At 62.1% G+C, this 57,077-nt stretch carries 50 protein-coding genes and 3 pseudogenes (2 of these 53 only partly in view); 18 read left to right on the forward strand and 35 right to left on the reverse strand.

The window, feature by feature from the left end; translation table 11 throughout:
* From ytfQ to RGQ15_RS16280, 8 genes are all read right to left on the reverse strand, one after another.
* Positions 1-522 carry the 5' portion of a galactofuranose ABC transporter, galactofuranose-binding protein YtfQ gene (ytfQ, locus tag RGQ15_RS16245; RefSeq protein ID WP_311161638.1) on the reverse strand. It extends 438 nt beyond the left edge of the window, so only the first 522 of its 960 coding nucleotides appear in the window; it begins with the start codon at positions 520-522; the stop codon falls past the left edge of the window.
* A 128-nt stretch (positions 523-650) separates the two neighbouring features.
* A complete protein-coding gene (locus tag RGQ15_RS16250) occupies positions 651-2,027 on the reverse strand; it encodes a M81 family metallopeptidase (protein ID WP_311161639.1) in 1,377 nt (458 codons plus the stop codon).
* A gap of 11 nt (positions 2,028-2,038) precedes the next feature.
* On the reverse strand, positions 2,039-3,862 hold the full coding sequence (locus tag RGQ15_RS16255) for a beta-N-acetylhexosaminidase (RefSeq protein ID WP_311161640.1): 1,824 nt from the start codon (positions 3,860-3,862) through the stop codon (positions 2,039-2,041).
* Positions 3,863-3,918: 56 nt separating this feature from the next.
* Positions 3,919-5,013, reverse strand: a complete 1,095-nt coding sequence (locus tag RGQ15_RS16260; RefSeq protein ID WP_311161641.1) for an N-acetylglucosamine-6-phosphate deacetylase — start codon at positions 5,011-5,013, stop codon at positions 3,919-3,921.
* Positions 5,007-6,260: a class II D-tagatose-bisphosphate aldolase non-catalytic subunit gene (locus tag RGQ15_RS16265; RefSeq protein WP_311161643.1), complete on the reverse strand. Its 1,254-nt coding sequence runs from the start codon at positions 6,258-6,260 to the stop codon at positions 5,007-5,009. Before RGQ15_RS16265 ends, RGQ15_RS16260 begins: the two co-directional genes overlap by 7 nt.
* A complete protein-coding gene (locus RGQ15_RS16270; RefSeq protein ID WP_311161644.1) occupies positions 6,257-7,168 on the reverse strand; it encodes an ROK family protein in 912 nt (303 codons plus the stop codon). Before RGQ15_RS16270 ends, RGQ15_RS16265 begins: the two co-directional genes overlap by 4 nt.
* Complete coding sequence (locus RGQ15_RS16275) at positions 7,165-8,220, reverse strand: phosphosugar isomerase (RefSeq protein ID WP_311161646.1); 1,056 nt, start codon at positions 8,218-8,220, stop codon at positions 7,165-7,167. Before RGQ15_RS16275 ends, RGQ15_RS16270 begins: the two co-directional genes overlap by 4 nt.
* Positions 8,217-9,113, reverse strand: a complete 897-nt coding sequence (locus RGQ15_RS16280; protein ID WP_311161648.1) for a DeoR/GlpR family DNA-binding transcription regulator — start codon at positions 9,111-9,113, stop codon at positions 8,217-8,219. Before RGQ15_RS16280 ends, RGQ15_RS16275 begins: the two co-directional genes overlap by 4 nt.
* Before the next feature lie 159 nt (positions 9,114-9,272).
* On the opposite strand from RGQ15_RS16280, the gene RGQ15_RS16285 reads away from it, so the two are divergent.
* The 8 genes from RGQ15_RS16285 to RGQ15_RS16320 all read left to right on the forward strand — a co-directional run bounded on the left by RGQ15_RS16285 (position 9,273) and on the right by RGQ15_RS16320 (position 17,047).
* On the forward strand, positions 9,273-10,016 hold the full coding sequence (locus RGQ15_RS16285) for a copper homeostasis protein CutC (RefSeq protein ID WP_311161649.1): 744 nt from the start codon (positions 9,273-9,275) through the stop codon (positions 10,014-10,016).
* Positions 10,013-11,164: a Gfo/Idh/MocA family protein gene (locus tag RGQ15_RS16290; RefSeq protein WP_311161650.1), complete on the forward strand. Its 1,152-nt coding sequence runs from the start codon at positions 10,013-10,015 to the stop codon at positions 11,162-11,164. Before RGQ15_RS16285 ends, RGQ15_RS16290 begins: the two co-directional genes overlap by 4 nt.
* Entirely contained in the window at positions 11,161-12,039 is an 879-nt protein-coding gene (locus RGQ15_RS16295; RefSeq protein WP_311161651.1) for a carbohydrate ABC transporter permease, read from the forward strand. Before RGQ15_RS16290 ends, RGQ15_RS16295 begins: the two co-directional genes overlap by 4 nt.
* Complete coding sequence (locus tag RGQ15_RS16300) at positions 12,036-12,878, forward strand: carbohydrate ABC transporter permease (RefSeq protein ID WP_311161652.1); 843 nt, start codon at positions 12,036-12,038, stop codon at positions 12,876-12,878. Before RGQ15_RS16295 ends, RGQ15_RS16300 begins: the two co-directional genes overlap by 4 nt.
* Positions 12,879-12,911: 33 nt before the next feature.
* Entirely contained in the window at positions 12,912-14,120 is a 1,209-nt protein-coding gene (locus RGQ15_RS16305; RefSeq protein ID WP_311161653.1) for an extracellular solute-binding protein, read from the forward strand.
* Positions 14,121-14,171: 51 nt separating this feature from the next.
* The gene (locus RGQ15_RS16310) at positions 14,172-15,293 is read left to right on the forward strand and encodes an ABC transporter ATP-binding protein (protein ID WP_311161654.1); all 1,122 of its coding nucleotides are present in this window, start codon (positions 14,172-14,174) and stop codon (positions 15,291-15,293) included.
* Positions 15,294-15,314: 21 nt separating this feature from the next.
* Positions 15,315-16,064 (forward strand): glucosamine-6-phosphate deaminase, encoded by a 750-nt coding sequence (locus tag RGQ15_RS16315; protein WP_311161655.1) that lies wholly within the window; start codon positions 15,315-15,317, stop codon positions 16,062-16,064.
* 74 nt (positions 16,065-16,138) lie between these two features.
* Positions 16,139-17,047, forward strand: a complete 909-nt coding sequence (locus RGQ15_RS16320) for a nucleoside hydrolase (protein WP_311161656.1) — start codon at positions 16,139-16,141, stop codon at positions 17,045-17,047.
* On the opposite strand, the gene RGQ15_RS16325 is transcribed toward RGQ15_RS16320, so the two are convergent.
* The 5 genes from RGQ15_RS16325 to RGQ15_RS16345 all read right to left on the reverse strand — a co-directional run bounded on the left by RGQ15_RS16325 (position 17,044) and on the right by RGQ15_RS16345 (position 22,610).
* Entirely contained in the window at positions 17,044-18,045 is a 1,002-nt protein-coding gene (locus RGQ15_RS16325; protein ID WP_311161658.1) for a Fic family protein, read from the reverse strand. The two genes, RGQ15_RS16320 and RGQ15_RS16325, sit on opposite strands and share 4 nt — an antisense overlap.
* Before the next feature lie 73 nt (positions 18,046-18,118).
* A complete protein-coding gene (locus tag RGQ15_RS16330; RefSeq protein ID WP_311161659.1) occupies positions 18,119-19,054 on the reverse strand; it encodes an NAD-dependent epimerase/dehydratase family protein in 936 nt (311 codons plus the stop codon).
* 73 nt (positions 19,055-19,127) lie between these two features.
* A complete protein-coding gene (locus tag RGQ15_RS16335) occupies positions 19,128-20,384 on the reverse strand; it encodes a hypothetical protein (RefSeq protein WP_311161660.1) in 1,257 nt (418 codons plus the stop codon).
* Positions 20,381-21,622, reverse strand: a complete 1,242-nt coding sequence (locus RGQ15_RS16340; protein WP_311161662.1) for a glycosyltransferase family 4 protein — start codon at positions 21,620-21,622, stop codon at positions 20,381-20,383. The genes RGQ15_RS16335 and RGQ15_RS16340 overlap by 4 nt, the downstream gene beginning before the upstream one ends.
* A gap of 1 nt (position 21,623) precedes the next feature.
* Entirely contained in the window at positions 21,624-22,610 is a 987-nt protein-coding gene (locus RGQ15_RS16345) for a glycosyltransferase family 2 protein (RefSeq protein ID WP_311161664.1), read from the reverse strand.
* A gap of 324 nt (positions 22,611-22,934) precedes the next feature.
* On the opposite strand from RGQ15_RS16345, the gene RGQ15_RS16350 reads away from it, so the two are divergent.
* A complete protein-coding gene (locus RGQ15_RS16350) occupies positions 22,935-23,858 on the forward strand; it encodes a glycosyltransferase family 2 protein (RefSeq protein WP_311161666.1) in 924 nt (307 codons plus the stop codon).
* Positions 23,859-23,889: 31 nt separating this feature from the next.
* Here the strand turns inward: RGQ15_RS16350 and RGQ15_RS16355 are convergent, their stop codons facing one another.
* Positions 23,890-24,072, reverse strand: a complete 183-nt coding sequence (locus tag RGQ15_RS16355) for a hypothetical protein (protein ID WP_311161667.1) — start codon at positions 24,070-24,072, stop codon at positions 23,890-23,892.
* 73 nt (positions 24,073-24,145) lie between these two features.
* Positions 24,146-24,703, reverse strand: a complete 558-nt coding sequence (locus RGQ15_RS16360) for a hypothetical protein (protein WP_311161669.1) — start codon at positions 24,701-24,703, stop codon at positions 24,146-24,148.
* 63 nt (positions 24,704-24,766) lie between these two features.
* Here RGQ15_RS16360 and RGQ15_RS16365 point away from each other — a divergent pair, with 63 nt between their 5' ends.
* Positions 24,767-25,762 carry a siderophore-interacting protein gene (locus RGQ15_RS16365; protein WP_311161670.1) on the forward strand — a complete coding sequence of 332 codons (996 nt, stop codon included), beginning with the start codon at positions 24,767-24,769 and terminating at the stop codon, positions 25,760-25,762.
* Here the strand turns inward: RGQ15_RS16365 and RGQ15_RS16370 are convergent.
* The 6 genes from RGQ15_RS16370 to RGQ15_RS16395 all read right to left on the reverse strand — a co-directional run bounded on the left by RGQ15_RS16370 (position 25,741) and on the right by RGQ15_RS16395 (position 34,047).
* Entirely contained in the window at positions 25,741-27,441 is a 1,701-nt protein-coding gene (locus tag RGQ15_RS16370; RefSeq protein ID WP_311161671.1) for an ABC transporter ATP-binding protein, read from the reverse strand. The genes RGQ15_RS16365 and RGQ15_RS16370 overlap by 22 nt on opposite strands.
* Positions 27,442-27,453: 12 nt before the next feature.
* On the reverse strand, positions 27,454-28,230 hold the full coding sequence (locus RGQ15_RS16375; protein ID WP_311161672.1) for an ABC transporter ATP-binding protein: 777 nt from the start codon (positions 28,228-28,230) through the stop codon (positions 27,454-27,456).
* Positions 28,227-30,200 carry a Fe(3+)-hydroxamate ABC transporter permease FhuB gene (gene fhuB, locus RGQ15_RS16380; RefSeq protein WP_311161673.1) on the reverse strand — a complete coding sequence of 658 codons (1,974 nt, stop codon included), beginning with the start codon at positions 30,198-30,200 and terminating at the stop codon, positions 28,227-28,229. The genes RGQ15_RS16375 and fhuB overlap by 4 nt, the downstream gene beginning before the upstream one ends.
* Entirely contained in the window at positions 30,197-31,054 is an 858-nt protein-coding gene (locus RGQ15_RS16385) for an ABC transporter substrate-binding protein (protein ID WP_311161674.1), read from the reverse strand. The genes fhuB and RGQ15_RS16385 overlap by 4 nt, the downstream gene beginning before the upstream one ends.
* Before the next feature lie 32 nt (positions 31,055-31,086).
* Positions 31,087-33,156, reverse strand: coding sequence for a TonB-dependent siderophore receptor (locus RGQ15_RS16390; RefSeq protein ID WP_311161675.1), 2,070 nt, complete (start codon positions 33,154-33,156; stop codon positions 31,087-31,089).
* Between the two features lie 207 nt (positions 33,157-33,363).
* A complete protein-coding gene (locus RGQ15_RS16395; protein WP_311161676.1) occupies positions 33,364-34,047 on the reverse strand; it encodes a DnaA N-terminal domain-containing protein in 684 nt (227 codons plus the stop codon).
* A 364-nt stretch (positions 34,048-34,411) separates the two neighbouring features.
* On the opposite strand from RGQ15_RS16395, the gene RGQ15_RS16400 reads away from it, so the two are divergent.
* The 4 genes and pseudogenes from RGQ15_RS16400 to istA form a co-directional block, all read left to right on the forward strand.
* The gene (locus RGQ15_RS16400) at positions 34,412-35,722 is read left to right on the forward strand and encodes an AAA family ATPase (RefSeq protein ID WP_311161742.1); all 1,311 of its coding nucleotides are present in this window, start codon (positions 34,412-34,414) and stop codon (positions 35,720-35,722) included.
* Positions 35,719-36,768: a ParB/RepB/Spo0J family partition protein gene (locus RGQ15_RS16405; RefSeq protein ID WP_311161677.1), complete on the forward strand. Its 1,050-nt coding sequence runs from the start codon at positions 35,719-35,721 to the stop codon at positions 36,766-36,768. Before RGQ15_RS16400 ends, RGQ15_RS16405 begins: the two co-directional genes overlap by 4 nt.
* A gap of 699 nt (positions 36,769-37,467) precedes the next feature.
* Positions 37,468-37,833: pseudogene (locus tag RGQ15_RS16410) on the forward strand (helix-turn-helix domain-containing protein); the annotation flags it as partial.
* Positions 37,834-37,880: 47 nt separating this feature from the next.
* Positions 37,881-38,612: pseudogene (gene istA / locus RGQ15_RS16415) on the forward strand (IS21 family transposase); the annotation flags it as partial.
* A gap of 570 nt (positions 38,613-39,182) precedes the next feature.
* Here the strand turns inward: istA and RGQ15_RS16420 are convergent.
* From RGQ15_RS16420 to RGQ15_RS16460, 8 genes and pseudogenes are all read right to left on the reverse strand, one after another.
* Positions 39,183-39,332, reverse strand: a pseudogene (locus RGQ15_RS16420) (IS3 family transposase); the annotation flags it as partial.
* A gap of 444 nt (positions 39,333-39,776) precedes the next feature.
* Entirely contained in the window at positions 39,777-40,328 is a 552-nt protein-coding gene (locus tag RGQ15_RS16425; protein WP_311161678.1) for a hypothetical protein, read from the reverse strand.
* 945 nt (positions 40,329-41,273) lie between these two features.
* Entirely contained in the window at positions 41,274-43,481 is a 2,208-nt protein-coding gene (locus RGQ15_RS16435; RefSeq protein ID WP_311161679.1) for a TonB-dependent siderophore receptor, read from the reverse strand.
* A 166-nt stretch (positions 43,482-43,647) separates the two neighbouring features.
* Positions 43,648-44,454: an ABC transporter ATP-binding protein gene (locus RGQ15_RS16440; protein ID WP_311161680.1), complete on the reverse strand. Its 807-nt coding sequence runs from the start codon at positions 44,452-44,454 to the stop codon at positions 43,648-43,650.
* A complete protein-coding gene (locus tag RGQ15_RS16445; RefSeq protein WP_311161681.1) occupies positions 44,451-45,494 on the reverse strand; it encodes a FecCD family ABC transporter permease in 1,044 nt (347 codons plus the stop codon). Before RGQ15_RS16445 ends, RGQ15_RS16440 begins: the two co-directional genes overlap by 4 nt.
* Complete coding sequence (locus tag RGQ15_RS16450) at positions 45,491-46,531, reverse strand: FecCD family ABC transporter permease (RefSeq protein WP_409201347.1); 1,041 nt, start codon at positions 46,529-46,531, stop codon at positions 45,491-45,493. Before RGQ15_RS16450 ends, RGQ15_RS16445 begins: the two co-directional genes overlap by 4 nt.
* Complete coding sequence (locus tag RGQ15_RS16455; RefSeq protein ID WP_311161684.1) at positions 46,528-47,535, reverse strand: ABC transporter substrate-binding protein; 1,008 nt, start codon at positions 47,533-47,535, stop codon at positions 46,528-46,530. The genes RGQ15_RS16450 and RGQ15_RS16455 overlap by 4 nt, the downstream gene beginning before the upstream one ends.
* Before the next feature lie 235 nt (positions 47,536-47,770).
* Positions 47,771-48,199: a hypothetical protein gene (locus RGQ15_RS16460; RefSeq protein WP_311161686.1), complete on the reverse strand. Its 429-nt coding sequence runs from the start codon at positions 48,197-48,199 to the stop codon at positions 47,771-47,773.
* A 674-nt stretch (positions 48,200-48,873) separates the two neighbouring features.
* On the opposite strand from RGQ15_RS16460, the gene RGQ15_RS16465 reads away from it, so the two are divergent.
* Genes RGQ15_RS16465 through RGQ15_RS16475 form a run of 3 tightly spaced genes read left to right on the forward strand, consistent with a single transcriptional unit; the run spans position 48,874 to position 50,776 of the window.
* Positions 48,874-49,878, forward strand: coding sequence for an aldo/keto reductase (locus tag RGQ15_RS16465; protein WP_311161687.1), 1,005 nt, complete (start codon positions 48,874-48,876; stop codon positions 49,876-49,878).
* Positions 49,878-50,489, forward strand: coding sequence for a tripartite tricarboxylate transporter substrate-binding protein (locus RGQ15_RS16470; RefSeq protein ID WP_311161743.1), 612 nt, complete (start codon positions 49,878-49,880; stop codon positions 50,487-50,489). The genes RGQ15_RS16465 and RGQ15_RS16470 overlap by 1 nt, the downstream gene beginning before the upstream one ends.
* Positions 50,489-50,776, forward strand: coding sequence for an SDR family NAD(P)-dependent oxidoreductase (locus RGQ15_RS16475; RefSeq protein WP_311161688.1), 288 nt, complete (start codon positions 50,489-50,491; stop codon positions 50,774-50,776). The genes RGQ15_RS16470 and RGQ15_RS16475 overlap by 1 nt, the downstream gene beginning before the upstream one ends.
* Positions 50,777-51,066: 290 nt before the next feature.
* Here the strand turns inward: RGQ15_RS16475 and RGQ15_RS16480 are convergent, their stop codons facing one another.
* Complete coding sequence (locus RGQ15_RS16480) at positions 51,067-52,026, reverse strand: aldo/keto reductase (protein WP_311161689.1); 960 nt, start codon at positions 52,024-52,026, stop codon at positions 51,067-51,069.
* Positions 52,027-52,183: 157 nt separating this feature from the next.
* On the opposite strand from RGQ15_RS16480, the gene RGQ15_RS16485 reads away from it, so the two are divergent.
* Positions 52,184-53,536: a ferredoxin reductase family protein gene (locus RGQ15_RS16485; protein WP_311161691.1), complete on the forward strand. Its 1,353-nt coding sequence runs from the start codon at positions 52,184-52,186 to the stop codon at positions 53,534-53,536.
* A 123-nt stretch (positions 53,537-53,659) separates the two neighbouring features.
* Here the strand turns inward: RGQ15_RS16485 and RGQ15_RS16490 are convergent, their stop codons facing one another.
* The 5 genes from RGQ15_RS16490 to RGQ15_RS16510 all read right to left on the reverse strand — a co-directional run.
* On the reverse strand, positions 53,660-53,809 hold the full coding sequence (locus RGQ15_RS16490) for a hypothetical protein (protein ID WP_311161693.1): 150 nt from the start codon (positions 53,807-53,809) through the stop codon (positions 53,660-53,662).
* Positions 53,810-53,943: 134 nt separating this feature from the next.
* Positions 53,944-54,081 (reverse strand): hypothetical protein, encoded by a 138-nt coding sequence (locus tag RGQ15_RS16495; protein ID WP_311161695.1) that lies wholly within the window; start codon positions 54,079-54,081, stop codon positions 53,944-53,946.
* Between the two features lie 434 nt (positions 54,082-54,515).
* Positions 54,516-55,202 (reverse strand): Crp/Fnr family transcriptional regulator, encoded by a 687-nt coding sequence (locus RGQ15_RS16500; protein ID WP_311161696.1) that lies wholly within the window; start codon positions 55,200-55,202, stop codon positions 54,516-54,518.
* A gap of 38 nt (positions 55,203-55,240) precedes the next feature.
* Positions 55,241-56,017: a sulfite exporter TauE/SafE family protein gene (locus RGQ15_RS16505; RefSeq protein WP_311161698.1), complete on the reverse strand. Its 777-nt coding sequence runs from the start codon at positions 56,015-56,017 to the stop codon at positions 55,241-55,243.
* 49 nt (positions 56,018-56,066) lie between these two features.
* A protein-coding gene (locus RGQ15_RS16510; RefSeq protein WP_311161699.1) for a TIGR01244 family sulfur transferase crosses the window boundary here: on the reverse strand, positions 56,067-57,077 show its 3' portion. Its footprint extends 666 nt past the window's final position; the window shows 1,011 of its 1,677 coding nt (coding positions 667-1,677); its start codon lies beyond the right edge, outside the window; its stop codon occupies positions 56,067-56,069.

Consider the following 57,077-nt stretch of genomic DNA (forward strand, 5'->3'; position numbering starts at 1 on the left):
GGCTTCCTCGAAGCCTTTCTTGCGGTTGATCGCCGGCGAGGAACCCGTCGTGCCCTGCAGTTCGACGACCTTGCATTCCTGGTCGCCGACATCCTTCACCAGCCATTCACCAGCAACCTTGCCTTCGAATACCTGGTCCGAGGTGACAGCGGTCAGATAGAGTTCGTCCGACGCGTCGATCTGACGGTCCAGCAAGATCACGGGGATCTCGGCGTCCTTCGCCTCGGCCAGCACGTCTTCCCAGCCAGTGGCGACGACCGGGGCGATCAGGATCGCGTCAACCCCCTGGGCAATGAAGCCGCGGACCGCCTTGATCTGGTTTTCCTGTTTCTGCTGGGCGTCGGCAAACTTGAGATCAATGCCCCGTTCCTTGGCCTGCTGCAGCGTGACGGTGGTTTCTGCAGCGCGCCAACCAGATTCCGAGCCGATCTGCGAGAATCCGACCGTCATGTCGGCGGCAAAGGCCGCTCCGGACATCATCAGACAGGCGACCGAACTGGCCGCAAGAAAATTGCGTTTCATGATTTTATCCTCCCCTTGGAAAGGCCTCCAACCTTCCTCCTTCAGGAATAAAATATGATTTTTAATGCGTCAACAGGTCTGGGGGAGTCCTGAAACCTAAGGATTCATGCGAATAGACGCTCGAAAAGTCAGACCATTGGCGAATCGTTCTGCTGAAATGGCCAGGTCGGACGGTGCCGGTGCAAATTTTCCAACATCGCCAGGTCCTGCGATACCGCGCCGTCGGTCAGGGCCATGACCTGAGCCATCTGAAGGTTTCGCAGATCGGGCGAAAGATAACCCGACTTGACGACGAGAAGATGAATGCCGTGCGGATCAAGGCCTAACGAAGCAAAGTCTGCCAGGTAGTGAAACGGCCTGCGCCGTTCGGTCAGTACCACATCAATTCCACCTAGGGTCGCGATCGCCTCAGTCTTGGAGAACCGAACCGTTTCGGGCCGGATCGTCACCTGCGGGCCACCCCCACCCAATTCGCCGCCAATCGTCACCTTTGACGCACCCAGCCGGAGCGCTGCGACCGCGCGTGGGGCGGCGATGCCGGCAAGGATCGCCTTTCTAACCGTTCCGCTGCCCCAACCCCGCCGCAACAGTGCCTCGAGCACGTCGGCGCGATCGCCAACGGCGCCGGCCGTCGGATTGTCGCCGCTATCAGCAAGGATGGTTGGCCCATCCAATTCGTCCAGAAGCCTGTCCAGCGGAGCGGAGATCATGTCGGGTAGCAGCGCCTCGCGCACGGACCAGTAGGCGTGGGCAATGTCGCGCGCGACTGCCCGGCCGGCATCCGGGTCGGTGCAGGTCACGACCGCCGCCGCCGTGGCACGAGGACTGTCGGCCCAGACGTAGCCAATCATGAGATTCGCGTCGCAGATCCCTTGTTTCTGGTCATATTCCGGCAAGGCCGCGTAAAGCGACCTACAGGGCTCGACGTAGGTCGAAGACATCTCGCCCGACACCAGCAGGGGTATCGGCACTCGAACGACCAATGGTCTTGGCCCGCCGTGCAAGGCATCAAGCAGCATCCGGGCCGCCCGAGCCTTCGTCTCGCGCTGGTCGACATGCGGCGCAGTGCGGAAGGCCGCGAACGCATCGATTGCATTCACGATCCGCTCGCTGATCTGGCCGTGCAGGTCCCAGGCAGATGAGATGATCGCATGCGTGCCGACAATCATCCGGATGCGCTCGACGAACTCGCCTTCCGGATCGTCGATGCCGGGCACGAAATATGCGCCATGCATGATCAGCAAGACGCCATCGAGTGGCAGGGCATCCGCGAGCCTGTCACAGAACTCGTCACATTGTGCGGTGAACACCTCGGGTGAAACCGGACCGCCGGGGATCGAGCGGTCATGAAAGATCGGGACGGGCTCGATGCCCCTCCATTCATGATCGACGCCGGCCAGATCCAGCAGGGCTGAACCTTCGCTGCGCGCAAAGTCGGATGCGACCTGCAAAAGGGGCGAATAGGTCGAGCATTCCGTATGAAGACCGCCGATTGCGACGCGCATTTCAAGTTCCTTCAAAGCTGGGGCATCAGCGGCGCAAGGGCCATGAAACGCCGGAAATCCTTTCCCTCTGGCAAGGTCCATGCGGATTCGGCCACCGCCGAAAGTCGCGGGAAGACCATGGCGTTCCAGCGCGCCCGGCTATTGAGCATTTCGGCCCAAACCCCGCCCTGGATTCCCACCAGCCGGCCCTTGGCATTGGCGGGCAGCCCCTCGCTTGGTTCGAAACCATAGGTTTTTTCGGTCGGAACTACTCCGCCCCAAGTGAGCCCGATACCGTCCCAGCGGTGGTCATGGGCCATGTCCAGGTAGTAGGCCTGGCCGGGGGTAGCGACGACATCATATCCCGCCTCCATCAGCTCGGCGGTCTTCTCGACCGAGCGCCAGGCGAAAAGCAACGTTCCCACCGCAGAGACACCGCCGCCATCGGCGCATTCGTCCCAGCCGGCCAGAAATCGACCGCGCCGAGCCAGCATATCCTGCATCCGGCGCATGAAATATGCCTGCAACCGGTCGGTTACGTCCTTTCCCCCGAAACCCTCGGCCTGTGCCAGCCGCATCGCGGCCGGGCTTGCCTGCCAGGACAATGGGGCCACCTCGTCGCCCCCAAGGTGGATCAGAGAGGACGGAAAGATGTCGCAAACTTCATCCAGCACCGTTTCGAGCACGTCATAGACTGCCGGAATAGCCGGGTTGACCGCGTTGTTCGGATAGCCCTGGATCGAATGATAGCTGTCCGGAAGTTCTGCCCGATCGGCAAGCTCAGGCATAGCTGCCAAAAGCGAGGCAAGATGGCCCGGCATGTCGATTTCGGGCATGACCTCAATGCCAAGGCGAGCGCCGTGTGCAACCAGTGCACGCGCCTCGATCCCGGTGTAATAACCCAGCTGCCCCGTCGCAGGATCGGCATATTGAGGTGCCAATGCTTCAGACATGCCGCGGCGCGATCCGATCTCGGTCAGTTGCGGTAGGGCGGGAATTTCGAGACGCCACCCTTCGTCATCGGTCAGATGCCAATGAAGACGGTTCATCCGGTGCCACGCCAGAATGTCGATGACACGATGGACTTGCTCGATCGGGCGGAAATTGCGTGAAACGTCCATATGCATGCCGCGCCATGCAAAGCGCGGCCAGTCCTCGATCCTTCCCCGCAGCGGCACGTCAAAGCGGGGATCTGTCAGGGCTCCGTGAATGATCTGGGCAAGCGCAATCAGACCGTGGCGCAAACCTGCCGGTCCATGATGGCACAGCGCGATCGCTTCGGGCGCGAAATCCAGTACATATCCGCCCTCCGGCAGCTTGGGATCGTCTTGCGGATCCACCGGACGCCCAGCGGACGAGATGATCGACGGGGCAAGCGGGAAAAGTCTGCGATGCAATGCGGCGATTTCGACCAGATCCGGCCGCAGTCTGATGCCCGGCTGAGCGCCCCATTCCTCGACCTTTGCCTTTTGAGGCCAGGGCAGCATGGAAAGCGGGATCTCGATTTGCCCTTCAAAAGCCGGACGCACAGGATCGACAGGCGCGCTCGCCAGGGCCTCAAGATCACCAATCAGCAGCGGCACATCGCCTTCCGGCGTTTCCAGCCAGGCCGACATCGCCCCTTGCGAGCGGTTTGCGGGTGGATGGGTCAGGGTGCGGATCTCGATGTCCCATGCCTCTCCCGGCGCGATCCGATGCCCGTCTGGTGCAGCCAGGCGATGATGGTTTCCCAGACGTCGCGAGAAATCAGCGCCAGAAATTTCCGCCGGCATCAGAACACGTGTCATCGACGCAAAGCAAAGCGCCGTCGCCGAAACCGTGCCCCCACCCAGATTGACGATACGAAAGCGGAACATTCCGCCCTTGCTTGATGGCGCCCCCTTTGGCGACCAGCTTTGTTCGAGCCAGAGCGTCATTTCAGCAGGGCCCTCATCTGCAAATCCTTGTCCAGCGCCACGAGATCACGCAATGGCACCCCCGGCGCCACGGCAAGTGGCGGCAAGCCCATCGCCTGGCGCGGCAGGTCCGTCGCCATGGCAATTGCGCGCTCGAGGGGCAGTCCGGTCATCGCAATCAGGCGCCTCATCGATTCCAGCATGTCGATATGCGCCCCGGCGAGTGAGCCCTGCGCATTCACCAATGCGCCGTCCTTCACGTGGATATCCATGCCGTAAAGCGAGAAGTGGTCGGGCCCGCCCACGGTTGGCATCGCGTCCGAGACGATAAAGCAGCGATCGGGTCGAGGCCGGGCGTTGATTGCGATGTTCAGCATCTCGGCCGAGACATGGATGCCATCTGCGATAAGGCCGCACCACGCTTTGGAAAGGATCGCGGCCGCAATCACGCCGGGTTCGCGCGACGTCATCTGAGGCATGGCGTTGTAAAGGTGGGTGAACATGGTCACGCCATTTGCCAAGCCCAAGCGCGCCTCATCCGCGTTGGCCATCGTATGCCCGGCAGAAAGGACAACCCCCAGGTCCGCAGCTTCGCGCAGCAGCCGGAGATCGGCCAGTTCGGGCGCAAGTGTCAGCAGCGTCGGGACCCCTGCTCCGCGCAGCCTTCGCAGCACATCCAACGTGTGTTCGTCGAGCGGCCGGATGAAGCGCGCATCATGCGTGCCCTTGCGGGCCGTCGCAATATGCGGCCCTTCGATATGAATGCCCGCAACGCCCGGCTGGCCCATCGCCGCGATCGCTGCGGAAGCGGCGGCTTCCAGTACTTCAGGGCTGTCGGTGATGACGGTAGGCAGGATCTGGGCCGTGCCAAGCCGATGATGCGCTTCGGCAATGGCAGCTATTCCTTCCGGCGTGGGGTTCGCGTTGAACAGCACGCCTCCGCCCCCATTCACCTGCAGGTCTGTGCAACCGGGCATCATGAGCGACACCGAGAGATCAGGAGTGTCATCTCCCAGCGGGCGGAATCGCGAGACGCGCCCATCCTTGATCTCAATCGCACGACCCGTGGTCAGCTTCCCATTCGTCCATAGCCTTTCAGCGGCGATCAGCATGACTTCACCGGGTAGTAATCTGACAGACGTTGCTCGACATGGGCTTGCAGGATGGCCCGGGCGGGTGAGAGATCCAATCGGGCCGCGCGCTCGAGTGTCGCGGCGGGCAGGTATTGCAGCAGAAGCGGCTCTGGCAACGAGCCATCGAGTGCCGCGCAAAGCGCGTCAATTTCGGCCTTTGCCTGTGGCCAGTAATAACGGATGCGGTCTGCATATCCGAAATGTCGCAAAAGCCGCATGGTTTCCGCGTCGCCATGGTAATGGCCCTGCCAGTATTTCGGGGCCGCCAGCATCAATTGCTCGATCCGGGTCGAGATATGCGGGCTGCCGTCGATCCATGACCTGACATGCGAAAGGGCATAGAGCGCCTCGCGCCAGGCGAAGGTCAGCGCCGGGCCGACCTTTAGGATCGCGAAATTGCGCCGGGTCAAATCGGCGTATACCCCGGCTGCTTGATAGTCGGTCGAATGGGCCTCGAAGCAGAGATTGTGGTTCTCTCCCAGCACCGGCGTCAGCGCATCCGGTTGGCTTGGATCGAACCGGTGCACCTGGGCAGGCGAGAATTCAAGCCCCGGCTGCACGACAAGCCCGCGCACCCTTTGCCAGGCAGCCTGCTGTGATGCCGCCGAAAATGCGTCCTCGTGTCGGCTCAGCGTCGCCATAGCCGCCTTGGCAGAGGTCGGAAGAATGCCTTCATCATCGTGCCTGGCCCCGCCGGGCGGAGGAACCTCGGTCCCGACGATATAAACGAGAGCATCAGGTTCGGGTGCATTTGCCTCGGCAACGGCGGCGAGCCGGGCCGCGCGCTCGGCAGCCACTTCGTCTCCGACCTGCGCGGGTTCACCGAGACACCCTTCCGAGCAATCGAGATGGATCTTTGTAAAACCCGCGCGGACATAGTCCGCGATCAGCGTTTCGGCCAGCGCCATTGCCGCCGCCGGGTCCTGCCCCCGCCATGCCTGCGGCCCGAGATGGTCACCCCCAAGGATCAGCGGCACGTGTTCAAGACCCTGCGCGACGGCGATTTCGCGCACGAAGGCCACGAATTCGGCGGGCGTCATGCCGGTATATCCGCCGAACTGGTTGACCTGATTCGACGTCGCCTCGATCAGCGCAGGCATCGCGTGTTCATGAGCCTGCCGCAGTCCAGCCGCGATCACATCAGGATGGGCCGAGCAAATCGAGGGTATTGCAGGGCCCCGCCGCTGCCTGACGGCCCGGATCAATGGAGTCAGAAGATCGCTCATGCCATGCCTGCCTTTGCCATCAACGCGGCACCACGGGCGCCGGAGCTGTCCCCATGCAGGGCAACCCTGATATCCGGCAGGCGCACCTGTCCAAGGCGAAGCTTGCCGATCGCTTCCGATAGCATTTCGGGCAGGCGCGGGATGTTCGAGAGCCCACCCCCTAAAACGATGACCTGCGGATCAAGCATCAGTTGCGCGGAATAGATCATCTCGCCCGTCAGATCGGCCCAGATCTGCATGACCCGAGCGGATTCGGCATCTGCGGATGCCCTGCTCGCGACGGATTGGGGCTCGGGATCAGCGAGCCCGGCCCATTCGGCAATGCGCCGCAATCCTGTCCCAGACGTGTAATTCTCATTGCAAGCGATACGACCGCAGCCGCAGGTCCAGATCGGCAGCCGGTGACGCTCAAGCGCGCGGGCGGGCATGCCAAGATGACCGATCTCGACCGCGAGCCCCGCATGACGCGGCGGGATGCGCCCCTCGATCACGAAGCCGGCGCCGACACCTGTCCCAAGCACCAGCCCAAGCACGGAATCCGCCCCTTCCGCCGCACCGCCATGCGCTTCGGAATAGGCAAAAGCCATGCAATCGTTGACCATCGGCAAGCCGCGCCCCAGGCTTTCGCGCAGCGCAAGGCCCAGATTATGTCCCGAGACGGGGATATTCGACGCAGTGGCGATGCCGGTTTTCGGATCGATCAGACCCGCAATCGAGATGGCGATCGGCAAGGACGCATTCTCGCCGGTCGCTTCCAGCCAGCGGATTTGTTCGACCAATGCAGCCAAGAAGCTGGCGAAGTCCTCTCGCGGGGTCGAAACCCGCTTTACGGCGACCGTCTGCATCATGCCGTCGAACAGCCGAGCCTCGATCTTGGTGCCGCCCAGGTCGATCGCGCCGCTGATCATGCCTGCCACTCATAGAGTTTCACGCCTGAAACGACGCGGGTGAGGTTCCTGCCGGCGAAGGGATCGTCGACCGCTAATCCCAGCTCCTCGGACCAGCGATGCGCGAGCACCTGTGCCGGAAGAACATAAAGTACCGGATCGGCCGCCGTGCCAGTGGGCGCGAAGGATATCCCGTGGCTGTCGCCGATGGTCGTGACGGCAGTGGCAGGAAACTGGCGGCGAATCTCGTCCGCAAGGTCCAGATCGTAACGCGCAGCGTTCGCATCGGGCGAGATCATCACGAAAACCGCCGTTTCATCATCGACCGCCGCCTTGGGACCGTGCCGGAAACCCAGCGTGCTGTCCCATTGTGTCACGGTCTGACCGGCCGTCAGTTCAAGCACTTTCAGCGCCGATTCCCGCGCGATCGCCGTCAAGGCTCCGGAGCCGAGAAATATGGCCCGACTGGGCCTTGGTGCGGGCATCTTCCACAGCGCGGGCAGCATCGCCTCTGCCGTCTTCGCCAGATGCGGCAGGGCGACAACTGCATCGAACCCCGACTCAAGGCAGGCAAGCGCGCTGAGATACATGGTCGTAAAGCTTGATGTCATGGCAAAACCACGATCATGCGTGGCTTCCGGCAGGACCAGCGCGCGCGTTTCGCCAGGTCCCGGTCCGACACGTTGCCCCAGAGCACTTTCCCCATTGCAGGTGATGTTCAGACGGTCGATGTCGGGGCGATGTGCGTCCAGAAGGTCGAGCAGTCCGACCGATTCCGAGCTATCACCGCTGCGTCCGAATTGCACGGATATTACTCGCCCATTCTGACGGAACGCGAGGTCAGGCTGGGCCACCAGATCGGTCGTGGGCCATGCCCGCAGCGCACCACCCAATTGCCGCGTCAGCGCCTCGCCGATATAGGCTGATGTTCCCGCGCCTGAAAGCCAGATCTCGGACGGATTGCGTGCCGTGATCCAGTCGCGAAGCGTCGCGGCCTGCGCGGCGAGCGGTTCGGCCCAACCACGCCAGATCTCTGGCTGAGCGTTGATTTCCTGGGCAGTGAATGTGGTCATGCTTTTTCCTTCGGATCGGCCGCAGGATCGTCGGCAACGATGAGCCGCACGCCGGCGGCTTCCAGCGCGGCGCAGATCTCGTTCCCCGGCTTGCGGTCTGTTATCAGGATCTTGATGCGCGAGAGCCCGCAGATGCGGTGCAGGCGCGAGGCGCGGAACTTGGTGTGATCTGCGAGGACAATCACGCGGGCCGAGGCATCGACCATCGCGCGCGTGACATGAGCTTCGTCCTCGGAATAGGTCGAGAGCCCGCCATCGGGATCAATGCTGTCGGCCCCCATGATGAAACTGTCGAAATTCATCCCGGCCAGACTGCTTTCCGCCAGACGGCCGGTCAGCGAACCGGTGGAAGGGCGGATCACGCCTCCCGTCAGCATCACCTTGTGGCGTCCGCTTCGCATCGCATGCTGCGCAACCACCAGCCCCGAAGTCATGATCGTCATCGGCGGGTGATCCTCACCCTGACCGAGGAAATCTGCGACCATCTCGACGGTAGAGCCATTGTCTATGAGCACCGCCCGATCATCATCCAGCAGCCCCATGGCGACCCGCGCAATCCGCCGCTTTGCCTCGGGATTTGCAAGGCGGCGGTCTGCGGCCTGCGGATGCACCGCCAGACCGGCGCTTTGCGCAGCCAGCGCCAGAGCAAGTTCGATCCGGAATTCAGCCAGACCGGCAAAGCCCAGGTTCCGGCAGAATCGGATCAAAGTGGGCTCAGAGGTGCCAAGTCGGGCGCAGATCTCGCGCGAGGTCATGCGGATGAATTCCGACGGATCCTCGACCGCAAATGCCGCGATCGCCCGCAACTTCCCCGGCATGGATTCGCTTGCCGACAGAACGGCCGCCCACAGGGCTGCGCCGTGAGGCGGTCTTTCGTCCGGGGCCTGCTGCATTCCGCGCCTCATGCCTTGATCTGCTCAGCACAATGTTTGGGAGCCGCATAGTTTTGTCAAACTAAAATCGGAAGAGAGAAATTTTAGATCTGCGCAAAAAAATGTTTACAGAAGCTTTGATTTGCTGTTGCCTCGGCTGCGTGATCAGACGGAGGCCCGATGCAAGACCGACCTCACGCCCCTCTTCTGGAAGTCTGCGTGGACGATCCCGCGGGACTGTCAGCCGCGATCGCAGGGGGCGCGGACCGGATCGAACTTTGTGCCGCACTTTCACTCGGGGGCATGACGCCACCGCCCGGATTGATCAGACAGGCATCGCGCATCGCACTTCCTGTCTGCGCGATGATCCGCCCGCGCGCCGGTGGTTTCGTCTATGACGATTCCGAGGTGGACGCCGCATTAAGCGACATTGCCGCAATTCGCGCGGCCGGTCTTGCAGGGATCGTTACGGGCGCCACGCACGCGGACGGACGGCTCGACGTCGAGACGATCGCCCGGTTTCGGGACGCGGCTGCAGGGATGGAACTTGTGATCCACCGTGCCTTCGACCTGTCGCCCGACCTCGAGGAGACGCTTGAGCAGGTTATCGGATTGGGCGCCTGCCGCGTCCTGACGTCGGGCGGGGCGAGCTCGGCACCCGAGGGCGTCGATATGATCGGAAAACTTGCGACCCAGGCTCGCGGGCGCATCACGATCATGGCGGGCGGTGGCGTCCGGCCCGAAAACGCCGCCATGCTTTTGAGGGCCGGCGCGCTTGATCTGCACAGTTCCTGTAGCTCGGTCCTGCCGGATCAGGAAGTTGCAACGAAGATCAATATCGTGGCTTCTCGGCCGCAGACGATGGCGGACAATGTCAGGGCGCTCCGCGCGGCCCTGCATGCGGCACGGGAGGAGATGGCATGAAGACGGGTGTGATCGGCCTTGGAAACCGGATCGCAGCGATCCTGCCCTTCCTTCGCGAATCCTGCCCGGATCTCGAACTGGTCGCGGTTGCAGATCCCGGGCCGGATCAGGAACAGCGCATATCTGAAGCGGCACCGGCTCATCACTATTCCGACGCGGCGGACATGATGGCCCGGCACAGGTTCGATCTGCTGCTGATCGGTTCGCCCAATCACCTGCATCTCACGCATTTGCAGCGCGCGCTTGCCACCGACACGCCGCATATCTTCGCCGAGAAGCCCGTCGTTATCTCACTTGAGGAAACGCTTGAGCTTGCGCGCCTGCTTCGCGCACATGACGGCGTAGCGCGCGTGGCCGTGGGCATGGTGCTGCGCTATTCGGCACTATACCGCGCCCTTCGTGCATCCGCCCCCGATATCGGCGAAGTCATGTCGATCGAGGCGGCCGAACATATCGCCCCCTATCACGGCAGCTTCTTCATGCGCGACTGGCGCCGGGACAGCGCCTTCTCGGGCGGTTTCATGCTGGAGAAGTGCTGCCATGATCTGGACCTGTATCAAGGCGCCGTCGGCGCCCGGCCGGCGCGGGTCGCAAGTTTCGGCGGGCGCAAGAAATACCTGCCCGTCCATCGGCCCGGCCAAGCGCCCGACTATCTCAGGGTCATGTCGCCGCGCTGGGGGGGCACGTCCGACGCCTATTCGGGACAGGGCGATCTCATCGATTATCAGACCGCGCTGATCGAATACGAAAACGGTGCCACAATGGCCTTTCACACGAACATGAATACGCCCGACGAGTTTCGCCGCTTTGCCGTGATCGGCACCGAGGGCATGGCCGAGGGCGATTTCATCCGCAATTATTTCAAGCTGACCCGCGCCCATGACAGCGCCGTGCTGATCGACCATCCCGAGATCGGCAAAGCGGGTGACATGACGCACCACTATGGCGCGGACGAGGCGATGTGCCGCGATCTTGCCGCCCATTGGCGCGGCGAACTGACTGAACTGCCTCTGACCGTGACCGATGCGCTGGAAGCGGGCGTGACCGCCCTCGCCATGGATCAGGCCCGCCGCGAGGGGCGGGTCGTGGATCTGGCAGGTTTCTGGGCCGAATTCGACACGGCGCTTTCGGGCAAGGCCGTCGCATGAGGCGGGTCGACCCCTTTCCCTATCTGCTGCTGGTCCCGGCGCTGCTGCTGGTCGGCGTGATCGCCGCATGGCCCTTGATCGAGACCTTCCGCCTGTCATTTACCGACGCGTCGATGAAGCAGACGCAGGAATATGTGGGATTCGCCAACTACGCCAAATTCTTCCAGCGCGATTTCTGGCCGATCCTTGGCCGGACGCTGGTCTGGACCTCGCTTTCGGTCAGCCTGAAACTGGTCATGGGCCTGATCGGCGCGGTGCTTCTGAATGCCGCCGTGCCGGGCCGCGCGCTGTTCCGCATCCTGATCATGCCGCCCTGGGTCGTTCCTGTCGCGGTAGGCTGCTTCATGTGGGCATGGATGTATAATGGCCAGTTCGGGATGATTTCCGGTCTTGGCCAGCGTTTCGGGGTCTTCTCGGGGCCCTTCGAGTTCCTCGCCTACAAGCAGGCGGCCTTCATCTCGACCGTGGTCACCGATGTGTGGATCGGCACGCCGCTGGTATCGCTTTACCTGCTGGCGGCGATGCAGACGATCCCGAAGGACCTCTACGAGGCCGCCTGGACCGATGGCGCGGGCCGGCTCTACCGCTTCCGCCGGGTGACGCTGCCGCTTTTGATGCCCTCGATCACCACGATGGCGCTGCTGTCGACGATCTGGACCTTCAACAGCTTCGAGATCATCTGGATCCTGACCGAGGGCGGCCCGCGCGGCTCGACCACCACCATGATCATCGACACCTACCGCACCGCGATTTCCCGCTTCCGCTACGGTGAGGGGGCGGCGCGGGCGGTGATGATCCTGATCTGCCTGATGGTGCTGTCCGCGATCTACCTGGCGCTGTTGAACCGCCTGACCAGGAAAGGACGCGCGAAATGATCAACCGCTATCGCTGGTGGGAGCTTGTCCTGATCTATGCCGGCATGGCGCTGTTCCTGACCTTCATGCTCGCGCCCTTCATCGAGGCCTTCATGGTCTCGCTGCGGCCGCTGAACGAGGTCTTCCGCATCCCCTACCGTTTCATCGCCGAGGGGATGAGCCTCGCGAACTACCACCAGATCTGGATCTCGCAGCCGATGCTGGGGCGCTGGATTATCAACAGCTTCGGCATCGCTCTCGCGGTCACGGTCCTGTCGATGATGTGCTCGATCCCCGCCGCCTATGCCATCGCCCGCTTCAAGTTCAAGCTGCGCGACGGGCTGCTCTCGGTCTTCCTCGCGGTTTCGATGGTGGGGGCGGCGGTGCTGATCATCCCGCTCTACAAGCTGATGCTGGCGCTGGGGCTTCTGAACACCTATGCGGCGATGATCATCCCGGGCGCGGCCTTCACCGTGCCGACCGGCATTTTCCTCATGCGCAGCTATTTCATGCGCATCCCGGCCGAGCTGGAAGAGGCCGCCTATGTCGACGGCGCGAGCCGCCTTTACACCATGCGCCGGGTCATCCTGCCGATCGCGGCGCCGGGCATGGTCGTCGTCGCCATCACCACCTTCATCACGGCCTATGCCCAGCAGTTCCTCTTCGCGCTGACCTTCAACTCGAAGAACCACCTGAACCCGCTGCCGGTCGGCCTTTACCAGTTCTTCGGTCATCAGGAGGTTCGCTGGAACGAACTGATGGCCGCCAGCATCGTCGGCGTGCTGCCGGTGCTGGTGCTCTACGTCTTCCTGCAACGATACATCGTCGCCGGGCTGACCGCCGGCGCGGTGAAGGAATGACGCCTACGGTCGCATATAACAGGGAGTAAAAAATTGAAGATCCGTTCCTTTATCCTGGCCTCGACGGCGGTCTTCGCGCTGTCCAGCGCCGCACAGGCCGCGACCGAGCTCTACCTGATCAACTGCGGCGCCGATAACGAGCCGCAGGCCCCGGTCCAGCAGACCCATATCGACGAATGGGTCAAGGCAAACCCGGATTACACCGTCCGCGTGGAATTCCTGCCCTGGGAACAGTGCCAGGAGAAGACTCTGACGCTGGCCGCCGCGGGCACGCCGCCCGCCGCCGCCTATATGGGCTCGCGCGTGCTGAAGCAGCTTTCCGCCGCAGGCCAGATCGTCCCGATCGAGCTGACGGATGACGAGCTCAAGACCTATGAGCCCTCGGTCATCTCGACGGTGCAGTTCGACGGCCAGGTCTGGGGCCTGCCGCGCGCCTTCTCGACCAAGGCGCTTTACTGGAACAAGGATCTGTTCAAGGAAGCGGGTCTGGACATGCCGAACGGCCCGCAGACCTTCGAGGAAATGCTGACCGCCGCCAAGGCGATCAAGGAAAAGACCAAGGCCGCCGGCTTCGGCATGCCAGCCGCCGACATGGACAACACCTTCCACGAATTCCTGAACTTCCTCTATTCCAACGGCGGGCAGGTCGTGGACGCCGATGGAAAGGTCGTGTTCGACAGCCCGAACAATGTCGAGACGCTGAAATTCTATCAGGAATTGGCGAAATACTCGCAGGAAGGGCCGGTCGCCTATGACCGTGGCAAGCTCGAGCCGCTGTTCAAGGAAGGCCAGATCGCCATGTACACCTCGGGCGCCTGGGGCCGCGGCAAGGCCGAGGGCGTGAATTACGGCGTCGCACTGATCCCGGCTGGACCCTCGGGCAAGCATTCGACCCTGCTGATCACCGACAGCCTCGTGGTCTTCAAGGGCACCGGCCAGGAAGAGGCTACCCAGAACCTGATCAAGTTCCTGACCGCCCCCGAGCGCCAGTCGGCCTTCGACGAGGCCGGCGGCTGGACCCCGATCCGCGCCGGCGCAGGCGCCGATGCGCTGGTCGCGAAGGACCCGAACTGGAAGCCCTTCATCGACGCCGTGCCGACCGGCGGCCCCGAGCCCCTGATGCAGGACTATATCGCGATGCAGGACGCCGCTATCGAAGGCATTCAGGCCGTCATCTCGGATGAGATCACCCCGGAAGAAGCCGCCAAGAATATCCAGGACGGCCTTGCCGCGCTGAACTGATCAAGTTGCGGGGGCGGCATCGCCCCCGCCATTTTCCCCGAGGAGCAGCCGATGGGCGATCTGAAACTGACGGGCGTGACCAAGGACTTCGGCATCGCACGCGTCATCCACCCGACCGACCTGCAGATCCGAGACGGCGAATTCACGGTCTTCGTCGGACCTTCCGGCTGCGGCAAGTCCACCATGCTGCGCATGATCGCGGGGCTTGAGGACATCTCGGCCGGCACGCTGGAAATCGACGGGCGCGTCGTCAACGACCTCGCCCCGGCGAAGCGCGGCATCGCCATGGTGTTCCAGAGCTACGCGCTTTACCCGCATCTGAACGTCTATGAGAACATCGCCTTCCCGCTGCGCGTCGATCGCCGCTCCGAGGCCGAGGTGCGCCAGAAGGTCGGCGCCGCCGCCGAGGTGCTGAAGCTGACCGAGCGCCTGCAGCACAAGCCCGGCGAGCTCTCGGGCGGCCAGCGCCAGCGCGTCGCCATCGGCAGGGCCATCGTGCGCGAGCCTTCGGTGTTCCTCTTCGACGAGCCGCTCTCGAACCTTGACGCGGCGCTGCGCGGTGAAATGCGGGTCGAGCTCTCGCGCTTGCACGGCAAGCTGGCCAACACCATGATCTACGTCACGCATGACCAGATCGAGGCGATGACAATGGCCGACAGGATCGTCGTCCTGAATGCGGGAAGGGTTGAGCAGGTCGGCAGCCCTCTGGAACTTTTCCATCGCCCGGCGAACCGTTTCGTCGCCGGTTTCATCGGCAACCCGAACATGAACTTCCTGCCCTCGAGGGTGATTACGACGACAGCCGAAGGGATCACGCTGCAGATCGAGAACGGTCCCGAATTCACAATTCCCGTCGAGGGCAAGCCCGCCCCCGGCGATCCCCTGACACTGGGCATCCGCCCCGACGACCTCAGGCCAGATCCGGCCGGGCTGCAATGCCGGGTGGATGTCGTCGAACGGTTGGGAAACAGTTCGGTCCTATATTGCGTGGCCGAAGGGGAACGCCAGATCTGCATGGTGACCGACGGAGCGACCCAAGCCGTTCCCGATGAGATGATCGGTATCAGCTTTGATCCGGCTGCTGCGCATGTCTTCACCGAGGATGGCAGAGCCCTGCCCCGTCGCCATGTGCCGGTCGATCTTGCCCGGTTGCCCAGCACCCGGAAAGTCTGAGAATTGGGACAGATGCGCTCGATGAAACTCATGCCGCTGACCGAGCCGGGCGACGCCATCGCATGCGCCGCGCGCGCCATCATCGAGATGGTCCAGCGCAAGCCGGATGCCATTCTGGGCCTTGCCACGGGGGGCACGATGGAGCCGCTTTATGCCCTTCTCGTCGCGGCCCATCGCGACGGGCTGAGCTTCGCCCGCATCAGGACAGTCAACCTGGACGAATATGTCGGGCTGCCCCCCGATCATCCGAATTCCTACCACCGTTACATGGCACGGCATTTTCTGGAACATGTGGACGTTCCGCCAGCGAATAGCTTCATCCCCTGCGGCCACATTGATCCGGCACGCGCCGCTTCCCAATACGCATCCCTTCTGGATGATCTGGGGCCGGTCGATCTGCAGCTTCTCGGGATCGGGGAAAATGGCCATATCGGCTTCAATGAGCCCGGCACCGCGCTTGACGCCCCAACGCGGGTGACGGCCCTTTCTCCGATCACGATGGCGGCGAATGCCCGGTTCTTTTCCCCCGGAGCAGAAGTGCCCTCCCAAGCCGTGACGATGGGCACCGCTGCCATCCTCTCTGCCCGCCGCATTGTCGTCCTGGCGACAGGCAGGGCAAAATCAGCGGCACTTGCCGATGCCTTGGACGGGCCGGTCTGCCCGGAATGCCCCGCCTCCTATCTGCGGCTGCATCCCGATTGCACGATCCACGCAGATCATGCCGCGGGGGCATTGCTGCGTGTGCTGCCGTCACAGCGGCCCGCCGCCTGAGGCGCTCCGAAACGGCCTTGATCGATCGGGCCAGTATCAATAAGACCGACGATCTTTCGAAGGAGCGCGCGGGCATGAAAGTTCTCATCGACACCGATCCAGGCATCGACGATGCGATGGCGATCGTCTTTGCGGCGCGTCATCCGGATGTCGAACTTGTGGGACTGACCAGTGTCTTCGGCAACGTTCCTGTCGACATCGCAACCCGCAACGCCTTGGCCCTGGTCGAGCATTGCGAATTGGATATCCCCGTGGCCCAAGGCGCTTCCCGTCCGCTTGAACTGCCACCGTTCGACTTCCCCGCCCATATCCACGGCGAGCATGGCTTTGGTCACCTGCCCGCCGCCAGCCCTTCCAGAGCGGTTCTGGGCGAAAGCGCGGCCGAGTTCATGACCCGGATCGCGCGCGAGAACCCCGGAGAGATCACGCTTTGCCCGGTAGGACCCATCACCAACGTCGCAGAAGCAATCAGGCTTGATCCGGCATTCGCGGGAAACCTGCGCCGGATCGTCTTCATGGGCGGCGCGCTCGACGCGCGCGGGAACATTACGCCGCATGCGGAGGCGAACACCTATCACGACCCCCACGCTTTGGAGGTCGTGCTTCGCTCGGGTGCCGAGATCCTGATGATCGGGCTTGATGTGACAATGCGGGTCCAGTTGCAGGCCGCCGATTTCCGCGAGCTTGCGCTGCATGCTCCGCATGACGGCGGGTTTCTGGACCGGATGTCGGGTCTCTATCTCGATTTCTACCGTTCGATCGGTCAGGAAGGATGTGCGCTTCACGATCCGATGGCCGTCATTGCCTGTATTCAGGACGGGCTTTTCACGCTCGAGAACACCGCCCTTTCAACCGTTCTGGAGGGCGACGAGATCGGCCGCACGCAGCGCCGGGCAGGAGAGAGCCGAACCTTTGCCGCGCTTGACTGTGACGCCAGTGCGATACGGTCGATGTTTCTCGACACGATCCGTCGCGGAGCCTAGCGGCCCGCCGTCCAGAGCCTGAAGCGGCGGGCACCGGTCACTTCGCGAAGCAGACCCATGCTGTGCATCCGGGACAGCAGACGTTCGGCGGTGTCGCGGCTGATCCCTGTCGCAGTCTCGACCATTGCCGTCGTCATCAGGGGGTTTGCGGCCAGAGCTTCGATGATGCGCGCAGAATTGTCGCCCTTGATTGTCGCTGTTGCTTGTCGCGCGCGAAGCGCCCAATCGGCAATCCGCAGCAATTCCCGCCGCGCCTCGGTCGTTCCCTGCAGGACAGCTTCCAACTGTCGCCGCATCCGATCTGCGGGGGTGCCACCATCAATCCAGACCGAGCGCCCTGCCCGCCCGAGCGGCACGAACTTTAGCGCCTCCATCCCGGTCGCCATGTCGCGGGCTGTCCACGTGCCGGGTTCGACAAGGCATTCCGGACTGGACAGATCGGCGATGCGCCAAGCCGCGCGCAAGACCGGCGCCCGGGCGATAGGTTCAAGGGCGGAGAACCCCGCCGCCGTTGACAGGAACTCGGCGGCCGCTGCATCGAACGCTTCTCCGACGGGCCGGGCGGCCAGCGCTTCGGCCAATCCGGCACTTTCACTTCGGTGCAGGCCAAGGAAGCCACGCAGGTCATCAAGCAGTCCCTGCCCTTCGAAACGGCGCAAACCCCAGCGCGCAAGCCGCATCGATTCAAGATCAGTGCCGGCGCGCGCATCCATGACTTCGCGGCCGATCTCTTCGCGACGCAAAGGCGAACCTTGCGCCCAGAGCATGGATTCAAGTTCGATCAACGCAAGCCGTCGCGTGGCCCCGGCCCGGGCCTCCGCGCCCAGCCCGCCAAGCGTCGCATCAAGTCGCCCTAAGGATGCGGCAGCCTGGGCCAGCAGACCGGAATGGGAGTCCTGCGCCTGCAACCAGTCTCGCAGACGCAGGATCGGCGCAGCAGGCTTTTCGTTTGCCTCGGTTTCGTCCAGCCAGTCGCTCGAAGGAATCGAATTGCTCATGCCCCAAGCCTATCCGGATTCCGACGATAGGACAGGGGGAACCTCATGGAGGCTACGAAACCTTTGCCGGGCGTCACCCGATTGTCTCGCGGAAATGTGTCAGGAGTTCACTGATCCCGGCCGCCAGATCCACCTCGGGTGACCAGCCCAACTCGGTCCTGGCGCGCGTGATATCAAGATAATTGCGGGGGACGTCGATGCTCCGCCCCGGAAGGTAGTCGCGCGAGACGGCATGCCCCAGAGAAGCTTCGATCAGTTCGAGAAGCCGGTTCAGCGAAGTTCCCTGCCCCGATCCGATATTGATCTCGGTTCCGGAAACTGCCGAGTCGCCGGCCGTGACGATCGCCCGTGCCACGTCCCGGACATGAATGAAATCGCGCTCGACGCTGCCGTCGCCCCAGATCTGGATCGTTTCACCTCGCACGGCCATCGCGGCAAAGGTCGTGAGCGCCCCTTGAGCCTTTCGCGTGTTCTGATACGGACCGTAGGGATTGGCGATCCGCAGCGATAGTGTCGAAAGGGGGACGCCGTCGCCCCGACCATCATAGAGCCGCAGGTATTTTTCGCATGCGAGCTTCGAAACCCCATATGCGTTGATCGGAAAGGTCGCGTGATCTTCCGGGATCGGCACCACTTCTGTCGGACCGTAGACGGTCCCGCCCGAGGATGTGAAGACCAGTCGGCCAACTCCGCGGGTCAGCGCCATTTCCAGGATGCCAAGCGTTCCCACCACGTTCTCGGCGCAGTCTCTGGGCGGGTTCATGTTCGCTTCGCGCGGCATGGCGGTCGCGGCGAGGTGATAGACCGTGCCCACCCCGGTCATCGCTTCGTGCAGCAGTTCCTGCTGCAAGAAGCTGCCGGACCAATGGGTCAGATCCGGGTGACTTACCCGTCCGGGCCCAAGATCCAGCGTGCGGACTTCGTGGCCTGCGGTGAGAAGCGCTTCGACCAGATATCGGCCGATGAAGCCGCTTCCACCGATGACAAGGATCGGAGATTTCGCCGTCATGATCGCCTCGTTCGTGAAGGGCTGCCCCCTGCATAGGCCGCGCGGCAATGCCTCGCAACAGGCATGCGCGGCTTCACCTGCGCCCGAACCATTTCAAGGGATTAAGACGACGGCGAAAGGCTTCGTATTCGGTCGAGACCTTCCGATAGGCATCGGACATTCGGGCAGCCTGATCCTGGAACTGCTGACGCGCCTCGGTTTCCTTGCGATACGCCTCGGCCATGCTTCGGGCGCGAGCTTCGAACTGGCTTCGCGCGTCAGCTTCCTGCAGATAGGCCCTGTGCATCTCTTGTGCGCGCGCCTCGAAGAGGGCTCGTTCCTCGGATGCCTTCCTGAACGCCGTCTCATAGGTGTCGCGGGCCTCGGCTTCGGATCGATAGGCGGATTGCAGTTCGCGGGCCTTTTCGACCTGCGCGTCGCGCTCGGCCGACACGCGCTCCACGCCCTGGCGGAAGGCCTCCAGATCACGCTGCAACTGGTGTGATGGTGTCTCGCCGATCTCGGCTCGGATTTCGCTTGCGAGAATCGACAGATGAGCAGCCCCCCGCCGCAGCAGGCTCGCCCTTGCGATCAATCCCGCGTCAGGGTGGCTGCCCTTCGGAAACCCACGCAACTCCCGCCACAACTCCGCGACGAGAGTATCAGACGGAGCGGTGTCACCGGCGCCAGAGGTCAATTCGGGCGCGAATGGTGGCTCAACCCCCTGCACGGAAAGGCCCGTGAATTGCGCGATCCGAGCGAGGCTGCCCGCCGCGTCATCATGCCAGTCGTCAAGCCTGCTGATCTGCATCGGCAGATCAGCAGCATTGGCCAGAGCCGCGAGCGTATAGGCGAGCCATAGCGCCTCACTCATCTCTTGTGAGGTCTGGTCCCTGCGGCCCAGGCTCGCGCTCACCCCTGCGGGATCCCGCAGGCAAAGCAGCGCCTTCATCGGCACTCCCAGATCCGCGGCCGCCCTGATCCACAGGGGAAGAAACAGCGTCATGCGCGGGTCCTTCAAGGCCAGGGCAGAGCCTTGCGACGTGCCCTCAAGCCGCGCAACCAGAATTTCGCGCAATTCGGCACCAGCCGCCCCGGCCGCATCACTGCCCCACCAATCCTCGGGCAGAGGCAGAAGATGCTCGGGCATGCCCCACGCCCGACCGTTCGCAGCCAGGAGCCTGTCATGGAAGGCCACGATCTCGCCAGCTTCCCAGTAGCCCTTGCGGTTGTAGTCGTCACCCGCCAGCAGCCCTCCACCTGCCTCTGCCCCAAGCGCACCCAGTGCCTGCATGGTCAGCGAGGTACCGGAGCGGTGCATTCCGATCACGGCAATGATCGAACGGCTCATCCGGCAGCCCCGCCGCCGCGCAGGCTGGCAAGAAGCTCGACCACCTTGTCGCCCTGATCCTGCCAAGTCGCGGCACGAGCGATCTCCTGTGCCTTTGCCGTGCGCCGCGCTCGATCTTCGGGATTGCGGATCGCCTCGATCATGACTTGCGCCAGGGCATCGGGATCGGGCGCGGCATAGAATGCCGCATCATCCGGCAAGAGCCAACGCGCGGAAGGGGTATCATTCATGACCACTGGGCATCCGCAGGCCGAGACCTCGAGAGGCAGAAGCGAGAGGTTCGTGCCAGAGAGAACAAGCGCCAGATCGCATTGGGAATAGAGGTCAGGCAGGGCCTCGAGCTTCTGCTCTCCCGCATTCAGATGCGGAAAGGGTATCTTGACCCCACCCACGTCTCCGCCCGCGAAGATCACCGCGACCTCGGGGCATTCGGCGCAGACCTTTTCCAGTGCGACCAGCCCAAGCTCGAACAATCGGCGTGGGGTCACATGGCGCGAGTAGAAGAGGATGTTGAAATGTCGCGTGCTGTTCCGCGGCTGCTGAACATAGCGATCATGCTCGACCCCAAAGGAAACCGCGCCGCAACGCATACCGTATTCAGCCGAGAGTTTCTCGGACAGCCAGCTGCCGGCAGTGATGCCCTTCAACCCAAGCCTGTAGGTGTTCTCGGCGAAATAGTACTCCGAAGAAACCGGGTGGAAGGCGGGCTCGAAGTCCTGCACGAAATAGAATTTTTCCTCGCTCGCCCGGTGTTTCGACACCCAATAGGCTGTCTGCCAGCCTGTCGCGAATGTAACCGCCGCAGGCACGAAACCTTCCACTCCCAGAGCAACCTCCGCCTTCAGCGGAAAATACCATTGCTCCAGCGCGGCCCTTGCGGCTTCAGGGCTGCTCCAGCCATAGGGCGGCAGGATCACGAGCCGCTGATCGAAGCCTCGTTCGGCCAGCATGTTGATGAAGCGGAAAATGTTCAGATGCCCGCCGGAACCGAAACCGAAATTGGGGATCACCCATTGCACCCGCGTTGCCGGCGCGGTGCCAAGCTTGGACGGATCGCCATGCGGTTCGCCGAGGACCTGTTCCCAATGACCCAGAAAGTCGATCTTGCCCGTCTGACTGATCGGTGCACCGACAGGCTGTGGCCCGTGGATCAGACGTCGGCTTGCGGCATTAAGCGCATATCCCAAGCCCTGAGTGCGCGCCACGCGGGTGAATTTTCGAACGAGATTCCCGACCATCTCAGAGGCTCCTGATCCAGTCGTCGCGAGATAGTCGGCGGGTCAGCCAATCCGGCAGGCCGTCGCGCGCGCCAAGGTAATGACCAAGTGGCCGCGCGAAGGATTCGGCCAGCCGCGAGAGCGTCTTGGCCGGATGGCGCCGCCACCATCCCTGTCTGAAGGCCAGACCCATATCCCGCTTTGCAAGATATGCGCTGGACCGCAGAACACCGCGCGCCCCCTTCGCCAGCCGGTAGCCGAACAGCTTCCGAAAGGCCCTGCTTTCGTCAAAGCTGCGCTGAAGCGTCTCGAACGGACCGAAGCTATGCGAATGGCGGACGACTGAATCCGGCGCGAATGCCTTGCGGTAACCGGCTTCGACGATGGTCTTTGCCCAGATCTGATCCTCGGCGAATTGCACGTCGGGATAAGGATGCAATTCCCAGATCCTGCGCGGCATTGCCGAGGCATTGTCCGAATAGAAATGATAGATCTGCCGCAGGCCCTCATTCCCGTCGTATTCCGCCCGATCCGTGATCTCCACGACAGGGAAAGCGCGCAATCCGTCGAAATGCTTTTCCAGTTCCCACGCGATGAATGGGTCCGCTTTTTCATGCGCAATGTGCCGCGAGAAGACGCCGGCGACCCGTTCGTCACGCCGCATGGGGGCGATCAATTCGCTCAGCCAGCGTTCGTTGGCGGGGATCGCGTCATGGGTGATGAAAGCGACATAATCAGCCTGGCTCAGCGAGGCGCCCAGATTGCGTGTGCGTCCGTGGCCGAAGGTCTTGGGATCGATCCGCTCCAGCCGGAAGCCGTGATCCAGCGCAAGCTGGTCCGAACCGTCTGTCGAACCGCTGTCGATACAGATCACTTCGAAGGGAGCATCGTAATCCTGCCGCGCGAGCTCTCGGCAAACATCACGGAAATGTGGAAGGCCGTTCTTGACTGGAATGATGACCGAGACTGAGTCCGGACCGCTGACGGGAGGGCGGGAAGTGGTGGTCAAGAATTGGCTCCGGCTAACGAGGCGTGAAGCTGCTTGTCGAAATTGGGGCAGGCCTTGTCAAGAGAGTGGGCATTCGTCGAACAGAAGTTTACTCGAAATCCACCCGAGAGTATAATTTTCGTCCCGCAACCAGACCCGGCTTGGCATGCAAGCCCGGAACGCCCTGATATCATTCGATGGTAACGGCCGGTTAGGTCCGGAGTGTCACATTTCTGCCCCGATGGTCACGCAATTCATGTGTCGACGGCAACTCGAGACCGACGTATCGGGTTAGAGCAACTATTGCGGGCTAGACGCCCGGACTTCATCTTGGAATGCGCCTGAATGACCAAAGTCTCGATCCTCATGGCAGTCTATAATGGCCAGCGTTTCCTGCAGGAGCAGCTTGACAGTTTCGTGGCCCAAGATGGCGTAGACTGGTCGTTGACGGCCAGCGACGATGGATCGACCGATGGCAGCGCCGACATTATCGCCGCATTTGCCGCCCTCCATCCGGGTCGCGTTGAGCAGGTTCAGGGTCCTCGGAACGGTGTGGCCGAGAACTTTCGCCACCTGCTGAGCTTCGTTCCGACCTCAGCCGATTTTGCGGCGTTCAGTGATCAGGACGACGTCTGGCTGCCCGGCAAGCTGTCGCGCGCGGTCAGTATGCTGGAAAAGGTTACAGATGGCCGCCCCGCCCTTTACTGCTCGCGGACCCGCATCGTGTCTTGCGATCTGGGTCAACGTGGACTGTCTCGCGATATCAGCCGCCCGCCTTCCTTCCGAAATGCGCTTGTCCAGAACATCGCGAGCGGCAACACGATTGTCCTCAATCGTGCTGCTGTCGATCTGCTTCAGGCAGCGCATGCCGAGGCAGGTCCGGTTCCGATCCACGACTGGTGGGCCTATCAGATCATCGCAGGCGCCGGAGGAGAAATCGTCTTCGACCGCGAGCCTGCCCTGCTCTACCGCCAGCACGGAGAAAACAGCATCGGGGCGAATGCCGGGCTGCGTTCGCTGCGAGAACGCGTCCAGATGACCATGCGCGGACGTTTCGCCTCGTGGCACCGAATGAACACGGCAGCCCTCTCGGCCTCATCCCACCGGATGACGGAAGCAAACCGACAGATCCTGACAGATTTCCAGAACGCCTTGAACACGCCTTCAACACTTCGCCGGCTCAAAGCCTTGCGCCAGTCCGGGGCCTACAGGCAGACTTGGACATCCAACGCGGCTCTATGGGTCGCAGCAATAATCAATCGCTTGTAGGGCAATGACATCCCGCCTGTCTGGGGCAGGATCATCCGAACGACCTCATGCTGCCGGAACGTTTCAGCAGGGTTCCAGCAAAAGCGATGGCGAATACCGAGCCGCTTCCCACCCCGGCGTAAACGGCGAGTGCCTCAAGAACGGAAGACCTGGCACAGAACACCGCCAGAGCGGAGCCAGAGGCGATCATCACGGATAGGATCAGTATCGGCATTTGTCGATCACCTGGCTTTTCGACTGCTTCAATCACCGGAGCATCTAGCTTAGTTGTGGCTGCCACTAAAGGATCAGGACGTCAGGTCACGGCTCTCGGTAAGGTTGATGAACTGCGCAAGGGCTCGGGCAATGACAGCATTCAGACATAGGTCTGTGCTGTTGCCTCCTGCATCGACAAGTCGGCAGACCAGCTCATCATCCTCGACCGAAACGACGCTGAACGAGACCGGCCTAACAGTCTGATCAACATGAAGGTCTTCCCCCGCAGCTGGGACTGACAGCAACAGCTGCTGGCCTGCCAGAACGCGCTCCTCGGTGGTCATTCTTGTCCCATCCTTACGCTTGCCTATCGTCAACAGCTTCACCGGACCGTCCTGCTTCAGACCCGCGCCCAGTTCGTTGGGACGTTGCGTCATGATTAACACCCGCTGAAGTTGACGCAACGTAAAGTTAGGTGAGAATTCGTTCTTGTCTTGCCCCAGAGACTTAGCGGCAACGCGATTGGCCCAAATTCGGTTCCCAAAGCCAACGCGAGACAATCCGTCGGTCGCGCGAGGGAACTTCGCCATCAACTCTGCCCCGGCCGCCCTTATTTTGTGCATGCCTCTTGTAAGGCTGTACTTCGACATTTTCCGCTTTGCTGATAAATTTTGTTGGTTATATGGTTTCCTGATTCAAGTGGAAGGACTCGCATGTTTCCCATTCGTCAGCTCCGCAGCGCAGGCACGCTGGTTTCCGCCTCGGGCGCGGCGGCATCCATACTTCGTGCCCGCGCCGCAGAATGGGAGGTCGATCTTGTCGAGACCTGCGACCGGCTGACTCTTCACGTCTGGGGCAGCGAACTCTCTCTTGTGACCGAGGATGGACTGGTGCGCATCGAATTGAAGGCACCGGAACAGCGCCTGATCGGCACGCTGCAGGACAGCGCGACGGAACTGTTTGAAAGCCACGGCATCGACATCCGCTGGGACAGCGTCAACGAAGGAGAACTTGCGCCCGGCCTGTCGCTGATGAAGTTAGTTTCGATCAGGCGTCGCAGCCCCGGTTTCATTCGGGTCAGGGTTTCCGGTCCGGATGCGGTCCGCTTCGGCCAGGGAAGCCTGCACTTTCGGCTTCTGCTTCCTGCGAAAGGACGCGAGCCGGTCTGGCCCAGGATCGCATCGAATGGTCGCACCCGTTGGCCGGATGGAAAGAACGCATTGCACCGGCCGGTGTATACCGTGATCGAGCAAAGGGATGATTGGGTAGAGTTCGACATCTTCAACCATTCCGGCAGCCCGACATGCGATTGGACCCAAGAGGCCCAGCCCGGCGAAACGGTCGGGCTGATGGGGCCTGGCGGAGGCTGGTGTCCGACGGCAGATGAGCTTTGGTTGTTCGGAGACGAAACCGCGCTGCCCGCGATCGCAAGAATGTTGAAACTTACGACCGGTAGGGTCCGGGCCTTCGTTCGCGCCGAGGCCGATGACCTTGATGAGCTTGCGTCCGACCCACGTGTCACCCAGTGCGACGATCTTCGTGACGCGATGGCTGAAGCGTGCTTCGATCCGGCCGCGGATCTGCACGTCTGGTTCGCGGGGCACGCGCGGGACGCTCGCGAAGCGCGCCACCATCTGGCGGCGCGCGGCCTGAACAAGCGTCAGTTCACAGCTGCCGCCTATTGGGGTCAGCCAGACAGCGCCGCGTAAACGCCGCCCTGCTCGACCAGCACGCCGTGCTGTCCGACTTCGACGATCTGGCCTTCCTGCATGACGACAATACGATCCGCATTGCGGATTGTACCCAGCCTATGTGCGATGACCAAAGTCGTCCGCCCAACAGCCAACGCATCAAGTGCCGCCTGAATTTCCCGTTCGGTCTGGCTGTCCAAGGCCGACGTCGCCTCGTCCAGAATGAGGATAGGAGGGTTCTTCAAGAAGGCCCGCGCGATGGCGACGCGTTGCTTCTGGCCGCCAGATAGCATGACGCCACGCTCTCCGACCACGGTATCGAGTCCTTCGGGCAGGTTTTCGATCATCGGGCCAAGCTGTGCCTGACGCGCCGCCTCGAAGATTTCGCCATCCGAGGCCCCCAGTCGACCGTAGGCGATGTTGTCCCGAAGCGTGCCGCCAAACAGGAAGACATCCTGGCTGACAAGACCAATCTGACGGCGCAGGCTGTTAAGCTTCATGCCCTCAAGCGGAATTCCGTCTACCGTGATATGCCCCGATGTCGGCTCGTAGAAGCGCGGGAGCAAGGCAAGAAGCGTCGTCTTGCCGGCACCGGAGGGCCCGACGAAAGCAACCGTCTCCCCTGCCCTGATGGCAAGATCAATCCCCTTGATGATCGGGCGCGCGCCGTCATACGAAAAACTCACATCGTCAAACCGGATGTCTCCGCGAAGCTTCGGGGCATCTATTGCGTCAGGACCGTCCTTGATCTCTGGCTCGGTCGCCAGGAGTTCCTGATAGCGGCGAAAACCCGCTATTCCGCGGGGATAGGTTTCGATCACGGCCGCGATCTTCTCGAGCGGCCGATAGAAAACCCCGACCAGCAGAAGAAATCCCACAAATCCGCCTGTCGTCAGGTTTCCCGACAGGACGAAGCTCGCGCCAACGACCATCACCACGACCTGCACGAGCCGAAGTCCCATGTATTGCAGCGCAGAAGACACCGCCATCACCCGATAGGCCTGCAGCTTGGTGTCGCGGTAGCTTTGGTTGTCGGTGGCGAAAAGCTCGGTTTCGTGCTTTTCATTGCCGAAGGCCTGCACCACGCGAACCCCACCCAGAGCTTCCTCGAGGCGCACGTTGAAATCCCCGACCCTGGAGTAGATCGCCCGCCAGGTCCGGGTCATGCGGCCGCCATAGACAATGACCAGCACCAGCATCGCCGGAACGATCACCGCAACGATAAGCGCAAGCTGCGGATTGATGGCGAACATCAGGATGAACGCCCCGACAAAGGTCATCAGTGCGATGAATGCGTCTTCGGGCCCATGATGGGCGACCTCGCCAATCTCCTCGAGATCGCGCGTTACGCGTGCAACCAGCTTGCCGGTCCGCGCCCGATCATACCAGCGCCAGCTCAGCCGGGTCAGGTGGTCAAAGGCGCGGGCGCGCATCTCGGTTTCGATGTTGATGCCAAGCTTGTGACCCCAATAGATCACGATTGACATGAGACCCGTGTTGACGACGTAAAGCAGCATCAGTCCGACTGCCGCCAGAACCGTCACCTCCCAGTTACCTTGGGGAAGCAGGTGGTCGATGAACGCCGTGATCGCCAGCGGAAAGGCAAGCTCAAGCAGCCCTGACAACACGGCGCAGCCGAAATCGAGCCAGAAAAGCCCCATCCAGGGCCGGTAATAGCTGAAGAATTCTTTCAGCATCTCGTTCCTTTCTCAAGCGGGGATGGCGACAAGGCCTCCATCCTCGCGTCGCAAGACCTGCATCGGCAGGCCGTAGATCTTGGCAAGCACATCGGGGCGCATCAGCTCGTCCGGGCTGCCCTGCATGGCAAGCCGCCCACCTTTGAGCGCAATCACATGGTCGCAGAATCGCGCCGCCATGTTCACTTCGTGAAGCACAACGACCGCACTGCGGTTCTGTGCATGGCACATCCTTCGGACAAGTGACAGAACCTCGACTTGATGGGCTATGTCGAGTGCCGAGATGGGCTCGTCCAGAAGCAGGGTCTGGGCTTGCTGTGCGACCATCATGGCAAGCCAGACGCGCTGCCGCTCACCGCCCGAAAGCGTGTCGACAAGCCGATCCGCGAAGGGCTCGACCGCGCATTCGGCAAGGGCCGCGCCAACTGCGGCGTGATCCCTTTCGCCGAAACGTCCCAGCGCCCCGTGCCAAGGATAGCGTCCCAATGCGACGAGTTCACGCACGGTCATGCCTTCCGCCGAGGGTGTCGTCTGAGGCATGAAAGCCAAGGCGCGAGCGTGTTCGCGTGCAGGCCAGTCCCAACTGTCCCTGCCGCAGAAACTGACCCGTCCCGAGGACATGGGCACTTGACGGGCCAATACCTTGAGCAGCGTGGATTTGCCCGAGCCGTTATGCCCAATCAACGCGACGACCTGCCCCTGCGGCAGATCAAGGCTGAGATTGTCGAGCAAGCGGCGGCCAGGGACATCGACCGAGAGTTCCGAAATGGTAAACAGGGCGTCCGTCATCGCCGCATCCTCATCATCAACCAGACGAGCCAGGGCGCCCCGAGAAGAGACGCGAAGAGACCCAAGGGAAGTTCGTAGGGGAAACCCGCCATTCGTGCTCCGAAATCCGCCGAGATCATCAGGATGGCGCCGATCAGGGCTGCGCCACAGATATGATCTCGCGCGCGCGCGAACCCCAACCGGCGGGCCATGTGAGGCGCCATTAGCCCCACGAAACTGAGCGGTCCGACAAGGACCGTTGCGGCCCCCGTCGCAATTCCGGCAATGGCAACAAGCCCGAGCCGCGCCCTTGTCAGCGGCACGCCCAGGCCGGAAGCGACTTCGGAACCCAAGGGAAGAAGTTCCAGCCAGCGCCAAGCACCCAAAGCCAGCATCACGACGATCAAGGCAAGCGCTGCCAGCACAGCGGCCTGAGCCGGACCGACGTTCCCCGAAGAGCCGCTAAGCCAGGCAAGGACCTGCCAGGATTGCGCGCTTCCGGTCGCCATAAGGGCCGAAAGCAATGCGGCGGCCATGGATGACACCGCGATCCCTGCCAGCAAGATCCGCTCGGCCGGCATGTCGCGCCTGCTGGCAAATCTTGAAACAAGGATCAGCGCGACGGCGCCTCCCAGCATCGTCCCGATCATTCGTTCCGTCGGCCCAGGTGAAACCATGAGAAACAGCACAGCGGCATAGCCGATCGAGGCGCCGCCAGAAACGCCCAGCACCTCCGGCGAAGCAAGGGGATTGGCGGTCATACGTTGCAAGATCGCGCCCGCAATCGCCAGCAGCGAACCGGCTGCACCGGCCGCGATCAATCGGGGCAAGCGCAGCGGAAGGAAGTCGCGAAAACTGTTCCAATCGAGAACGGCCCATCCCTGCGGAACCCGTCCGATCCAGACCAGAAGAACTGCCAATACGACAGTCGCGACAACAAGGGCAATCAGCACCCTGCCCGGTCGATCAAGCCGCGGCGCGGGCCCCTCGGCCGCTTCGGTGCCGGGCGGGGTCGAGCCACGAAGGCGCGGCAGCAGCCAGATCAGCAATGGTCCGCCGATGAGGCCGGTCAGGGCCCCGGTTGGGAACATTTCTCCGGTGAGGTCGGAGAGCCCGAGCACCACGCCGTCGCATGCAGAAAGCAGGATGGCCCCCAAGAAAGGAGCAAGCGCCAGCACCTGTCCCATTGTTCTAGCCCCAAGGCTGCGCGCGAACGCCGGGGCCGCCAGTCCGACAAAGCCGATCAACCCCAGTTCGGCTGAAACTGCGCCCGCCAGGAAAACGGCCAGGATGATCACGGCGAAACGTATCGCGGCGACGTTCAGTCCTAGGGCTCCGGCTCCGGCTGCACCCAGGGAAAGCACCCTGAGCGGACGCGCGAGCAGCGCCGCCCCGGCTGCGCCCGAGATGAGCACCAAACCGAGCGAGCGCACACCGCCCCAATCCTGCTGCACCAGAGAGCCGCCGTTCCAGATCACCAGCGACAGGAGATACTCGCCCCGGGACAGCGTGATTGCGGTTGCGATCGCCGAGGCCGTCATGCCGACAAGCATCCCCGCGATCACCATCGTAACGGGCGCGAAGGCGCGCCGCGCACCAATCAACATGACCAGCGCGGCCGCCGTGCCCGCTCCGGCAAGGGCAACGACCCAGCGGCCCTGCTCCAGAAGAGCCGGCGCGTAGATCGTCGTCATCACCAATGCAAGCTGGGCTCCAGCCGATATTCCCAATGTCGTCGGATCGGCGACAGGATTGCGCAGCACGGCCTGCAAGAGTGCCCCCGCCAATCCAAGGATCGCGCCCGCCATCAAAGCGATTGCGCCGCGCGGCATCACCCCGAACGCAAAAAGGATCTGGTCGACCTTCATCGTGCTGGCGTCGAAGGGAAACGCGGGCCAGTCGGTTGGAAGCAGCCTAAGCGCTGCCAGAAACCAGAGAACCGCAGCGAAAAGAAATGCGGCGAGCAAGGCAAGCCAGGTACGTGTTGTCATGTTCTTATCGGCCCCGCCTCGAAGGCTTCGACAAGCAGCGTTGCAAATCGAAGGGCCGAAGGCAGCCCGCCATAGACATTGATCTCGGGCAATTGGTAAAGCCTGCCTTCCGAAATCGGAGGAAGCGCACGCCAAAGCATGCTGTTCGACAGACCGGCGCGCGCCTCGATCGGAACGTCGCCAATGATGACAAGACGAGCTTCGGGCATATCGGCCAGCCTCTCGATCGGCAGCGGCGCACGGAAACTGAACTGCGTTTTCGCGGCCCAGGCGTTATTCAGACCCAGCCGCGCGAGGGCATCTCCGGGAAGGCTGTCGAATCCGAATGCCCGCAGGTGCCTTTCGTCGCCAATGTTGACAAGGCAGACGGGTCGATCCCGGAATGAATGAAGCCGCGTAGACAGGTTTGCGAACGTTTGGTCCGCAAGCGCCATCGCCGCGCGGGCCGCACCCCTTGCGCCGATCGTGCGCCCGAGCTCAACGAGCGCGGTTTCCATCTTGGCGAGGGGTGCCTCCCCCGGCATGTAAAACGGCAATGACACGACGGGTGCAATCGTGCGCAGCTTGGCCTCATGTGCAATATAGAACGGCGAGGTGAGGATGAAATCCGGACGGATGAGTTGGAGCAGTTCGAAGTTCGGTGCGCCGCGCAGACCAAGATCGACCACGTCGTCGGGAATGACCGGCGACGGAGTTTCTGCGCGGTACCGGATGAGTTCGCAGGCGGCGACTGGCATATGACCGAGAGCCACCGCCGTTTCGAACATGGCCCAGTCGATCGCCGCCAGGCGCGTCCCCTGCCCCGTCTGCGCAAAGACAGGCCCCGCCGCCGCGAATGCGACGGCGGAGCGCATGAAGGCTCGCCGGCCCAGATGGGCCATCGATTTTACCACTTGTAAGTCAGCTTCGCCTGCAATTCCCGGCCTTCGCCATAATAGCAACCAAAGCTGCCGCAGCTCGCGATATATTCCTCGTCGGTGACGTTGAAGACGTTGACCGATGCCACGATGTTGTCGCGGGCATAGCTTGCGGCAAGGTCGGCTACGGTCACCGAGTCGATCTTGTATTCGTTTGTCGTGTCACCATAGCGTTCGCCGATGTAGCGGACACCGCCGCCCGCGCGGATGCCGTTTCCGAAGTCTCGGTCAAGCCAGATGCTGGCGGAATTGTAGGGCGAGTTTGTCATCATCAGCCCATCCTGTGCCCCACCGTTCTGGTGCGCATCGTTATAGGTGTAGGCCGCGCGGACGTCCCAGCCCTCCGAAATCTCGGCTGTGGCCTCAAGCTCGACGCCGCGCGAATGCACCTCGCCGACCTGTTCCGCAAATCCGTCAACCAGTCGCGTGACATTCGTCTGCTTCAGGTCGTAGACGGCGGCGGTGATGAGGGCGTTGTAGTCAGTCGGTTGATACTTGACGCCGACCTCCCATTGCTTGCCTTTGGTCGGCTCAAGCGTCGCACCATTGCGATCCGTCCCAATCTCCGGCTCGAACGAGGTGGCATAGCTGACATAAGGCGCGACGCCGTTCTCGAAGACATAAGAGAGCCCTGCCCGGCCAGTGGTTGCCTCATCTTCCTGCAACGGATCGGTCGTGCCCGCGAAATTGTTCCAGGACGAGCCGCTTTGCTCGGCCCAGTCATGGCGAAGCGCAAATGTTCCACGCCAATTGCCAAGCGCGATTTCGTCCTGCGCGTAAACGCCAATCTGCTCGAGCGTCAAATCCTGGATGCTGCTGTACCAGGGCGATTTCGGAACCGACACGTTGTAATCAGGATCGCGCCAGTTCAGCGACGGAGCCGTGCCGAAATCGGTCGCATTGCGACCGCTCCACCGACTGATATCAAGGCCAAAGAGCAGCTTATGGCTAAATGCGCCGGTCACGGCCTCACCTACCAGGCGGGTATCGACCTGGACGGTATCGCTTTCTTCGTCCTGATAGGTCGATCCGACGCTGATCAGATCTCCGGTCAGCCCGCTGGCATAGAAGCCGACATAGTCCCAGTCGAATTTCTGGTAGCGAAAGCCCTGCTCGAGCCGCCAGCCGTTATCCAGTTCGCGTTTGTATTCGACGCCGAGATTGAGCATTCGGCGATCGCTTTCGTCCGCATCGGGATAGCCAGCATACAGATCGCGCACGTCGTCTGCATCCGCGATTTCGGTCAGACCATAGGGCACGCCTGGCGGGGAGATCGGTGCATCCTTCTGATAGGACAGCATGACATCGAGCGTAGAGGCATCGTCGAATTGCCAGCTTCCTGCGGCCGCAAGATAGCCACGCTCGTTCTCGAGCTCTTCGACCTGCTCATGATCCTTGCTTACGAGGCCGGTCAACCGCCAGGCAAAGGCATCCGATGCCGATCGGTTCATGTCAAAGAAGAGACTGCCGTTGTCACGCGTTCCGAAGCTGAGCCCGGCCTCGGAAAAATTGTCGAACTGGGCGTGCTTCTGAACCATGTTGATCAGGCCGCCAGGCGAGCCCGAACCATAAAGCGACGAAGACGGGCCACGCAGGACTTCGATCCGTTCGAGGCCGTAAAGCTCGAGCGACATCGCTCCGAAATCCCTGATCAGGTGGAGTCCGTTCAGATACTGCGAATTGCCCGCATCAAAACCCCGCAGATTGGGCTGGTCGAAGCGCGGGTCGGCACCAAAGGGCTCGGCAGTCACGCCCGCTGTATAGCGGAGCGCCTGTGACATGTTCTGAGCGCCCTGATCCTCGATCTGCTGGTTCGTAATCACCGACACGGATTGCTGGGTTTCCAGGACAGTCGCCTCGGTCTTGGTGGCGATCTGTGTCGTGGGCACGACATAGCCTTGCGTCGGTGCCGTGGCATCCAACACCACCTCATCAAGGACAACAGGGCTGGCCGCTCCTTCCGTCTGGGCATGGACAGGCAGCGCAAGGGCAAGAAAGCTGGTTCCGGCCAGCAGGAAAACGCGATGAGACAGCAGCATTGTTATGCGCCCTTCTTCCAATAGAGCATCCTACCCAAGTTGCGCAGCAAGCAGGGCAGTGAGTACCTGACAAGTTTTATGGGCTATATCCATGCTTCAAATTTTCGTGGTTTGCAACTGGTCGCGAGATCTTGTCGTGATCACTGGTCGGGGGTCGTTCGTAACGACCATCTCGATAGGATCGATCCCGTCAGGGTTGGTCCGACTTCAATAGGCAATCGATATGCGACGCAGGCCGGGGAATTCCTCTCGGGCGAGATCTTCGATCCGTTTAAGATGATGGGTAAGGATATATTGTGCGACGAAGGCCGAAGGAGCATTCAGCAGCAGAAGCCCATCATCAAAGCTCTTGAACATCAGTTTGTCGAACCATGCGCCGTGAAGCCCAGGATCGCTCTGCGCGAGAGATGACAGCGTTCGCTCCCAAGCAGGTGAGTTTTCAGAGCTGCGCACTCGAAAGTCGACCCGAACAACTTTCTCTTCAGGCATTTCTCGAAGGGTTTTCTCGGTGCCCATTCTGGCCGAAAAATCAGGCCCCACATTTTGCCAGTGCGGCGCGCTCAGTCGCTGGATTTCGATGAGGTTCAGGCGATAGGCCCCTACCCTTCCCCGCACACCTTGCCGCAACTGAAGCAATATTTGCTTCTCGATGAGACGCTTGATCTCACGTTTGACCGTTCGCTCATCGACCGACCACATGCGTGCGAGATCCCGCTGCCCGACGCTGACCTCGTCGAGTTTCCAATTGTAGCGCGCTGTGACCAGAGTCACGAGGCGTAGCATGGATGTTTGAAACCCGGGCGTGCCGTTCAGCCCTGCCAAGGCAATTGCCGTAAGCAGATCATATTTGTGCGAACCAGCCTGTGGCCCGGTCAATCGCTTCGGATCCATTTCGCGTCCCTACTGCTCGGATCGGGTTCTTCGTCCCGATTCTCATGTAGAAGGAGAGTGATGCAACATCCCGTGATCTGTCAACGAAAACCGAAAGACGGGATGAGGCGGCGCAGATTCAAAATTCAGGAAAATGAGGTTATATTGGTGAAGGGTGACAGCCTGCTGTCACCAAGAACAGGCCGCTTTGTCACCTTATCGGCGAAAGTGACCGGGATTTTGTCACCATATCTTGCTGGGCGAGTCCGGAAATTCCCGTTTTTGCCTGACCTGAGAGAAAAATCCGAAATGGCAAACTCGTCGTTTTGCGTTTCACCAAATTCGCGTTATTTAGATGCCAGTGAGGTAAAACAAGAGCGGTGTGATGCGAGACCATTCAGATCTACAATCGATGAACGAGCGCAGTTTGGCGCAACAGGCTGCTGTCAGGAAGGCAACCTTTTCACCCTCTGAGAAGAAGACGCTTCGGCCCTTCTCGATCTGGGAGATCAGTCAGTTCATGTTCGACGTCCCGGCCGATACTTTGCGTAAGAAACTGGCCGATGATCCCTCGTTGCCCCAAGGCACGGTCGAGGAAGATGGTCGTCAGCGCTGGTTTGGACTGGCCGAGATCAACGAATTGAGGCGGCGACTTCGCTTTCGTGGAAGGACATTGCTTCCCAAGCGTCCGTCGGGTCGCGCGGTTCGGGTCGCGGTGTCCAACTTCAAGGGCGGCGTCGGGAAGACGGTCGTTGCGCATCACTTGGCCAATGCCGCCGCATTGGATGGTTACCGTGTGCTGGTGATCGACTTTGACCCCCAGGCGACGCTGACCCATTCGATGGGTCTTGTAGAGGTCAAGGAATGGAACACCGTCTGGGGGATCATGTGCCGCGACCTTTGTCGTGAGGCGGACCGTATCGTCGCGGCTTATGACGACCCGGCGGATTGCCCCTACCCTTCCTCTGATGAATTGCCGGAAGACGTCCAGTCGATCGGTGCGCAGCGTGTTCAGGACTTTATCCAGAAGACGGCGTGGTCAACGATTGATATTATCCCCAGCTGTGCAAACGCGGCATTCGTCGAATTCGCCAGCGCGCAGTATCGAGCGTTGCACAAGGCATGGAGTTTTTTTGGCTGCATTTCGCGCTACCTGGATGAACTTCCAGACGATCAATATGACATCATCATCTTCGACTGTCCGCCTGCGATCGGATACCAGTCGCTGAACGCGGCCTTCGCTGCCGATATTCTCTATATTCCGTCGGGACCCGGCTATTGGGAATACGACTCGACGACGAGCTATCTCGGTCAGCTTGGTGATGCGATGGAGGACATCTCGAGCGGCTTCGCTTCGATCGCCGAGGATGCGGGCATTCGGCTGCCAAAGCGCTTTGATGACATTCGCCTTCTGATGACTCGTTTCGAAGCGTCGAACCCGCTGCATTTAGCTATGCTCGATGCGTTTCGAAACGTCTTTGGTGCAGATGTGTGTCGGAACGCGATCGAGATGACGCGTGCGGTAGAACAATCCGGCCGTTTCCAGCAATCGGTCTATGAGCAGGATTACCGGCAGATGACGCGAGAGACCTGGAAACGCGCGCGACAAAGTTTCGACGCTGCCTATGGTGAGTTCAAGGAAACTGTGTTGCGTGCCTGGGAGCAGCGAGAAGATGTCGACGGAGCGGCGGCATGAGCGGCAGGAACAAGTTCGGGTTCGGTCCGCTTGATGCGTCGCAGCTGTCGCCGAGGCGGCGGGAAGTCGGTCCCATGGGTGCTGCGGTGCGCGAGGCGGCGGGCAGCTTGTCCGAAAGCACCGAGAGCCTGGTCGAACAGCGGCGTCAGAACGCAGCTGATGCCAAGGCCTTTCGCGCGGCTCATGATGAGGGGCGGATCCTTGAGGCCCTTCGTGTCGACGAGATTCGGCTAGACGATCTGCCCCGCGACAGGCTGGATCTGGCAGAAATTGCAGGTTCGGACGAGATGGAGGAGCTCAAGGCTTCCATTCGTGAAAGGGGCCAGAAAGAGCCAATCGAGGTCTTCAAGGGAGATAGCGGGTACCAGCTCAAGAAAGGGTGGCGCCGTCTGACGGCATTGAAGCAGCTGTGGCAGGAAACGGGAGATGAGCGATTTGGCACAGTGCTCGCACGGGTCGCGGAAGGCAAGTCGGACCGGATCGAGCTTTACATCGATATGGTCGAAGAGAATGTGATCCGCGAGGATCTGACCTTTGCGGAGATGGCGCAGGTGGCAATCATCGCGGCTCGCGACGCGGAAATCGTGGGGCAGGGGGCGGACGAACTCGTTGGGCGTATCTACGCGTCGCTTCACAAGATGAAACGTTCCTACATACGCAGCTTCGTGTTTCTTTTGAGCGAACTCGGCGACGATTTGCGCTTTCCGAAAACAGTGTCCCGAAATCTGGGTGCGGATGTCGCCCGGAAGCTTCAGGCCGCGCCAGATCTCGCGCCGGCTCTGCGCAAGGAACTGGCCGGTGCCAGATCGGCTGACGAGCAGCTGGCGGTTCTGCGCAAGTTTCTCGAGACCCCTGCTGAGCGCGCCGTGCCAGCCAAGGCAACTGCGCCGAAAAGCGTCAAATACGAGTTTCATGTCGGAGCGGCGAAGGTCACCGCCCGAAAAGGCGAATGCCGCATTCTCTCGGAGACGGATTTCTCTGCGGTAGACCGGCGCCGCCTGCAGCAGGCCATCGAGGCATTTCAGGACGTGCTCAGGGGCGAGTAACCCGCGGGTTACCTCAATTCGTCTGGAGAAGGGTAACCCGCGGGTTACCCTTTTTCATTGCCTGATACAGGCCAAGGATTGAAGGGACGTTGCTGTCACAGTTGCCCTTGTCTTTAAGCGCATTGATCCGCCGCCATCGCCCTAGATTCATGCGCATCTGGCGTGTGACGCAATGTACGTCCCATGGTAGGTGCCAGTGGCATGGGAATGCCGGAAACCATCCAGGCATTCGTCTCCTTTGCAGGCTCACAATGCAACGAATTCGGATTTTGCCCGGTGTATCTCAGGGCAACAAAGGCACTCAAACTCAACGCCAAGTAATCCGCAGTTTAAATAATTTATGCGGATATAATGCCAACTGGACTTAGTTTTCGCCCCGTGTTCCTTGTCGATGGCCGCATTAGCCGAGCGGATGACCCTCATCCATATTTCGAGCGGGGTCGGACCACGAATACTGGTCCTTAAAGATGCCCGGCTGGAGATGAGCGTAAAAGCATAAGTTCACGAAGGCGCCGGAGACGTCCATTCTGAAGCTGGGCGGCAAAGAGCCCCGGTTGCGGAGCTTTGCCGCAAGTCGGGACTCGGCCCGTCGGCCTTTGCAAAGCCCAGGTAGGATTGTCGCGAGTTGGCAAAGTTGATTTGTCGCCTCCGCCCTGAGTGCTGACGCTGGTGTTGACCACGTGGCATGAGGGCCTTGACTTGGGACTTGTTCTGATGAGCGAACGCGGGCTGCAGCGGATCGAGGTGCTGGCGCAGGTTCTTGACGGCAGCCTGCGCAGAGCGACGGCGGCGCGGCTTCTGGAGTTGAGCCAACGCCAGGTCCAGCGCCTGCTGCGCAAGGTTCGGGCTGAAGGCGCCATGGCCGTGCGCCACAAGCTGCGTGGCCGGCCTTCGAACAACCGCATCAGTAATCTGAAACGCGACTACATCCTGTCGCTGATCCGCAGCGATTATCCTGATTTCGGCCCGACGCTGGCGGCCGAGAAGCTGGCCGAACGCCATGACATCCGGGTCTCATCCGAGAGCCTGCGGCAATGGATGCTGGCGGCGGGTCTGTGGCAGAGCCGCGGATCACTGGCCTGATGCTCTCCGCAACCTGGTGGAGGTTTCGGGTGAAGAGTTTGAGGGAGATCGTCTTGATCCATGACCTGCATCGACAAGGTCTGAGCATCACCGCCATCGCACGAAAGCTTGGATGTGACCGCAAGACCATCCGGTAATATCTTGCTCGTGGCCTCGAGCCCCCAATCTACAAGCCGCGGGCACCACGCCCCAATCTGGTTGAGCCCTTTGAGGCCTACCCGCAGGAGCGGGTTTCCAGCTTTCCCGAATTCTCGGGACGCCGTCTGCATCGCGAACTGGTCGAGCTTGGCTTCTCCGGAAGCTACTCGACGCTGAAGCCCTTTCTGCGCGAGATCCGCCCGCCCAAGACAAAACCCTTTGCCCGGCGCTTCGAGACGCCGCCGGGTCGACAGGCCCAGATGGATTTTGCCGAGTTCTCGGTGGAATTTTACGACGAGCCCGGTGTCATCCGAAAGGTCTGGCTGTTTTCCATGGTGCTGGGCCATAGCCGCTGGCTCTGGGGTCACTTCGTTGCCAGCCAGAACCTTCAGTCCGTGCTACGCTGCCATATCGCTGCCTTCGAGGCGATGGGCGGTGCGCCGCAAGAAATCCTCTACGACCGGATGAAGACCGCGGTCATCGGGGAAGATGACGCGGGGATCGTGACCTATAATCCCGCGCTCGTCGCCCTGCTGAACCATTATGGCGCGGTGCCGCGTGCCTGCCGTCCATATCGCGCCTGCACCAAAGGCAAGGTCGAACGTCCGTTCCGCTACATTCGGCTGGGTCGAGCGACGCGCAGATAAACGTGCAGCCGAGGCACAGGCCGCAACGCACCAAACCCCTGCGGAATGACGATCGGCCTCGCAAGGCCCCGGCCTTTTTCCAACCCCGCCGGCCCCGTCCCTCGGGCCCTTTTGACACAGAGCGGGCCGGGGCCGGCTTCTCGCCTGTCGCGCCCCCGTGCCTCAACGCGACATTTCCAAAGGGCCGAAAACACGACGTTTCAACTTGGTGACAACACCCTTTTCAACTGAAAGAATAATTATGTCGTCCTGCCGGGCGACGAACTGCGTCGTCTGAAGGCGAGGGGGGAAGGCATCGAGATGCTGCAAGTTCTTATAGGGCGAAAGCTCTGATGCCTGGACGTTTGCAAGATACTGCGACTGGGACGGGCATGGATTCGGGCTCAGCACTTTCACGCCCCCTCGCGGTAGAGCAAACCGCCGGCGATTGTGGGCCAGGTCGGGCCCAGCAGCGGATCATCTTGCGATCCCACCAGGCAATTCGGCATGCCTGCGGTTCCCAGACCCTGAGCAGGTTTCTCAAATGCGCGACCGCTTCACCTTTTACACCGTACATCCGCCGAACCTCGACTTCCCGTTGGTGAAAGTGCCTTCAAACACGCCGTGCTTGCGGCACAGGTTCCACAATTTCGCGCCAGTCTCATGCTCGGTCAGGATGGCGATGATCTGTGCAGCCGTGGAACTCGTTCGCTTGATTGTCCGCCCTCAGGCTAGCCCAAGCTATCATCGACGATGGAGGGGAAATCCCGATCACGTTCGACAGCATTATGGACGTCGAGGCATGCAGATGATCCTGTCCTTGAGGGCAGAACATCGGAAAAACGGGCCGGCCGGACGATGTTGTCTGGGCCATCCGAAACCAGGGGCCCGGCCCATACGATAAAGCATTTTGTGTTCCAAGTGGACCAGTAGTGCGGTCGTGCTGCTCCGTGTGCGCCAGGGGATAGGTCAAGGCTTCTCTGGGCGGAAAAGGGCGTTTGCCTTGTTCAGGCTCCTGCGCAGAATCGCTTTCGCTGCCCAAATACCAAGTCGCCGAAGGACCTTCTTTCGAGCCTGCAGGGTGGCATCTCATTCTCGTCATAGCGCGGGGGCGCTTCGTCATGTTCAGCAGGCTTGCGCCCGGTTTGAACTCCGCCTTGGTCAACTCCAGGGCCAGCGGGGCTTGCTGTCGGGGGCAACCCACGGTTCGCCCCATCGTGACGTATCGGGGTTGGCAGGGTCCTTTTCGGGGCATTTCTCATGCGCCATGGCGGCCTTGGTATTTGTCAGGCAGCCGCAGACCGAGCAAACGCGCGCAGCTTGGCCCACCACAAGTTTTGCGCCGCGATATGACAACCCATCTGGTGCCGGCTCTTCAAAAGGGCAGGTCTTGCAGGCGGCCAATCTCTTGCTGATGATCCATGGCTTCGCCACCTCCAGACCTTTCATACCCCATTTCAGAATGCTTTTGGCAGCATTGGTCGCGGGACCGACAGACGGCTCATTTCTGGGTTCTGCCGAGGCAAGAAGCCGTTCGAGAAGCTCGGGGTTCTTTCGCATTGCCATGAGGGCCGTCGCGTATCGTTCGTTTTCAATGGCTTTCTTCACGGCGGCCAAGGGCAGGCTGCCTTCGAAATGCAGCAGTTCGCGAAGTCGCTCTGCCGCCCGCTCGATGGAGGTCGAGTTCGTGATCTCGTCGGGAAGTATGCCCATCTGCATTTTCTCGCTTCGTAGACTGACGGATACAAGTCGGGGTAGTGATCAGGGCACGTCGTGAAATTCTGCTGGGCAGTGAGCATTCCGACGGCGCAACGAATGGCCGAGGGCCGGTTCACATCAGCGATATGAACATCAACGCCTTTTCGGCGCCGCAGCATATCTGGCCCGGATGCATCATGACACATCTGGGAACGGCCGTCTTCCCCGGAGTCGCCTCTTGAACCGAGTGTGACCGTCTCGTCATGCGCGCGAGATTCGACCTGTTCGAAGTGCGGTCTGTCCAGTTGTTGTCGTGCAGGGGCCAAGGAATTTGGCGGCGCTTAGGCGACGATTTCTGGAGATGGCTGCACTCATGATCGCTGTCGTGCCTTTCTGTGATGATGAATAATCCGGGAAGGGCGGGCGAAGCTTGGTGTGGATGTGCAGGGCAGGGGAGGGGTACCTGCGCTTCAAGCTGGTCGGGGCAAGGTTGCTCTTCTCAGCCAGACCAAGTGTCTTCCTCCTGCCTTGCCTATCGCCCGGATAAAGCCCAACATCTCGCGAGCGATCGCTCGGATGACCACCACCTTCGTCTTCCCGGCCGATGGGGAAATCGGCGGGATCAATGCGGACGCGGGCTATTACGTGCGAGTGCCATGATGCGGTCGCGGACCCGGGGGCCCATGCCCTGATACCAACGCCGAAGCCCCGCCGAGACGAAGATGAACTCCGTGAAACGGCTGAGGTGGAACCCGATGGCACGCGACTTCGATCGCCATGTCGCCGGATTCCGGGTCCGAGCCGCAGGGCCGATCGGCCAGACCGCGTTTGGCAAGCCGGTCTCAGAGCCAACCGGATGAGTTATTCTGAGAAGTGCTGGGCTTCACGCTGGTTGCGCGACAGAGTTTCTTGTCGGGCAAATCTGGGGGCGACTCATTCTCGCCCCCATGAACTTATGCGTCAAAAGCGGTGACGCAGGGTCGCCTGAATCTCGCGACCGGGGTTGTAGGAATAGTTGGTGCCGGCGCCAGCGACATGCTGTTCGTCAAGCAGGTTGCTGACATTGATCGCCAGATCCGTGCCGTCTTGCACCTCATAGGTGAAAGCGGCGTCGAGCAAGGTGGTCGCTTCGCTCTTGGCACCTGCGTACCCCGCCGAGAGCAGGCCCGCATCATTCGAGTCATTGAAGTAGTACGAGCCGATATAGCGCGCGCCCAGGCCGAAGGTCATGTCGCCACGTGCACCCGCGCCAGCCAGGCTGTAATTGACCCAGATCGAGGCCATGTGGCTGGGCGCGGTCGCCAGTTCATTGCCGGTCAGGTCGGTTCCGTTCGAGCGAAGGCCCCGGACGATCTCGGTCTGCATGTACGAATAGGCGCCGATCACGCTTAGGTTTTCGGTGATCTCGGCTTTCGCCTCGAGGTCCAGGCCGCGAACGCGCGAGTCGATCAGATCGAAGGTGAACGGGGTGCCAGCGCCGCCGGGCCAGTACAGGCGCGGTTCGTTGTCCTTTTTCAGCTCGTAGATCGAGGCCGAAATAAGGGTGTTCGTTCCAGTGGGCTGGTATTTCACGCCAAGCTCGTACTGCTCGCCACGCGCAAGCTCGGCATAGATGTCCTGCGGGCTCGACTCGGAGACGGGCGCAACCGATTCGACATAACTGAAATAGGCCGAAACCTCGTCGTTGACCTTGTAGGTCAATGCAGCGCGGAGCGATGTTTCCGAGAAGTCGTTTTCTTCGGAGCTGGTCTGAGGCGAATTGAACAACGACCATTGGTCGATGGAAACGTCGATCCAATCGTGACGCAGACCAACAGTGGCAATCCAGCGATCGTCGAAGGACAGGTTTTGCTGCAGGAAGAGCGATTGCGTCGAGTAATCCTTGTCCCGGGTCTGATACAGGGTCGTGCCGCTCGGCTGACCGCTGATGTCGGGACTGGAGGGATCGGCGCCCGCGACAAGACCGTAATAGGCGCTCTCGCTGACCGTCGCATCGCGGAATTCAAGGCCCGCCAGCGTGCTGCTGTCGACGCGGTCGAAGGTCGTGTCATATTTGAGGATGGCGTTGCCGATGAGTTCTTCCGAGGAACTGTGGCTGGCCAAGGCACCCCGGCCCACCAGACCTCCGCTGCGGCCCCACCGGTCGTCGACATAGGCATAGCCGTAATTGTCGGTCAGGTCGCTGTAACGCAGATTTGCCTGCAGGCTTAGCCCGCCGCCGAAATCATGCGAAAGCAGCCCCGTGATGCTGGTGCGTTCAACGTCGTGATAGTTGTAGTCCTTGAGGCCGAAGAAATCGCTGCGGTCATATTCGCGGAAGATGGGGTAGCCACCGCTGTTCGGCGTGCCGTCACGTTTCAGGTAGTCGACCACCACGCTCAGCTTGGTCGCATCCGTGGGCTGCCAGGTCAGGCCGCCCATCAGGAAGGCTTCGTCATCCTTCGAGTGGTCATATTCCAACTCGCTGTCCTGCACCTTGCCGGTGATGCGGAACGCGAAGTCCTGATTGGCGTCGATGACGTCGCCAAAGTCGAAGCCAAGTTCGGCGTGGTTGAACGAACCATAGGTCAGATATGTTTCGCCGATCCGCTCGAACTTCGGGGTCTTGGTCACGAAGTTGATCGAGCCACCCGGTTCGCTTTGGCCGAACAGGGTCGAGTTAGCGCCGCGCAAGACCTCGACGCGTTCATAGGCGAAGGGCTCTTCGCGCACGCCGCGCATGGTGCCCAATGTCAGACCGTCGCGATAGGTCGAGGCGTTGAATCCACGGATCGAATAATAGTCATTCCGCCCATCGGTATCACCGTAGAAATCGGTCGCGATGCCCGGCGTATATTGCAGGATCTCTTCGACCGACTTGGCGTTGCGGATCTCAATCTCTTTCTTTGTGATCACCGAGATCGACGCTGGCGTATCCAGGATGCTCGTCGCGACCTTACCTCCCACTGAAATCTCATGCGCGACGATGGAGTTCGCATCGTCATCGAACGTGCCGATGGCCTGAATCGTGACGGGGTTCAGACGATAGGGCGTTTCTTCGCTGGCGGCGGCAGCGTCCTGTGCGCGCGCTCCAGCCGAGACGGCGACCAGTGCCGTGCAGCCCAGAAGCGCGGTGGTCATGCAGCCGCGCGAAATGCGTCCGAGACTCGCAAGATGGCAATATGTCATCCTTGCCCCTTTCCTTAGTGTTTAACTAGAGTTTGGGACATGCGCTATCGCTCGCAGCGGGGTGCCAGCAAGTAGGCGCAGACAATTAGCCTGACAATTTCAGTCAATTTCAGGGCGCTGTTGCGATATGGCAACTGCAGACGCTTGAAATTGTGGCATGCCTAGATCAGGGTGCAGTGAGACGATGACGGCCGAGGGGCAGCACCAATGGCTTGCCCGAAACCGGATCGGGGATGACCCGGCTACGCAAACCAAAGACGGCATGGATATTTTCCTCGGTCAGCACCGCATCGGGATGACCATGGGCGTGCAGGCGGCCCCCGGCCATCGCAACAAGGCAGTCGGCATAACGCGCCGCGAGGTTCAGGTCATGCAGCACCATCACGATTGTGATGCCCCGCGCATGGTTAAGGTCTGTCAGTAGATCCAGCACCTCGACCTGATGGCAGACATCAAGGAAGGTCGTCGGCTCATCAAGCAGCAGAAGCTCGGTTTCCTGGGCCAGGGCCATGGCGATCCAGACGCGCTGTCGTTGCCCGCCGGACAGTTCGTCCACCGCACGCTCGGCCAGATCCGCGGTCTTGGTTACCGCGAGCGCCTTGGCCACGGCCTCGTCATCATGCTTGTTCCAACGTGACATCAGCCCGTGATGCGGATGGCGGCCCCGGCTGACCAGATCCGAAACGGTGATGCCTTCAGGCGCGATGGGCGATTGCGGCAAAAGGCCCAGCTTGCGGGCCAGTTCGCGGGTCGGGCTGCGATGGACCGACTTTCCGTCCAGAAGCACGCTTCCTCTGCTGGGCGAAATCAGCCGCGACATGGTCCGCAGGAGGGTGGATTTACCGCAGCCATTCGCGCCAACGATGGCGGTGATCTTGCCGGGCGGGATGGTAAGATTAAGCCCAGTCAGGATAGTGCTTTCGCCGTATCCGGCGGACATGTCCGCGACGACGAGGCTGTGCGTGGGGTTCATGGCGAGCCTCCGGCGCGGTTCGCGCGAACGATGAGATAAAGCAGGTAGGGCGCACCAAGCGCCCCCGTGACCACGCCGACGGGATAGCGATGCGGCAGCAGGAATTGCCCGATATAGTCGCCTCCCAGCACCAGAGCCGCCCCGACCAGAGCCGCAGGGATCAGCAGCGATCCATTAGGCCCGAGGATGCGCGCCGCGATCGGTCCCGACAGGAAAGCCACGAACAGGATCGGCCCGGTGGCTGCCGTCGCGACCGCGATCATGCCGACTGCCGCCAGCATGACCGTAATTCGCGTCAGGCCGACCCGCACACCAAGCGCGGCGGCGGTGTCGTCGCCCATCCGCAACGCCTCGAGGTCGCGTGCTCGCACGAGCAGCAGGCCGCCAAAGACGATCAGCGCCGCCAGGACCGGCAGGGCCTGATCCAGTTTCGCGCCGTTCAAGCTGCCGGTGATCCAGCGCATCGCCTCTTGCAGGTCCCATGCAGGCGCACGCGACAGGGTATAGGAAATGAAGCTGTCGATCATCGCGGCAACGCCGATGCCGACAAGGATCAGCCGCGTCCCGGCCACGCCATTGCGAAAAGAAAGGCCAAAGACCAGAAGCGCAACGCCAAGGCCCGACAGGACCGAGATGCCTGCAACCGCCGCGCCATCAAGTTGCAGCACCACGATGGCAAAGACCGCCGCCGCACTTGCCCCGGAACTCACGCCGATGATGTCGGGGCTGGCCAGCGGGTTGCGCAGCATGATCTGGAAGGCGACGCCGCCCATACCGAAGCACAGTCCGACCAGCACAGCCATCATCGCGCGCGGCAGGCGCAACTGGCCGACGGTGAAGCTTGCGCCCGGCACATCCTGACCCAGCAGCACACGGACGACCTCACCCGGAGGGGTGAAGCTCTGGCCCAGCATCAGGGTCAGCGCAAAACCGGCGAACAGCAGGATCGCAAGCCCCAAAGAGACGCGACGCGAACGCCGTTGCCGCCCCAGACGTTCTGCGGCCACGGCCTGGCTCACGGGAAAAATCGAGACGCTCATAGCTCACGTACCCGCTGGCGGCGGACGATCCAGATGAAGAATGGCGCACCGACAAAGGCAGTAACGATGCCGACGGCAAGTTCACTGGGGCGCGCGATGATCCGGCCCAGCACATCGGCAAGGATCAGAAGCCCTGCTCCGCTTAGCGCCGCATAGGGCAGAAGCCAGCGATGATCTACGCCGACCAGCAGCCGGCACAAATGCGGCACCATCAGCCCGACAAAGCCGATCGGGCCGCAAGCTGCCGTTGCCGCCCCGCAAAGCAGGATCGCGCCAAGCGCGGCTATGCCCCGCGCGACGGCGACATTCTCGCCCAGTCCGGCGGCAAGATCATCGCCAAGCGCCAGTGAGTTCAGCTTGCGCGCCGAAACCAGGCAGATGAGGAACCCCGCAAGCATGAAGGGCAGCACCATCCGGATCACATCGAAGGTCGCACCTCCGACTCCGCCGATCTGCCACGATCGGAAACCGCCCGCGATGTCGTTGCGCGGTAATATCACTGCGATGGTGAAACAGGAAAACGCGACCGACGTGGCCGCGCCGGCCAATGCGAGCTTTAGCGGCGTCGCGCCTCCACGCCCCATCGAGCCGATTGCATAGACAAAGACCGCCGTCAGGCCGGCCCCGAGGATGGCCACCCAGACGAAGGCTTGGGCCATGCTCATGCCGAACCATGCGAGCCCGATCACCACGGCAAGCGCCGCGCCCGTGTTGACGCCAAGGATGCCTGGATCGGCCAGCGGATTGCGGGTGACGCCCTGCATGATCGCGCCTGAAAGTCCCAGCGCCGCCCCGGCTAGCGCGGCAAGGATCGTGCGCGGCATACGCACCGAAACCGCTGCCTGCGCGATGGTCTCGACCTGCCCCGAAAGGGCAGCCCAGATATCTTGCCAGTCAACCTCACGCGTTCCCACGGCGACCGACAGCAAGCACAGGCCTAGCAGAACAAGGGCCAGCGCGGCCAACCCGCCCGCCCGGAACAGCCGCGCGCGGCCGGGGCGGGGCCGCGCGACTTCGACCGCATCTCTCATGTTCATTCCGACTTGCGCGCCGCCTCGGCGAGCATCTCGACATAGTCATCCAGCACCCACGAGATCGCCAGCGGCGTCGGATGGGCCGCAGTGCCTGCGGGTGTATTCCCAAGCATCACCACCGCATCCTTGGCAATGGCCGTCATGCGCGAGGCGAGCGGGTCATTTTTCAGGGGCGTCAACAGTTCCGCGCCGCCATAGCTCACGAAGATGTCGACATCATTGAACCGGTCGATCTGTTCGGCGCTGATCTCACCCGCATATTGGCCCGGCCTTGTCGCGTCGATTACGCTTTTGGGCGAGGTCAGGCCCAAATCCTCGAAGAATTTCACCCGCGTATCGTTGCCGGTGTAGAATCGAATGAGGCTCAGGTCCATCGGATCGAGATGGGTGATGAACATGGCAGACTTGCCCTTCAATTCGGGATGCTTCCCAACGCTTTCGGCAATCTCTTCCTCGATCCTGTCAACCAGGGCATCGCCCTCGGCCTTCAGCCCCAGACCCGCGCTGTTCAGGCGGATCATCTCGCGCCATTCGGTCGTCCACGGCGCATCGGGATAGGCAACGACCGGGGCGATCATGCTCAGTGTCTCGTAATCCGACTTGCTGAGCCCGGAATGGGCAGCAAGTATCACATCGGGCTGCGAGGCAGCCACCGCTTCGAAATCGATACCGTCACCTTCATCAAAAAGCGTCGGCGTCTCGGCGCCGAGCTCCTTCAACCTCTCCTCGACCCAGGGCAGGACGCCGTCACCATCGTCATCGCCGAAATTCGCGGCGGCCATGCCGACGGGAACGACGCCTAGTGCCAGCGGGACTTCGTGATTGGCCCAGGCGACCGTAGCAACGCGGACGGGTTTCTTCTCGATCGTCGTGCTGCCAAAAGCATGTTGCACCGTGATCGGGAACCGAGCCGGAGCGGCCTGCGGTTGCGCGACAGAAGGCAGGGCCAGAGCACAGGCCAGACCAAGGGGAAATGCGGGAATGCCGACCGTCGGAAGTTTGATCATTGGGAGACGCGCCAGATTGACTATTTCAGTCGACTTTTCACTTTACGCCGAGAGGGTCAAGCCAGCTACGTTGTGATCCAGGGTCGATCTGGCGCTTCGAACACGCAATTTCACGAATTCCATCGGCCGGACGCGCTCGGCCCTTTCGAAAAACAAGGCGTTCGACACGAGCATGGCCCCGGACCATGCGTGCCCTGCAAGCGCCTCGGAATATCCAAATGCCCGCCGGGGCAGGTCAGATCGACCGGAAGACGTGGAAGGCCTCTGGTTCTTCGGACGACGCCGCGATCAGCCTTTTCTCTGCGGCGTCGCGAAACAGTCTCTCGAAAACCAGGGGGCGTCCTTTTGGAGCGTCCCGGCCTGGCCCGCTCCAGGAGGTCTGGAGCAAGAAGACGTCCGGATCGATCTCGGAGCGATGCGCCAAAAAAGTCGCGTGCCGCGCAATCGTGCTGACCTGCGTGGCGATCAGGCGTTGAAACGCATCGCCCTTTCCCGGCTGAGCCCGGACGCGCAGGATAGCGGTGCGCGCATCACCGCCGATGATTAGGCGGCCGATCGCGAGGTCGCCAATCTCGACGCGTCGCAGCTTTGCATGGCGCACGGAAAGCCGCCCGAGAGCGAGCGCGCCGACGGCGACGGCACCCAGCGCGGCCGCGCCAAGCATCAGCGTCCCGAAAGACACGGCCCCTGCCGCCGCCGCGCCAGACGCTACGGCACCGCGGCTGGAATTTCCAAGGCTTTTCCGTTTCATCGTTTTTACCCGGACCACAGAACTTGCGCCGATCGTAAGTAGGGGGCGAATCCCCTCGACACGCAAGTGCGAGGCTCGCTTTTGCTAGCTAGGGAAAATAGACGAATACGTCTTGGTCATCGTGTCCTGCCGACAGAACAGGGGCCGGGTATGCGCTGGCTGCGGTATCGCTGAAGGCAATCCGGGGAAAAGGACCGTCGGGTCCGAAGCTGGCATGCCTTGGCTACTTCAGAACCCGCAGAAGTGCGGCATCCCGGATGCGTTCCTGCGATGAAATCATCAGGACCCGGCAAGGCCAGATACCGATCATGGCATGGGCAGGACCAGACCTGATGGCGGGCTTTACTGATGCGGGACACCCCAACACGGAAATGCAAAGGGCGGTCATCTGACGCGACGTATCGGTGGCGACAGCGGCTTTCATCCCGGTCTGCGTCGCTCAGTTCGACTGGCCTGCGGGCCGCGGCTGTGAATTCCCGCTCATGGCTGTTGCCAACGGCAGTTGGCTAGCGCCATGATCCGCGTGAGCGCATGTTTCGAACGAGGCTGCCGGCTGTCGGTGGTACCCTTCCAGAAGGACTGATCACATGCCCCTTTCCGACCTTCTGCCCGGACGTATCGGCTTTGGCTCGGCCCCGTTAGGCAACATGTTCCGCGACATCCCCGAAGACGAGGCGCGCCAGACCGTCGATGCCGCCTGGGCCAGCGGCATCCGCTACTTTGACACCGCGCCTTTCTATGGTGCGGGCTTGGCCGAGTTGCGTCTTGGCGAAGCCCTCAAGGACCACCGTCGCGAAGAATTCGCGCTTTCGACAAAGGTCGGTCGCGTCGTGCTGGACGAGATCGACGCCTCGCCGCGCGACAATGGCGAAAAGGGCGAAGTCTTTCGCTGGGGCCGCCCGAACCGCGTGGTGAACGATTACAGCCATGACGGTACGCTTCGCGCGATCGAAGGCAGCCTTGAGCGGCTGGGCACAGACCGGATCGAGCTGGCCTTTGTCCACGACGTGGCGCAGGATTTCTATGGCGACGAGTGGCTTTCGGTCTTCGAGACTGCGCGGACCGGTGCCTTCCGGGCGCTGGACCGGCTCCGGGACGAGGGCGTGATCGACGGTTGGGGGCTCGGCGTCAATCGGGTCGAACCGATCGAAATCCTGCTTGCACTGGATGAGCCGCGCCCGGACGCCTTCCTGCTGGCCGGTCGCTACACGCTGCTCGATCACGACCGCGCGCTGCAACGGGTGATGCCCGAAGTCGCGGGGCAGGGGCTGGGGATCGTGGTCGGCGGGCCCTATTCCTCGGGCGCGCTGGTCGGCGGGCCGAACTTCGAATATGCGCCTGCCAGCCCCGAGCTTCTGGACCGCGTCGCGCGGATCAAGGCCATCGCGGACCGGCATGGCGTCAGCATGAAGGCTGCGGGCCTGCAGTTCTCTCTGGCCCATTCCGCAGTCGCGGCCGTGATCCCGGGCGCGAGCAAGCCTTCGCGGATCGCCGAGGATCAGGCGGCCTTTGACGAGAAGGTGCCCGCCGCGTTCTGGCAAGAGCTTCGCGGCGCCGGACTGGTCAGCCCCGCGGCGCCGCTGCCGGTCTGATCCGGCTTGGCCGGTTCAATGCGGATCCGATCGCTGTCAACGTTCGGGCCGATGCGCCCTATGCTGACCTCATCAGCCTCGTCGAGGCAGTCAAGGCCGATCCGGGAAGCCTCGCGGCATCCGGGGCGAATCGTGGCGGCCTGTCGCACCTCGCCTGGGTCGGCATGCTGGGCAAGGTTGGCGTCGACCCGATCAAGGCCAATTGGGTCGCCTCGGACGGCTCGGCCCCGGCGCTGCAGCAGCTTGCCGCGGGCGCAATCCAGGTGGTTTCCACCTCTCCTGTCGAGGCACGCGCGCTGGTCGAAGCCGGCGAAGCCAAGACGCTTGCGCTGATCTCGGGCGAGCGCAGCAACCTCTATGTCATGGAGCGCAACCAGTTTCCCATCGCCCCCGTCATCCTGGGGCTCGTGCTGGGGCCCGTGCTCGAACGCAACTTCATCATGTCGATGCAGATCTCGCACGGCAACCTGCTGGGCTTCTTCCAGCGCCCGGTCGCTGCGGGTCTGGGCGCGCTGGTCTGTTTCATCATCGCATTCACCCTTGTCCGTGCGCTCCGGCGCAAGCCGGCCATGTCCGCCGGTACTCCGACCATTCAAAAAGGATCAAACTGATGACCAAGGCTTTTTCGATCGAGGACCGCATTGCCGTCGTGACCGGCGGTCTGGGCCAACTCGGTACGCAATTCTGCAAGACCTTGGCCGAGGGCGGCGCCCGTGTCGCAATCTTCAGCCGTCGCCCTTTCAGCGCCGAGCAGATCGCCGAGAAATTCCCCGGCCTTTCCGATCGCATCCGCGTCTATGTCGCCAGCGTCACCGACAAGGAGGCGCTCGAGGCCGCGACCGGTCAGCTGATCGCGGATTGGGACGTGCCGCATATGGCGCGGCCCCACCAGAAATGAAAGAAATCGTGGTCCGGGTCAAATCGGCCCACGGTGCAAGGTTTTTAGTAGCGCCCGCCCCACGCCACGAAGCAAGGCCGACCCCTTGATGGCAGCGATGCCTGCGACAAGGGCGACCGAAGCCCGAGCAATCGTTAGCCCCGGGAATGCCATCAGCCGCGACACCCGCACCATTCGGCCAAACTTGTCAGTATGGGAGCACGGTGCCAGGTAAGACCCCATATTTCACTTCGCGGAATTCTGCGCGAGGCGCGCTCGGATTTCCCTGCAGGAGCACGCCGAGGACGAGATCAACAATACCGCTCCACGAAAGCCATCTGATGGTCGCCATAGCGGTCGCCATGGGCAAATCCCGCGGGCAGGATCCTCCCGACATCCTCTAAATCCCCGTCGGTCAGACCCGGCGCGGTCCAATCGCGAAGGTGACCCGCACTCCGCGTGGCCGGAATCGGGATGATGTGGTCACCTTGCGCAAGCACCCAGGCAAGCGCGGCCCCGGGGACCGACCAGCCGCGCGCGGCACAGAGATCGCGAAACGGCGCAATGGCCGCGAGATTGGCCGAGAAATTCGGCTCGGTGAAACGCGGATTGGTGTCGCGAAAGTCGATGCCTGCGCGGAAATCGCTTTTCAGCGGTTCGCGCCCGAACACCCCCCGGCCCAGGGGGGAAAAGGCGACAAAGGCGACGCGAAGCTCGCCGCAGGCTTGTATGAGGCCAAGCTGAGGCAATCGTGTCCAAAGCGAGAATTCATTCTGCACCGCAGTGACCGGATACTCGGCATGAGCGCGGCGCAGCGTCGCAGGAGCAATCTCGGAGAGGCCATAGCCCCCGATCTTTCCTTCCTTGACCAGCTTCGACATGGTCCCGGCCAGATCCTCGATCGGGATCTCGGGCTGGCGGCGGTGGATGTAGAAAAGCTCGATATGCTCGCGCTTCAGCCTGCGAAGCGATTCTTCAAGGCATTGGCGGATATAGGCTTCGTCATTGCGGACCGCGCGCGGCGGACCGCTGACGATGCCGCATTTCGTGGCAAGGACCACGTCGCGGCGGCCCCACTTGCCGAGGATCTCCTCCGATACGCCCATGCCATAGATATCGGCCGTGTCGAAATGGGTGATGCCCGCGTCCAGCGCCGCGTCGAGGCAATCGAGCGAGGTCGCCTCGTCCGTTGCGCCGAAGATGCCGCCAAAGCTCATCGTGCCAAAACCGATGGCACCAACATTATGCGCGCCAAGCCGTCTTTGATCCATTCGCCCCTCCTGTGTCGCGGTGGGGCAGGAAAAGCGCGGCGCCTGCAGACTGTCAAGCAAAGGCGCCCTGACGATGGAAAAGGGCTGACAGAACACGTGAATAATCTAACCTGTGGCCTGATCCGATCCACGACCACGCAACCGGAAGGGTTACAGGATGTCGCGTAGGAGTTACTGGTATTTCTGGGGCTCTTGGGCGGTGTTCGCGGCGGTTTGGTTCGCGACCAATCTTTCGGCCTTACGGACCGAGAATTTCTTCGCACTGCGGGCTGCGATGATGCAGCTTTCCGGCGTGTGGGCGACGGGGGCGATGAGCCTTGCGATGCTGCTCGCGCTGCGCCCCAGATGGCCCGAGGCGCGGCTGGGCGGGCTCGACAAGATGTATCGGTTCCACAAGTGGCTGGGGCTCGGCTTTCTTGTGGTCTCGATCCTCCACTGGCTCTGGGCCAAGGGGCCGAAATGGGCCGCGGGGCTGGGCCTGCTGACCCGGCCAGAGCGTCCGGCGGGGGGGCGTCCGGCGATCACCGACCCGATCCGCGCCTATCTGGGAGGGTTGCGCGGCACGGCCGAGGGGCTGGGCGAGTGGGCCTTTTATGCGCTTGCCCTGCTGCTGGTGATCGCGCTGGTGAAGATGATCAACTATCGCCTCTTTCGCTACACGCATCGGCTGGTGCCGCTGGCCTATCTGGTCCTCGCGTTCCACAGCCTTGTCCTGTTCGATTACGCGCAGTGGCGGACCCCGATCGGGATCTTGCTTGCGCTGCTGCTGGCGGGCGGAAGCTGGGCCGCTCTGGCCTCGATTTTCGGCCTGATCGGGAAGGGGAGGAGGGTTGCGGGTGAGATCTCGTCCTTGAAGCATTATCCGGGGGTGCGGTCGCTCGAATCCGTCATAAAGCTCGGCGAGGGCTGGCAGGGGCACAAGGCAGGGCAATTCGCCTTTGTGACCTCGAACCCGCTCGAAGGGGCGCATCCCTACACGATCGCCTCGGCTTGGCTTCCCGCCACCCGCGAGGTCACTTTCATCTCGAAAGAGCTCGGGGATCACACGACCGGCCTCGCCGACAAGCTGAGGATCGGGCAGAAGGTCACGGTCGAGGGGCCCTACGGCTGCTTCACCTTCGATGACGGGCGGGACCACCAGATCTGGATCGGCGCGGGCATCGGCATCACGCCCTTTGTTGCGCGCATGAAGGAACTCGCGGCCAGTGAACATGGGGCCGATCTGCCGCAGGTCGATCTTTTCCACACCACGAATGAGGTGGACGAGGCGGCTCTGGCGCGTCTGGCCGCAGATGCGCGCGCGGCGAATGTCCGGCTGCATCTTCTGATCGATGCGCGCGACGGTCGCCTGAACGGCGCGCGGATCCGCGAAACGGTGCCGGATTGGCGCGAGGCGGGCTTGTGGTTTTGCGGTCCGAGCGGTTTCGGCTCCGCCCTGCGAGCCGATTTCGCCGCGCAGGGAATGGCGGTTGACGAGCGCTTCCATCAGGAACTGTTCGAGATGAGGTGAGGGCGCGAGGGACGCGACCGATCATCCGCCCAACGCGGGCCGAGGATCGTGTGGGGCCCAAACATGTCCACCGGGCTTTCTATCGCATGTGCGTTTCCGCCTCGATTTGACCTGACGGCTGCCTCAGTCCTTGCGTAAAAGCACCCGCAGCCAGAGGTTCAGGCCCAGCGTCACCGCCCCGGCTGCGAGCGCTCCGGTGAAATTGCCCGCGATTTGCGAAATCGGCTCGATCTGCCCCGCGAACAGGTAGCCTGCACCGACATAGAGGGTCACCCACACGGTTTCTTCGGCGATGTCCCAAGCGGTGAAATAGGGCTAGCGCCATGGCAGTCGTGACAGGGCCGGACACGTCGCCAGCGCGACGAGCCAAGGCCCGTGGATCGGAATGAGACCAAGGATGAGGTCGATCATCGTCCGGCCCTGTGCGCGGCGATCTCGGCCTCGATCGGAGAGGTCAATTCCGACAGCGACATCCCGTTCTCGGTCGCGATCTGCTCCAGCGTCCTGCGTTCACCGGGCCGGGCGAGCCCGTCGAGCGCCCTCATCATGTCGCTGCGGGGGATGTGCCAGGAGCGGGCGACATAGCCCGGGGTTCATCCAGCCGCGAAGCGGCTGATCCCGGTGTGCCGGGTCCGACCAGTAGATCGCGAACAAGGTCAGGCGGATCAGGAAGAACAAGGTGAGCGCGAATGCCGCGATAATCCCTGCGGCCAACCAGCGATGCTCGCGGGCCATCTTGCGCATCCTGTCCATGTCTCGGGCCAAGCTTGCTGTCTGCGGCGTTCTTCGTGGATGGATCGATCGGTTTTCGGTCGTTATTGAACGATCCGAAGCGCGGCGTTTCGGCAGTCGGGGCGAAGCACAGCTCGACCGGGCAGAGCTCTGGCTCAAGGGCTGCGGCTTTTACAGCCTCGCCGTTTCCGCGGGTAGGAGGCGTGCCTGGATCATCCCTGCTCGCGCGACGGTAAAATCAGGCATTTCAAGTCCGGCTCAGCCGCTCGAGCGCGGCGGGCGCGGTCAGCTGTACCGAGCCGCGCCCCAGCTCGACCCAGCCGCGCCGGGAAAAATCCTGCAGCGTGCGCGAGACCACCTCGCGCGCCGTACCCAATTCGGCCGCCAGCGCCTGGTGCGTCGCGGTGATGACACCGCCCTTCTGCTGCTTCAGAAGCAGCCCGGCCAGCCGGACATCGACGCGGCGAAAGGCCACTTCCTCGATCACGGTGAAGAGGTCCGAGATGCGGCGCGAATAGGCGCTGAAGATGAAGCGGCGGAACTCGGGCGAGCGTTCGATCATGTGCTCGAACGCGTCGCGCGGCACGATGGCGGCGGTGACCTCGGTCTCGGCGATGCCCTCGGCGGCGTAATCCTCGTAGGCGAGAAGGCAGGCCGTGGTCAGCACGCAGCTTTCCCCGGCCTGCACGCGGTAAAGCGTGATCTCGCGCCCGCTCTCGCCGGTCTGCTGCACCCGGACGCTGCCCTTCAGCAGAAGCGCCAGCGCGGTCGGGGCCTGGCCGGGACCGAAGAGCCGGGTCCCCTCGGGCAGGACCTGCACCCGGGACGCGGCGCGCAGCTCGTCCTGCAACTCCGGGCTCATCTTCATGAGGCCCGGAAAATGGCTCAGCCAATCCTGCGTGATCTCGGCCATGGCGTCCCTGTCGGCGGTCATGCCCCATCTTTGCCCGATCCGGGCCAGGGGGAAAGGGCTCATATCTGCGCCCAGCTTTTCCACAGCATGTAGCTTGCGACGACAAAGATCAGCACGGCAAAGACGGTGATCAGCGTGCCCTTGCCCGATAGCCTGCGTGCAAGCCGCGTGCCGAACATGCCGCCCACGATGCCCCCCAGGATGAAGACCGCCGCCAGCCCCCAGGCCACGAGGCCGGAAAAGGCATAGTTCAGCGCCGTGGTCAGGCCGAAGGCGGTGACCGCGACCAGGCTGGTCCCGACCGCATTGATCATCGGCATCCGGGTCGAGGCGACCAACCCCGGCACGATCAGGAAACCGCCACCGATCCCGAAAAAGCCCGAGAAGGTGCCGGTCCCCAGCCCGTAGCCCACGACCTTGCCGGCATTCTCGCGCCCGCATTCGGCGCCCGGAATGCCGGCATCATGGCGGTTCTTCAGCATCAGGATTCCCACGACGATCATCACCAAGGCGAAGAGGAACAGCAGTTTCTGTCCGTCGAATGCCTTGCCGACCGTCGAGCCCAGCAGCGCGCCCAGCACCCCCGCCGCGGCGTAGATCCCGCCGCAGCGCCATTTCACGGTATGGGCGCGGGCGTGATGGGCCAGGCTCGTCGCGGCATTGACCGCGACGGCCAGCGCGCTGGTGCCGATGGCGACATGGGGGTTGGTCACGCCCACGACATAGACCATCAGCGGCACGGCAAGGATCGAGCCCCCTCCGCCGACCAGCCCCAGGGTCAGGCCGACCAGTGCCCCGGAAAAGGCCCCCAGCAGGTAATGCAAGCTGTCTATCATTCTCTTCAACCTTTTCTCCGGCACCCCTTGGGGCCGGGCGGGGCCTTCCTCAATCTGCGGCGGTGATCCGGATGGGCTTTGCCAGCCATTCATGCCCGCGCAGCATGGCCTTCCAGTAGATCGGCGGCAGCATGCGTTCCTTGAGGAACCAGGCGAGGCGGCTCGGCCGCGTGCCGTTCAGCAGGAAGCGCGGGAACGAGGGTTTCAGCGCGCCGCCATAGCCGAACTCGGCCAGCACGATCTTGCCGCGCTCGACCGTCAGCGGGCACGAGCCATAGCCGTCATATTGCGCGACCGGCGCGCCGCCGCGGATATCGGCCACGACATTCTCGGCCACGACCGGGGCCTGCTTGCGCGCGGCGGCGGCGGTCTTGGCATTGGGCGCGTTCATCGCATCGCCCAGCGACCAGATGTTCTCGTAGGTCTTGTGGCGCAGGGTCGCGGGATCGACATCGACCCAGCCCGCCTGGTCGGCCAGGGGCGAGACGCGGATGAAATCCGGCGCGACCTGGGGCGGGCAGACATGGATCATGTCGAAGCCGGTCTCGATGCGGCGGACCTCCTTGCCGGGCTCGCGGATCTCGAAGACCGCGCGCCGGGCCGGGCCGTCGATCGCGACCAGGTCATGGTGGAAATTCAGCGTCGCGTCGTAGCGCCGGACATAGTCCTGCAGCGCGGGGACGTAATCCTTGACGCCGAACAGCACGCCGCCCGCATTCATGAACTGGATGTCGATATCCTTCAGCACCCCGTTCCTGAGCCAGGTATCCCCCGAGAGATACATCGCCTTCTGCGGCGCGCCCGCGCATTTGATCGGCATCGGCGGCTGGGTGAAGATCGCGCGGCCCTTGCGCATTTCGCTGACCAGCTTCCAGGTATAGGGGGCCAGGTCGTAGCGATAGTTCGAGGTCACGCCATTCGCGCCCAGCGTTTCCTCGAGGCCCTCGATCCGGCCCCAGTCGAGCTTGATCCCGGGGCAGACGATCAGCCGTTCGTAGCGCACCACCCGGCAGCCATCCAGGATCACCGCATTGTTGCCAGGCTCGAAGGCGGCGACGGC

This window comes from Paracoccus sp. MBLB3053 (genome assembly GCF_031822435.1).
Taxonomy (GTDB): Bacteria; Pseudomonadota; Alphaproteobacteria; order Rhodobacterales; family Rhodobacteraceae; genus Paracoccus; species Paracoccus aurantius.

Bases quoted from the DNA above. Each gene is read 5' to 3' on its own strand.
- RGQ15_RS16325 (WP_311161658.1), bottom strand. From the start codon at position 18,045: ATGAGCAATTCGATTCCTTCGAGCGACTGGCTGGACGAAACCGAGGCA.
- RGQ15_RS16465 (WP_311161687.1), top strand. From the start codon at position 48,874: ATGCCCCTTTCCGACCTTCTGCCCGGACGTATCGGCTTTGGCTCGGCC.
- RGQ15_RS16495 (WP_311161695.1), bottom strand. From the start codon at position 54,081: ATGAGGGCGCTCGACGGGCTCGCCCGGCCCGGTGAACGCAGGACGCTG.
- RGQ15_RS16285 (WP_311161649.1), top strand. From the start codon at position 9,273: ATGCAAGACCGACCTCACGCCCCTCTTCTGGAAGTCTGCGTGGACGAT.
- RGQ15_RS16300 (WP_311161652.1), top strand. From the start codon at position 12,036: ATGATCAACCGCTATCGCTGGTGGGAGCTTGTCCTGATCTATGCCGGC.
- RGQ15_RS16360 (WP_311161669.1), bottom strand. From the start codon at position 24,703: ATGTCGAAGTACAGCCTTACAAGAGGCATGCACAAAATAAGGGCGGCC.
- RGQ15_RS16450 (WP_409201347.1), bottom strand. From the start codon at position 46,531: ATGAACATGAGAGATGCGGTCGAAGTCGCGCGGCCCCGCCCCGGCCGC.
- RGQ15_RS16435 (WP_311161679.1), bottom strand. From the start codon at position 43,481: ATGACATATTGCCATCTTGCGAGTCTCGGACGCATTTCGCGCGGCTGC.
- RGQ15_RS16480 (WP_311161689.1), bottom strand. From the start codon at position 52,026: ATGGATCAAAGACGGCTTGGCGCGCATAATGTTGGTGCCATCGGTTTT.
- RGQ15_RS16255 (WP_311161640.1), bottom strand. From the start codon at position 3,862: ATGTTCCGCTTTCGTATCGTCAATCTGGGTGGGGGCACGGTTTCGGCG.
- RGQ15_RS16385 (WP_311161674.1), bottom strand. From the start codon at position 31,054: ATGCGCTCCGCCGTCGCATTCGCGGCGGCGGGGCCTGTCTTTGCGCAG.
- RGQ15_RS16390 (WP_311161675.1), bottom strand. From the start codon at position 33,156: ATGCTGCTGTCTCATCGCGTTTTCCTGCTGGCCGGAACCAGCTTTCTT.
- RGQ15_RS16395 (WP_311161676.1), bottom strand. From the start codon at position 34,047: ATGGATCCGAAGCGATTGACCGGGCCACAGGCTGGTTCGCACAAATAT.
- RGQ15_RS16455 (WP_311161684.1), bottom strand. From the start codon at position 47,535: ATGATCAAACTTCCGACGGTCGGCATTCCCGCATTTCCCCTTGGTCTG.
- RGQ15_RS16505 (WP_311161698.1), bottom strand. From the start codon at position 56,017: ATGATAGACAGCTTGCATTACCTGCTGGGGGCCTTTTCCGGGGCACTG.
- RGQ15_RS16315 (WP_311161655.1), top strand. From the start codon at position 15,315: ATGAAACTCATGCCGCTGACCGAGCCGGGCGACGCCATCGCATGCGCC.
- RGQ15_RS16475 (WP_311161688.1), top strand. From the start codon at position 50,489: ATGACCAAGGCTTTTTCGATCGAGGACCGCATTGCCGTCGTGACCGGC.
- RGQ15_RS16330 (WP_311161659.1), bottom strand. From the start codon at position 19,054: ATGACGGCGAAATCTCCGATCCTTGTCATCGGTGGAAGCGGCTTCATC.
- RGQ15_RS16440 (WP_311161680.1), bottom strand. From the start codon at position 44,454: ATGAACCCCACGCACAGCCTCGTCGTCGCGGACATGTCCGCCGGATAC.
- RGQ15_RS16375 (WP_311161672.1), bottom strand. From the start codon at position 28,230: ATGACGGACGCCCTGTTTACCATTTCGGAACTCTCGGTCGATGTCCCT.
- RGQ15_RS16295 (WP_311161651.1), top strand. From the start codon at position 11,161: ATGAGGCGGGTCGACCCCTTTCCCTATCTGCTGCTGGTCCCGGCGCTG.
- RGQ15_RS16250 (WP_311161639.1), bottom strand. From the start codon at position 2,027: ATGCGCGTCGCAATCGGCGGTCTTCATACGGAATGCTCGACCTATTCG.
- RGQ15_RS16425 (WP_311161678.1), bottom strand. From the start codon at position 40,328: ATGGGCATACTTCCCGACGAGATCACGAACTCGACCTCCATCGAGCGG.
- RGQ15_RS16290 (WP_311161650.1), top strand. From the start codon at position 10,013: ATGAAGACGGGTGTGATCGGCCTTGGAAACCGGATCGCAGCGATCCTG.
- RGQ15_RS16370 (WP_311161671.1), bottom strand. From the start codon at position 27,441: ATGCTGAAAGAATTCTTCAGCTATTACCGGCCCTGGATGGGGCTTTTC.
- RGQ15_RS16355 (WP_311161667.1), bottom strand. From the start codon at position 24,072: ATGCCGATACTGATCCTATCCGTGATGATCGCCTCTGGCTCCGCTCTG.
- RGQ15_RS16260 (WP_311161641.1), bottom strand. From the start codon at position 5,013: ATGCTGATCGCCGCTGAAAGGCTATGGACGAATGGGAAGCTGACCACG.
- RGQ15_RS16270 (WP_311161644.1), bottom strand. From the start codon at position 7,168: ATGATCAGCGGCGCGATCGACCTGGGCGGCACCAAGATCGAGGCTCGG.
- RGQ15_RS16310 (WP_311161654.1), top strand. From the start codon at position 14,172: ATGGGCGATCTGAAACTGACGGGCGTGACCAAGGACTTCGGCATCGCA.
- RGQ15_RS16500 (WP_311161696.1), bottom strand. From the start codon at position 55,202: ATGACCGCCGACAGGGACGCCATGGCCGAGATCACGCAGGATTGGCTG.
- RGQ15_RS16275 (WP_311161646.1), bottom strand. From the start codon at position 8,220: ATGACCACATTCACTGCCCAGGAAATCAACGCTCAGCCAGAGATCTGG.
- RGQ15_RS16365 (WP_311161670.1), top strand. From the start codon at position 24,767: ATGTTTCCCATTCGTCAGCTCCGCAGCGCAGGCACGCTGGTTTCCGCC.
- RGQ15_RS16350 (WP_311161666.1), top strand. From the start codon at position 22,935: ATGACCAAAGTCTCGATCCTCATGGCAGTCTATAATGGCCAGCGTTTC.
- RGQ15_RS16445 (WP_311161681.1), bottom strand. From the start codon at position 45,494: ATGAGCGTCTCGATTTTTCCCGTGAGCCAGGCCGTGGCCGCAGAACGT.
- RGQ15_RS16485 (WP_311161691.1), top strand. From the start codon at position 52,184: ATGTCGCGTAGGAGTTACTGGTATTTCTGGGGCTCTTGGGCGGTGTTC.
- RGQ15_RS16280 (WP_311161648.1), bottom strand. From the start codon at position 9,113: ATGCAGCAGGCCCCGGACGAAAGACCGCCTCACGGCGCAGCCCTGTGG.
- RGQ15_RS16320 (WP_311161656.1), top strand. From the start codon at position 16,139: ATGAAAGTTCTCATCGACACCGATCCAGGCATCGACGATGCGATGGCG.
- RGQ15_RS16405 (WP_311161677.1), top strand. From the start codon at position 35,719: ATGAGCGGCAGGAACAAGTTCGGGTTCGGTCCGCTTGATGCGTCGCAG.
- RGQ15_RS16340 (WP_311161662.1), bottom strand. From the start codon at position 21,622: ATGGTCGGGAATCTCGTTCGAAAATTCACCCGCGTGGCGCGCACTCAG.
- RGQ15_RS16460 (WP_311161686.1), bottom strand. From the start codon at position 48,199: ATGCTTGGCGCGGCCGCGCTGGGTGCCGTCGCCGTCGGCGCGCTCGCT.
- RGQ15_RS16335 (WP_311161660.1), bottom strand. From the start codon at position 20,384: ATGAGCCGTTCGATCATTGCCGTGATCGGAATGCACCGCTCCGGTACC.
- fhuB (WP_311161673.1), bottom strand. From the start codon at position 30,200: ATGACAACACGTACCTGGCTTGCCTTGCTCGCCGCATTTCTTTTCGCT.
- RGQ15_RS16265 (WP_311161643.1), bottom strand. From the start codon at position 6,260: ATGAGCGATCTTCTGACTCCATTGATCCGGGCCGTCAGGCAGCGGCGG.
- RGQ15_RS16400 (WP_311161742.1), top strand. From the start codon at position 34,412: ATGCGAGACCATTCAGATCTACAATCGATGAACGAGCGCAGTTTGGCG.